The organism is Pseudomonas sp. IT-232MI5 (assembly GCF_949767845.1).
Classification (GTDB): Bacteria; Pseudomonadota; Gammaproteobacteria; order Pseudomonadales; family Pseudomonadaceae; genus Aquipseudomonas.
Genome location: NZ_CATKQE010000003.1, coordinates 1 through 57,671, shown reverse-complemented (window position 1 = coordinate 57,671; position 57,671 = coordinate 1). Strand labels below are relative to the sequence as shown.

General features: G+C 59.5%; 43 protein-coding genes and 1 pseudogene (1 of these 44 running past the window's edge). 16 read left to right on the top strand and 28 right to left on the bottom strand.

Going from position 1 to position 57,671, the window contains the following annotated elements; genetic code table 11:
• Positions 1-285 carry the 5' portion of a LysR family transcriptional regulator gene (locus ACM6JQ_RS02915; RefSeq protein ID WP_414893256.1) on the bottom strand. It extends 618 nt beyond the left edge of the window, so only the first 285 of its 903 coding nucleotides appear in the window; the start codon lies at positions 283-285; its stop codon lies beyond the left edge, outside the window.
• Positions 286-389: 104 nt separating this feature from the next.
• Here ACM6JQ_RS02915 and ACM6JQ_RS02910 point away from each other — a divergent pair, with 104 nt between their 5' ends.
• The 4 genes from ACM6JQ_RS02910 to ACM6JQ_RS02895 all read left to right on the top strand — a co-directional run bounded on the left by ACM6JQ_RS02910 (position 390) and on the right by ACM6JQ_RS02895 (position 3,910).
• Positions 390-722, top strand: a complete 333-nt coding sequence (locus ACM6JQ_RS02910; RefSeq protein WP_007915730.1) for a DMT family transporter — start codon at positions 390-392, stop codon at positions 720-722.
• Between the two features lie 209 nt (positions 723-931).
• Positions 932-2,107 (top strand): NAD(P)/FAD-dependent oxidoreductase, encoded by a 1,176-nt coding sequence (locus ACM6JQ_RS02905; protein WP_095113477.1) that lies wholly within the window; start codon positions 932-934, stop codon positions 2,105-2,107.
• The gene (locus tag ACM6JQ_RS02900) at positions 2,104-2,916 is read left to right on the top strand and encodes an aldo/keto reductase (protein WP_123376886.1); all 813 of its coding nucleotides are present in this window, start codon (positions 2,104-2,106) and stop codon (positions 2,914-2,916) included. Before ACM6JQ_RS02905 ends, ACM6JQ_RS02900 begins: the two co-directional genes overlap by 4 nt.
• Positions 2,917-2,947: 31 nt before the next feature.
• Positions 2,948-3,910: a metal ABC transporter ATPase gene (locus ACM6JQ_RS02895; protein WP_414893196.1), complete on the top strand. Its 963-nt coding sequence runs from the start codon at positions 2,948-2,950 to the stop codon at positions 3,908-3,910.
• Between the two features lie 4 nt (positions 3,911-3,914).
• On the opposite strand, the gene ACM6JQ_RS02890 is transcribed toward ACM6JQ_RS02895, so the two are convergent.
• The 7 genes from ACM6JQ_RS02890 to msbA form a co-directional block, all read right to left on the bottom strand.
• Complete coding sequence (locus ACM6JQ_RS02890) at positions 3,915-4,715, bottom strand: hypothetical protein (RefSeq protein WP_123376885.1); 801 nt, start codon at positions 4,713-4,715, stop codon at positions 3,915-3,917.
• A gap of 58 nt (positions 4,716-4,773) precedes the next feature.
• Positions 4,774-5,481, bottom strand: coding sequence for a hypothetical protein (locus ACM6JQ_RS02885; RefSeq protein WP_007915725.1), 708 nt, complete (start codon positions 5,479-5,481; stop codon positions 4,774-4,776).
• Positions 5,482-6,456 (bottom strand): glycosyltransferase, encoded by a 975-nt coding sequence (locus tag ACM6JQ_RS02880; protein ID WP_414893195.1) that lies wholly within the window; start codon positions 6,454-6,456, stop codon positions 5,482-5,484.
• A gap of 130 nt (positions 6,457-6,586) precedes the next feature.
• Positions 6,587-8,008: a bifunctional D-glycero-beta-D-manno-heptose-7-phosphate kinase/D-glycero-beta-D-manno-heptose 1-phosphate adenylyltransferase HldE gene (gene hldE / locus ACM6JQ_RS02875; RefSeq protein ID WP_007915721.1), complete on the bottom strand. Its 1,422-nt coding sequence runs from the start codon at positions 8,006-8,008 to the stop codon at positions 6,587-6,589.
• Between the two features lie 64 nt (positions 8,009-8,072).
• A complete protein-coding gene (locus ACM6JQ_RS02870) occupies positions 8,073-9,473 on the bottom strand; it encodes a PIG-L deacetylase family protein (protein WP_123376883.1) in 1,401 nt (466 codons plus the stop codon).
• 4 nt (positions 9,474-9,477) lie between these two features.
• The gene (locus tag ACM6JQ_RS02865) at positions 9,478-10,374 is read right to left on the bottom strand and encodes a GNAT family N-acetyltransferase (protein WP_007915717.1); all 897 of its coding nucleotides are present in this window, start codon (positions 10,372-10,374) and stop codon (positions 9,478-9,480) included.
• Complete coding sequence (gene msbA, locus ACM6JQ_RS02860) at positions 10,368-12,194, bottom strand: lipid A export permease/ATP-binding protein MsbA (protein WP_007915714.1); 1,827 nt, start codon at positions 12,192-12,194, stop codon at positions 10,368-10,370. The genes ACM6JQ_RS02865 and msbA overlap by 7 nt, the downstream gene beginning before the upstream one ends.
• A 125-nt stretch (positions 12,195-12,319) precedes the next feature.
• Here msbA and ACM6JQ_RS02855 point away from each other — a divergent pair, with 125 nt between their 5' ends.
• A complete protein-coding gene (locus ACM6JQ_RS02855) occupies positions 12,320-12,973 on the top strand; it encodes a hypothetical protein (protein WP_007915712.1) in 654 nt (217 codons plus the stop codon).
• Positions 12,974-12,976: 3 nt separating this feature from the next.
• Here ACM6JQ_RS02855 and ACM6JQ_RS02850 read toward each other — a convergent pair whose 3' ends face one another.
• From ACM6JQ_RS02850 to glnE, 12 genes are all read right to left on the bottom strand, one after another.
• Complete coding sequence (locus ACM6JQ_RS02850; protein WP_007915710.1) at positions 12,977-14,437, bottom strand: hypothetical protein; 1,461 nt, start codon at positions 14,435-14,437, stop codon at positions 12,977-12,979.
• 53 nt (positions 14,438-14,490) lie between these two features.
• Positions 14,491-15,399 (bottom strand): glycosyltransferase family 2 protein, encoded by a 909-nt coding sequence (locus tag ACM6JQ_RS02845; RefSeq protein ID WP_007915704.1) that lies wholly within the window; start codon positions 15,397-15,399, stop codon positions 14,491-14,493.
• A complete protein-coding gene (locus ACM6JQ_RS02840) occupies positions 15,392-17,146 on the bottom strand; it encodes a carbamoyltransferase (protein ID WP_007915701.1) in 1,755 nt (584 codons plus the stop codon). Before ACM6JQ_RS02840 ends, ACM6JQ_RS02845 begins: the two co-directional genes overlap by 8 nt.
• Positions 17,147-17,317: 171 nt before the next feature.
• Positions 17,318-17,653, bottom strand: coding sequence for a YceK/YidQ family lipoprotein (locus ACM6JQ_RS02835; RefSeq protein WP_007915693.1), 336 nt, complete (start codon positions 17,651-17,653; stop codon positions 17,318-17,320).
• Positions 17,654-17,777: 124 nt separating this feature from the next.
• Positions 17,778-19,229: a lipopolysaccharide kinase InaA family protein gene (locus tag ACM6JQ_RS02830; protein ID WP_095113471.1), complete on the bottom strand. Its 1,452-nt coding sequence runs from the start codon at positions 19,227-19,229 to the stop codon at positions 17,778-17,780.
• A complete protein-coding gene (locus ACM6JQ_RS02825) occupies positions 19,229-19,981 on the bottom strand; it encodes a lipopolysaccharide kinase InaA family protein (RefSeq protein ID WP_007915690.1) in 753 nt (250 codons plus the stop codon). The genes ACM6JQ_RS02830 and ACM6JQ_RS02825 overlap by 1 nt, the downstream gene beginning before the upstream one ends.
• The gene (locus tag ACM6JQ_RS02820; RefSeq protein ID WP_007915688.1) at positions 19,978-20,712 is read right to left on the bottom strand and encodes a lipopolysaccharide kinase InaA family protein; all 735 of its coding nucleotides are present in this window, start codon (positions 20,710-20,712) and stop codon (positions 19,978-19,980) included. Before ACM6JQ_RS02820 ends, ACM6JQ_RS02825 begins: the two co-directional genes overlap by 4 nt.
• Positions 20,712-21,518, bottom strand: coding sequence for a lipopolysaccharide core heptose(I) kinase RfaP (rfaP, locus tag ACM6JQ_RS02815; protein WP_095113470.1), 807 nt, complete (start codon positions 21,516-21,518; stop codon positions 20,712-20,714). The genes ACM6JQ_RS02820 and rfaP overlap by 1 nt, the downstream gene beginning before the upstream one ends.
• Positions 21,518-22,639 carry a glycosyltransferase family 4 protein gene (locus ACM6JQ_RS02810; protein WP_095113469.1) on the bottom strand — a complete coding sequence of 374 codons (1,122 nt, stop codon included), beginning with the start codon at positions 22,637-22,639 and terminating at the stop codon, positions 21,518-21,520. Before ACM6JQ_RS02810 ends, rfaP begins: the two co-directional genes overlap by 1 nt.
• Positions 22,639-23,700 carry a lipopolysaccharide heptosyltransferase I gene (gene waaC, locus ACM6JQ_RS02805; RefSeq protein WP_007915685.1) on the bottom strand — a complete coding sequence of 354 codons (1,062 nt, stop codon included), beginning with the start codon at positions 23,698-23,700 and terminating at the stop codon, positions 22,639-22,641. Before waaC ends, ACM6JQ_RS02810 begins: the two co-directional genes overlap by 1 nt.
• 1 nt (position 23,701) lies before the next feature.
• Positions 23,702-24,736, bottom strand: coding sequence for a lipopolysaccharide heptosyltransferase II (gene waaF, locus ACM6JQ_RS02800; protein ID WP_042704930.1), 1,035 nt, complete (start codon positions 24,734-24,736; stop codon positions 23,702-23,704).
• A 310-nt stretch (positions 24,737-25,046) separates the two neighbouring features.
• Entirely contained in the window at positions 25,047-27,986 is a 2,940-nt protein-coding gene (glnE, locus tag ACM6JQ_RS02795; protein WP_414893189.1) for a bifunctional [glutamate--ammonia ligase]-adenylyl-L-tyrosine phosphorylase/[glutamate--ammonia-ligase] adenylyltransferase, read from the bottom strand.
• A gap of 384 nt (positions 27,987-28,370) precedes the next feature.
• Between glnE and aceE the strand changes: the two genes are divergently transcribed.
• The 5 genes from aceE (at position 28,371) to msrA (ending at position 38,448) form a co-directional block, all read left to right on the top strand.
• Positions 28,371-31,016: a pyruvate dehydrogenase (acetyl-transferring), homodimeric type gene (gene aceE, locus ACM6JQ_RS02790; protein ID WP_007915682.1), complete on the top strand. Its 2,646-nt coding sequence runs from the start codon at positions 28,371-28,373 to the stop codon at positions 31,014-31,016.
• Positions 31,017-31,027: 11 nt separating this feature from the next.
• Positions 31,028-32,986 (top strand): dihydrolipoyllysine-residue acetyltransferase, encoded by a 1,959-nt coding sequence (gene aceF / locus ACM6JQ_RS02785; RefSeq protein ID WP_414893187.1) that lies wholly within the window; start codon positions 31,028-31,030, stop codon positions 32,984-32,986.
• Positions 32,987-33,263: 277 nt separating this feature from the next.
• Positions 33,264-34,661, top strand: a complete 1,398-nt coding sequence (locus ACM6JQ_RS02780; RefSeq protein WP_007915680.1) for an alkaline phosphatase D family protein — start codon at positions 33,264-33,266, stop codon at positions 34,659-34,661.
• Between the two features lie 243 nt (positions 34,662-34,904).
• Entirely contained in the window at positions 34,905-37,601 is a 2,697-nt protein-coding gene (locus ACM6JQ_RS02775; RefSeq protein ID WP_414893186.1) for a putative bifunctional diguanylate cyclase/phosphodiesterase, read from the top strand.
• Between the two features lie 181 nt (positions 37,602-37,782).
• Positions 37,783-38,448, top strand: a complete 666-nt coding sequence (gene msrA, locus ACM6JQ_RS02770; RefSeq protein ID WP_007915676.1) for a peptide-methionine (S)-S-oxide reductase MsrA — start codon at positions 37,783-37,785, stop codon at positions 38,446-38,448.
• 163 nt (positions 38,449-38,611) lie between these two features.
• Here the strand turns inward: msrA and ACM6JQ_RS02765 are convergent, their stop codons facing one another.
• Positions 38,612-39,451, bottom strand: a complete 840-nt coding sequence (locus tag ACM6JQ_RS02765) for a 23S rRNA (adenine(2030)-N(6))-methyltransferase RlmJ (protein WP_414893185.1) — start codon at positions 39,449-39,451, stop codon at positions 38,612-38,614.
• A gap of 515 nt (positions 39,452-39,966) precedes the next feature.
• Between ACM6JQ_RS02765 and ACM6JQ_RS02760 the strand changes: the two genes are divergently transcribed.
• The gene (locus ACM6JQ_RS02760; RefSeq protein ID WP_095113465.1) at positions 39,967-40,380 is read left to right on the top strand and encodes a hypothetical protein; all 414 of its coding nucleotides are present in this window, start codon (positions 39,967-39,969) and stop codon (positions 40,378-40,380) included.
• 108 nt (positions 40,381-40,488) lie between these two features.
• On the opposite strand, the gene ACM6JQ_RS02755 is transcribed toward ACM6JQ_RS02760, so the two are convergent.
• The 4 genes from ACM6JQ_RS02755 to putP form a co-directional block, all read right to left on the bottom strand.
• Positions 40,489-40,809 carry a hypothetical protein gene (locus ACM6JQ_RS02755; RefSeq protein ID WP_095113464.1) on the bottom strand — a complete coding sequence of 107 codons (321 nt, stop codon included), beginning with the start codon at positions 40,807-40,809 and terminating at the stop codon, positions 40,489-40,491.
• A 329-nt stretch (positions 40,810-41,138) separates the two neighbouring features.
• A complete protein-coding gene (locus ACM6JQ_RS02750; RefSeq protein ID WP_095113463.1) occupies positions 41,139-41,852 on the bottom strand; it encodes a DUF4123 domain-containing protein in 714 nt (237 codons plus the stop codon).
• Complete coding sequence (locus ACM6JQ_RS02745; protein ID WP_414893184.1) at positions 41,842-43,857, bottom strand: type VI secretion system tip protein VgrG; 2,016 nt, start codon at positions 43,855-43,857, stop codon at positions 41,842-41,844. The genes ACM6JQ_RS02750 and ACM6JQ_RS02745 overlap by 11 nt, the downstream gene beginning before the upstream one ends.
• Before the next feature lie 351 nt (positions 43,858-44,208).
• Entirely contained in the window at positions 44,209-45,693 is a 1,485-nt protein-coding gene (gene putP / locus ACM6JQ_RS02740) for a sodium/proline symporter PutP (RefSeq protein ID WP_095113461.1), read from the bottom strand.
• 458 nt (positions 45,694-46,151) lie between these two features.
• Here putP and putA point away from each other — a divergent pair, with 458 nt between their 5' ends.
• Together putA and ACM6JQ_RS02730 are read left to right on the top strand one after the other, a co-directional pair.
• Positions 46,152-50,105 (top strand): trifunctional transcriptional regulator/proline dehydrogenase/L-glutamate gamma-semialdehyde dehydrogenase, encoded by a 3,954-nt coding sequence (gene putA / locus ACM6JQ_RS02735; RefSeq protein WP_414893183.1) that lies wholly within the window; start codon positions 46,152-46,154, stop codon positions 50,103-50,105.
• Between the two features lie 299 nt (positions 50,106-50,404).
• The gene (locus ACM6JQ_RS02730) at positions 50,405-52,207 is read left to right on the top strand and encodes an acyl-CoA dehydrogenase (protein WP_414893182.1); all 1,803 of its coding nucleotides are present in this window, start codon (positions 50,405-50,407) and stop codon (positions 52,205-52,207) included.
• A gap of 216 nt (positions 52,208-52,423) precedes the next feature.
• On the opposite strand, the gene ACM6JQ_RS02725 is transcribed toward ACM6JQ_RS02730, so the two are convergent.
• Complete coding sequence (locus tag ACM6JQ_RS02725; RefSeq protein WP_414893181.1) at positions 52,424-54,361, bottom strand: methyl-accepting chemotaxis protein; 1,938 nt, start codon at positions 54,359-54,361, stop codon at positions 52,424-52,426.
• A gap of 210 nt (positions 54,362-54,571) precedes the next feature.
• Here ACM6JQ_RS02725 and ACM6JQ_RS02720 point away from each other — a divergent pair, with 210 nt between their 5' ends.
• Positions 54,572-54,979: a hypothetical protein gene (locus ACM6JQ_RS02720; RefSeq protein WP_414893180.1), complete on the top strand. Its 408-nt coding sequence runs from the start codon at positions 54,572-54,574 to the stop codon at positions 54,977-54,979.
• Between the two features lie 75 nt (positions 54,980-55,054).
• Here the strand turns inward: ACM6JQ_RS02720 and ACM6JQ_RS02715 are convergent, their stop codons facing one another.
• Entirely contained in the window at positions 55,055-55,357 is a 303-nt protein-coding gene (locus ACM6JQ_RS02715) for a cell division protein ZapA (RefSeq protein ID WP_016987569.1), read from the bottom strand.
• Positions 55,354-55,584, bottom strand: coding sequence for a hypothetical protein (locus tag ACM6JQ_RS02710; RefSeq protein WP_007909525.1), 231 nt, complete (start codon positions 55,582-55,584; stop codon positions 55,354-55,356). The genes ACM6JQ_RS02715 and ACM6JQ_RS02710 overlap by 4 nt, the downstream gene beginning before the upstream one ends.
• Before the next feature lie 210 nt (positions 55,585-55,794).
• Between ACM6JQ_RS02710 and ACM6JQ_RS02705 the strand changes: the two are divergent.
• A pseudogene (locus ACM6JQ_RS02705) lies at positions 55,795-56,586 on the top strand (MCP four helix bundle domain-containing protein); the annotation flags it as partial.
• A 30-nt stretch (positions 56,587-56,616) separates the two neighbouring features.
• On the top strand, positions 56,617-57,489 hold the full coding sequence (locus tag ACM6JQ_RS02700) for a methyl-accepting chemotaxis protein (protein ID WP_371042268.1): 873 nt from the start codon (positions 56,617-56,619) through the stop codon (positions 57,487-57,489).
• Positions 57,490-57,671 lie beyond the last annotated feature (182 nt).

Sequence of the window (57,671 nt, the reverse complement as noted above, 5' to 3'; positions counted from 1 at the left end):
TTCCTGACCACGCATCATTGCCATCGCCCGGCCATTCAGACGCTCACACTGGCGCAGGACTTCCCGCGCTTCTTCGAGCAATGCTTCGCCCGCTTCAGTAAGGCTTGGCTGGCGACCGCTGCTACGCTCAAACAGGCTCACGCCCAGATCTTCTTCAAGCATGGCAACAGCGTTGCTGATCGCCGATTGCGCCTTGCGCTGCTGGCGCGCCACGGCGGAAAACGAGCGATGTTCGGCCACATCGACAAACACCCGAAGTTGATCCAGATTCCACTGCATGCTGATTCGCCAACCCATCTTCAGAACAGATAGGTAATGACTTTACCCCATCTGGTGAATCACTAGAATGCCGCCTCAGCAAGCAACGTTTTACATTGAGGATCTGAACCATGAACGCCTACGCCTACCTGGCCATTGCCATCTGCGCCGAAGTGATCGCCACCGTATCGATGAAGGCCGTCAAAGGCATCAGCACCCCCCTGCCGCTAGTGCTGGTCATCGTCGGTTACGCGATTGCGTTCTGGATGCTGACGCTGGTGGTGCGCACCGTACCGGTCGGCGTTGCCTATGCGGTCTGGGCGGGTATGGGCATTGTGATGGTCAGCGTCGCGGCGCTGTTTATCTACGGGCAAAAACTGGATATCCCGGCGATGCTGGGGATGGCGTTGATCGTGCTGGGCGTCGTCGTGATCCAGTTGTTCTCGAAAACTGCCGGGCACTAAAGCCCAACCACATTCCCTTGTAGGAGTGAGCCTGCTCGCGATAGCGGTCTTTCATTCAACACTTGTGTGTGTGTGTGTCTGGTACACCGCTATCACGAGCAGGCTCGCTCCCACATTTGGATTTGTGTTCGGCCTGTTGATCATCGACAAATCCGCCCCTTTCCCGAGTCTGTATACTGCGCCCTCGTCTTGAACACTGAGGTCGTTGCATGCCATCCGTTATTTCCACCGACGTTCTGATTGTCGGCGCTGGTGTCGCCGGCCTCTGGTTGAACGCGCGTCTGCGCCGCCAGGGTTTTTCGACCGTGCTGGTGGAAAGTGCCAGCCTCGGCGGCGGGCAAAGCGTTAAATCCCAGGGCATCATCCACGGCGGCGCCAAATACGCGCTGCACGGTGCTCTGACCGGCGCCTCGGAAGCCATCGCCGACATGCCGCGCCGCTGGCGTGAAGCGCTGGCCGGCAATGGCGAGCTGGACCTGTCCGGTGTGCGCCTGCTGTCCGAGGCCCATTACCTGTGGTCGCCGGGGACCCTCGCCGGCAACCTCACCAGTTTCTTCGCCAGCAAAGCGGTGCGCGGCCGCGTTGATCAGGTCAAGGGCGAGCAACTGCCGCCAGCCCTGCAAGACAAGCGCTTCAAGGGCAAGGTCTATCGTCTCGCCGAACTGGTCGTGGATGTGCCAAGCCTGATCCAGCGTCTGGCCGATCTGGCCGGCGATGGCCTGCTCGCCGGGCAAACCATCGAGCCGTTGCTGGAAGCGGGCGTGCTGGTCGGGTTGCAAGTCGACGGCCGCGAGATTCGCGCTCAGCGCATCGTCCTCAGCGCCGGCGCGGGTACCGCCCAACTGCTTGAAGACCTCGGTCTGAGCCAGCCGGCCATGCAACGCCGGCCGCTGCACATGATCCTCGCCAAAGGCCCGGGCCTGAAACCGTTGTACGCCCACTGCCTGGGTGGCGGCAGCAAACCGCGGATCACCGTAACCACACACCCGGCGGCTGACGGCCAATGGGTCTGGTACATGGGCGGCGACATCGCCGAAAGCGAAGGCGTGCACCGCGAGCCGGCCGAGCAGATCGCCACCGCGCAGAAAGAGATCGCACAGTTGCTGCCGTGGATCGACCTCAGCGCCACGCAATGGGCGACCCTGCGGGTTGACCGTGCCGAACCACTGCAAACCGGGCTGACACGCCCGGACAACGCCTTTCTCGCCGAGCAGGGGCGCTTGCTGGTCGGCTGGCCAACCAAACTGGCGCTGGCACCGGACTTCGCTGACCGGGTCATCGCCTCTCTCGAGCGCGACGGCATCCAGCCGCAAGCCGCCGAACCTTTGCCGGCGCTGCCAAAACCACCCATGGGCGTTCCCGCCTGGGAGCAACTGCTGCCATGACCATTGCCAATCTGCACGACCTTCATCGACCGTTGGGCAGCACCGGCCTGATGGTTTCGCCACTGGGTCTGGGCACGGTCAAACTCGGCCGTGACCAAGGCGTGAAATACCCCAACGGTTTTCAGATTCCCGGCGACGACGAAGCGCGCATGCTGCTGCGTCAGGCGCGGGAATTGGGCATCAACCTGATCGACACCGCCCCGGCCTATGGCCGCAGCGAAGAGCGTCTCGGCCCGCTGCTGCGTGGCCAGCGTCAGGACTGGGTAATCGTCAGCAAGGTCGGCGAAGAGTTTGCCGATGGTCTGTCGCGCCACGATTTCAGTGCAGCACACACACGAATGTCGGTGGAACGCAGCCTGCAACGTCTTGAAACCGATTTTATCGACCTGGTGCTGGTGCATTCCGACGGCAACGACATGGCAATTCTCGAGCACGAAGAGGTGTACGCCACCCTCGCGGCGCTCAAGGCCGAAGGCAAGATTCGCGGCTTCGGCTTTTCCGGAAAAACCGTCGAAGGTGGCCTCAAGGCACTGGAGCAAGGTGACTGCGCAATGGTCACCTACAATCTGAACGAACAAAACGAGAAAGCTGTCATTGACTATGCTGCTGTCCACGGCAAAGCCATTCTGGTGAAAAAAGCCTTGGCCAGCGGTCATGTCTGCCTGAGCCCGGGCGTCGACCCGGTGCGCGCCAGCTTCGAATTGCTGTTCGCACAGCCTGGCGTGGCCAGTGCTATTGTCGGCACGATCAATCCGCTGCACCTCGCCCACAACGTTGCGACCGTTGCCCAGGTCCTACGTGGTCACTGACGCCGCCTCGCGGCCTTAAGCAGGAGCCGATATGCCGCGCACGCTCATCAGAAAGAACCCGAGCAACTTCAAGACCCTGCCGCTGTACGTCGAAGCCACCCCCGAAGGCCTGACCTATCAGAGCGTCGGCATGCCGCTGAACTTCGCGCAGACCTTGCAGCGGCGCAAACCGGTGAGCGTGGCCGACACTGAGCGCTTCTCGCTGGAGCTGGCCAATCTCGGCGTTTCGGTACGTCTGACCCTGCATTGGCAGAATCGCGATTATTGGGTGCTGGTGCGCCAGCGCCGACAGGACCGTGGCGACGTCGTGCTCAAATTGATTTCCGGTTACGTGCCGGCTCATGAGCTGAATATCCCGCTACACACGGCCATTCAGGAAATTGCTGAAGAGTGTTTGCTCGAGACACCGGAAGGCTGGCTCGGCGGGCGCTTCAACGACACCTGGCTGCCAGCCCCCTACTCTGCAGCTCTGCATTATCGCGAAGCCCTGCCGTTTCGCCTGACCCCATTGTCCGGCTCAGCGCGACCGATCCGTAGCGCCAATCTGCAATTGCTCGAACGGCCTCGGGCCTACGTACACCTGCCGACCGCGTCACTGCAATTGATCTACGACTTGCGCCTGGATGTGCCCAAGGAAGCCAAGTCCCTGAGTCTGTTCCACGTCGACGAGCGTCTGGAAGGTGATCAACTGGTGGCCAGACTCGACCGCAAGCGCCCCGACCTGTACTTGATGCCACTCAAGGACGGCGCGCCACTGGCCGAGCTATACACGCTCAAGCGCGACAAACTGGTGCCGGCCAGCACCCGAGGTCTGTATCTGGCCGAGAGCTTTGCGACACAAACCGGCTGGGTCGTGCGCGAGGAGCGGATTCGCTGGAAGGACTGGCTGGTGCAACAGGGTCTGCAACCGGCGAAAGCCCCGCGTCAGGGGCTCAAGCAGTTGAGCATCAAGGCGCTGCGTTTGGTCGGGCTGGGCAAAAAAACCGCCAAATAGCGGTTTAGCGGCGGCGATCCCACCACGTGCGCAACGCGGCGAAGAAATGGAAGTAGCGGTTTTCGCGCTTGCCCATGCCGCGCTTGGGCGAGAACGACTCCTCGGCAAATGCGCCGGTAATGCGCACTCGTGATGCCTGAGTCGGCAGTGTGCAGATTTTGGCATCCACCTGCTGCAACGCATATTTGAGCAAGCGCTCGGAATGCAGCTTGCGACCTGTCGCCTTGCAGAAATCGAAAATGCGCTCGACCCGTTTGCCGTACGCGACATAGGTATCGCGCCCGCAAACCGCGAAACGGTCGTTCAAACCACCCCACCACTGCCAATCAGGAATGTAGGCGTTGTGTCGCCGCGCCTGCGGATGATTGAACACATAGCCGGGCAGCGCGGTGTGGAAGAAATTGTCCGGGCGCACGAACACAACGAAATCCGGATCGAAGGATTCGATCATCGAGGTCACGGTGTGCAACGAGTTGAGCTGATAGATCAGATTACGCAGCGACGCATAGTCATCGGCCCAAGTGTCGCCCTGTGCTTTGACCTGCTCGAAATCCCAGCGCTCCAGCACACCTTCGGTCGAGGTGAGCGTGCCGGTCATCGACTCGAACGGCTGGTAATTGTCCGCCTTCAGTTCACCCTTCTCGCCGGACCGCGTGTTCTGCACCTCATCGATCTTGTACAGATGGTAGAAGCACTTAACGTCGCTGCCCGCAGGCAACTGCGCAAGAACGTTCTGTTCGATAGAGGGGAAGCAGATTGTCGAATTTCTCGGGATCCCGAAAAAAGCCACGGCAATTTTCAACACTCAACAGCACCTTTTGAAAATGGTTCGGGCCTGACGGCAACCGGATTCACGATGTGGCTTACTTTTGCCGAAACAGCTTTTGCCACCAGCGACGGGGTGGCAGCGGCACCACAATGACGTGCGATTTCTGCAGCCAGTCGCGCTCGTAATCCCAGGCATGGCCACCCCACAGCTTTCCTGCTTCGTTGGAAAACCCCAGGGTCATCAGCTGATAGGTATAACCGGCGTGATCACGTAACCAGTCGAACAACACCAGCGTGTTAAAACCCGTGGACGGCCCGACGTAGCGTTTACCGCCCGGCCGGTCGACCGGGTAGTTCCACAGCGGCGGCAGCGGAATGCGATCCCAATACATCGCCACACGTGGCAATGGGCACATCGGTGCGGCGCAGCCCACCAGCATGCTGAAACAGCGTTCATTCGCCTGTTCGAACATGCGCTGCACCGGCGGCGCGTAAGGCAGACCAAAAAAATAGGCGTCCTGCGCGTTGTAGCCATGCACGAAGACATTGACGCTGTGCTTGTTGAGCAGCGCCGCTTTGATGCAGGTATTGAAGCTGACGACGACATCATCGGCGCCAATGTCCAGCGCCTGAAAGTCTGCCGCGGTGATAGCCGGATTGTTGGCAACCAGCACGACCCGAGGTGCACGGCCGAGACGCTCGAGAAGGTCTGCAGGCAGAGCGCCCAGAACGGACTGATCACCGCCGGGCAGCGCATCCAGCGCCATGTGTTCGTCGGGTTGCGACGCTTGATGATCCTTCATTCAGACTGGCACCTTCATCCCGTAGCGCAGTTTCACCCAGAACCGTGTAAACGCCGAAGGCGGCTGCCATGGGCGCATCTCACGCTGGATTTCCGTGGCCAGTGCCTGACCGACACGAGCAAAGGAATAACGGCTTTGCGCAAATTCCTGGCCGTTGCGGGCAATGCGCTCCGCGAGTTCCGGATCGCTCTGCAACAGCTTGATCTTCTCCACCGCCTCTTCTTCGCTGCGGTAGAACACGGTGTTGTGCATGTCTTCAAAACCGAGCAAGCGGTCTTCTTCGCCTTGGCTCCAGGCCAGCAACACACAGCCGCAAGCCATGGCCTCGTAGTTCTTGATCATGAACTCGTTCATGCCGATGTCGGCGCTGACGAAAATCCTGATGCGATTGAGCGTCTGCAGGTATTCCTCACCCGACTTGGTGCGGGTCACCAGCATCCCGGTCCGCTGCGAGAGCGACTCGAGCATGGCTTTGCGCTCGGCATATTCGGTACTTTTCAGGCTGCCCAGAAAGCCGATGGGAATATCCCGCTCGACGCCGGTGTTGTGCAGCATCTGCTCGTCATAACCCTTGGAGACGAACACCGTGTCGATGCCCTCAGCCAGCATCTTGCGCGCGACCACAGCACCGGACACCAGCGCCCGACAACTCGGCAGGCGACGGTAGAGGCGTGAATACACGCCACGATACTTACTCGCCGGCATGTAGTTCTGGTAGGCGTCGTGTTCGAGGAAGACCAGCCCGGGAATGCACTTGAGCACCCGCAATTGCGGGGCCAGGCGCTTGACCCTGGAAAAGATGACCACACGATCGAAGTTCTGATAACCAACCGAGGCCAGAAACGGCCCCAGGTTCATTTGTTGCCGTTTGCCCAAACGATAGATGAAACATTCATCACAGTTCTGCTGCACGATGTCGTAGAGCCGGTCGAGAATGACCCGCTGCTCGTCCATCACCAGGAGCATGACTTTCATAGATTAATTGACCACGCGACGTAGGCAGGCAAGCGCATCGGATTCAAAGCTGCCTACATCAACGGAAACGGTAAAATCCCCAAGGCAAAATCCGTTCACACGCAGTACACAACAGTAAAAATTCATCTGATCAACGACTGCGGATCTTCTCGACAATCGCAGTTGTCGAGCTGTTTTCCACAAGCCCCAAGACCTTCACGGTGCCGCCATAAGCGCTGACGATATCAGCGCCGACCACCTGATCGATGCCGTAATCGCCGCCCTTGACCAGCACGTCCGGTTTGACCTCGCGCAGCAGGTTTTCCGGGGTGCCTTCAGGGAAACTGATCACCCAGTCCACCGCGCCGAGGCCGGCGAGAACGGCCATGCGCCGGTCGACGCTGTTGATCGGACGGCCCGGGCCTTTGAGGCGGCTGACCGAAGCATCATCGTTGACCGCGACAATCAGGCGATCGCCCTGTGCCCGCGCTTGTTCCAGATAGGTCACATGCCCGGCATGCAGGATGTCGAAGCAACCGTTGGTAAAGACGATCTTCTCGTTGTGCGCGCGGGCATCGGCCACGGCGAGCAGCAACTGCTCAAGACCCAGCACACCACGCTCGGAACCTTCTTCACGCTGGATGGCGCGACGCAGCTCCGGAGCACTGATGGCGGCCGTACCGAGCTTGCCAACCACGATGCCGGCGGCCAGATTGGCCAGCGCAACGGCGTGGGGCAGGTCTTCACCGGCGGCAATCGCTGCGGCCAGGGTCGAAATCACCGTATCACCGGCACCGGTGACATCGAACACTTCACGGGCACGGGCCGGCAAGTGCAGTGCCGGCTGGTCAGGACGCAGCAGGGTCATGCCGTGCTCGCCGCGCGTCACCAGCAGCGCACCAAGCTCCAGGTCGTGCATCAGGGCGGCGCCCTTGCTCACCAGTTCATGCTCATCGACACAACCGCCGACGATGGCTTCGAATTCGCTGAGGTTCGGGGTGATCAGGCTCGCGCCGCGATAAATCGAGAAATCCTTGCCCTTGGGGTCAGCCAGTACCGGAATGTTCTTCGCACGGGCGGCCTGGATCAACGCCTGATGGTTTTTCAGGGCGCCTTTGCCGTAGTCGGAAAGTACCAGGACCTTGATGCCTTCGAGCAGGTCGTCGACCTGTGAACCGAGGGCCAGGGCATCGGTGGCGAACGGCTCTTCAAAGTCGATACGCAGCAGTTGCTGGTGCCGGCTCATGACCCGCAGCTTGACGATGGTTGGCTGGTGCGCAATGCGCTGGAACAGGGCACGTACGCCCGCGCCTTTGAGACTGTTGCTCAGGCTGTCGGCGGCTTCGTCGTCACCGGTCACACCGACCAGAGACGCCGGTGCACCCAGCGCGGCAATGTTCAAGGCAACGTTCGCGGCACCGCCCGGACGATCTTCGATCTGCTCGACCTTAACGACCGGCACCGGCGCCTCAGGGGAAATCCGTGAGGTTCCGCCATGCCAGTAACGGTCGAGCATGACATCGCCGACTACCAAGACCGGGGCTTGATCGAAACGCGGCATGGACAACTTCATGGAGCAACCCACATACAAAATGAACAGGGGCGCGATATTAACACAGGGTAAAGCGCCGTCCGCCTCAATCTGAAAGGTCGCGCACCCAGAACAATTCGTGACGCCGGACCGCCTTGCGGAAAAACTCGTTACTGCCTGTTGCTGGCCAGCGACGACCCGCCAGGACTTGCTGGATCCAGCGGCGTAATTGCCGCTTGAACACTTGCCCGCCCTGCAGATCGTGCTCCATGGCCAGTGCCATGGCTTTGTCCAGTTGCACATCTGCTGACAACAGCGGACTCCACAGCCGGTCAGCCGGCAATGGCTCGATGGCCGGCGGCAGCGCAATACCGGCACCGGCTGGGCCCATCGGCCAGCGATCGTTGTCGTGCAGGTGATTGGCGTACATTAGCAGGGTTGTCGGTTTCCACTGACTCAGCTCGATAGCCTCAAGCAGCGCCTGGGTAGACGCCACATGATCGCTGTGAGGATCGAGCTCAGGATGGGGCGTCACCACCACTTCTGGACGATAGTGCTCAAGCAGGGCCTTCAGGTCGCCCAGCAGATTTTGCCAGGTCGGCTGCCCATCGATGTCGGCGGGCAGGCTCAACGGATTGTGCCGGCGCACGCTGCGCACATCGTTTTCCTGCGACTCACGGGAGCCGAACGCCTTCACAGGCGCTTCGGCCATCGACGGCAGTTGCAAGCAGTAATAACCCAATTGCACACAGCGATCGGCAGGCACGCCCCCCCAAAGCGGGATCACCAGACTGTCCCAACTGCGCAAACGGCCCTTCAAACGTGCCGCTGCGGCTTGATCAAGGCCAAGACGCTGGAAGTCTTCAGCCTCGATCTCGCCCTGGGTCAGGGTGACGATACTGACGTCTTCGCAACGGCTGTACAGGCCGAATGCGGCGAGTTCGGCATCATCGGCATGGGGAGCAATGACCATCACCCGCTGACGGGAATAATCAGGATTGGCCATGACCCACAACACACCGGTCGCGGCGGGTACGCAATATCGGCCACGCAGCGCCAGAGCACCTTGCGCCAGCGCAGTGGCCTGCCCGGACAGATTAAGGAAACGCCGCCCTTTGACGCCACGCTCGAAGTCTTGGCGATCATCGCCCACCTCGACGCAGGGATCGAGCCAACGCCCCAGCCAAGTGGATTTCACTTCCAGCTCGAGTACCAGCGTCTCGCCCTGCGCCAGCGGCTCGCTCAGCTGTACGACACCGCCCGCAAGGCTCACCGCCTGCCGTGCGGTTTGCGCCGGGAAGTTGTAGTAATAGTCGTCAGCAGGCCGATAGAACAGATGATCGGCGAACCAGGCCTCGTGTGCGACCCAGGCCAGCACCAGCACCAACGGCACCAGCCACCACGCAACCAACCATCCGATCAGCAACAACCCCACCAGAAAGGCGACCAGGAACAGACGCTTGTTGCGCCGATGGGCCTTGAGAAGCTGTTGCTTGCGAGTGCTCATGGATTCAGACCTTGAAGACCGGCACCTTATGGCACCAGCGATCCTTGTACTCCCGGTCGGCGCGACCGAATGAATAACGCAAAGGCTTGCCCAGCGCTTGCGCGTGCGCCCAGGCGTCTTGGGTGTTGACGAAACTCAGCACACTGCCGGGACTGAACTCGCGGCTCTGCGGGTCAACGCCACCATTGATGTACTCCAGCGACACCCATTGCGGGGCCTCGACGCGATACAGCACCTGAATGGCCACGGGCGCCGAATCGAGCATCACCACCGAACCGGTCATGAACTCGCGCAGCAACGTAAACACTTCAACCAGCCCGGCCTTGCCCGGCACCTCGAAACCCCAGCGACGCTGAAACAGATCGCCGTAAGCGGCAGCCTGTTCCTGCGGGGTGAAGTCGGACATCGGCACCAGCGATCCGCCCGCCTCTTCCAGCAGACGCTGTTCGCGACGCTGGTTGTAGCGGAATTTCTTCGAATACTCTTCCGGCAACCGGGCAAGGGCCAAACCCTCAGGCTGCGGCTTTAACGTACTGATCTGCTCGGCATTGAGTTGCGATACATACGCCACGCGCTGACGCACCGGCACGCTGACATCGGGGGCAATCGGCAGAATGATTTCCGCGTTGCCCATGTCCAGCAAGCCACGCTTGCCCTCGCGCTTGAGCACTTCCTTGGACAAGGCGACATGCCGGCCCCAGCAAGGGATGGCGGCAAGCACATCACCGCCAACGATCCAGCCCAGGTAACGCAGCTCGATGCCTAGGAATGTCGACAAGCGCTCGACGACTTCCGGATGCGTGGCAAAGCTGCCGCCAAATCGCTGCCAGGCCCGGGCGTAGCTGTCCCGGTCGATCTCGGTCCAGCCACGTTCGCGAAAGCTGCGAAACATCGTCAGCATACGTCGGTCGCGTGTGCCGGCTGAGGCTCGTCACCCTCTTCGAACTCTTTGGCATGCAGACGGGCGTAATAGCCGTTTTGCTCAAGCAATTGCGCGTGAGAGCCGCGCTCGACGATACGGCCTTCGTCCATGACCAGAATCAGGTCGGCCTTTTCAATAGTGCTCAAGCGGTGAGCGATCACCAGGGTCGTGCGGTTTTTCACCACATGATCCAGGGCAGCCTGAATATGCCGCTCCGACTCGGTATCCAGCGCAGAAGTGGCCTCATCGAGAATCAGCAACGGCGCATCCTTGAGCAGCGCCCGGGCAATGGCGATACGCTGACGCTGACCACCGGACAGCAGGACGCCGTTTTCGCCGACCATGGTTTCGTAGCCCTGCGGCATCTTGATGATGAACTCATCGGCATACGCCTCGGTGGCTGCGCGCTTGACCTCATCGAACGGCGCGCCGGCCAGGTCGCCGTAGGCGATGTTGTTGGTCACCGTATCGTTGAACAGCGTGACCTGCTGGGTCACCAGAGCAATCTGCCGACGCAGGCTGCGCAGGGTGAAATCCTGCACCTGCACACCATCGAGCAGAATCTGGCCCTGAGCATGATCATGCTGATAAAAGCGCGGAATGAGGCTGGCCAGGGTCGACTTGCCACTGCCCGAGCGGCCAACCAACGCGACCATTTGCCCCGGCTCGACAACAAAGCTGATGTCGTTGAGCACCGCTTTGTCGGTGTCGGGGTAGTGGAAGCTCAGATTGCGCACTTCCAGACGACCTTCGAGACGATCCTGCTCGACCGTGCCCCGATCCACTTCCGCCGGCTCATCCAGCTGCTCGAAAATACTTTCGGCACCGGCCACACCCTTCTGGATGGTCGAGCTGACTTCCGACAACTGACGGATAGGCTTGGGCAACAGGCCTGCCATGGTGATGTACGCCACCAGATCGCCCGGCGAAGCGTCACCGCGGAGATACAGCACGAGGAACATGACCACGGCCATGGCACTGTACGTGACCAGTTGCAGCATCGGCGTGTAAACCGCACCGGTCTTGGTCATCGTCAACTGCTTGTCGGTGTTGCTCTGGCTGGCATCGCGAAAGCGATCCTTTTCGTACTGCTCGCCGCCGAAGCTGCGCACAACGCGGTAGCCATGAATGGTCTCGGAGGCGACGTGCGTGACGTTCCCCATCGAGACCTGAATCTTCTTGCTTTGCTTGCGGAATTTCTTGCTGGTGCTGTTCACCATCAAACCGATCAACGGCAGGATGGCGACCATCACCAAAGTGAGTTTCCAGTTCATCCACAACAGTGTGCAGAACAGGAAAATCACGGTCATGCCTTCACGGATGACGACTTTGATCGCATCCGTTGCAGCACCGGTGACCATCGTCACGTTGAAGGTGATCCGGGAAATCAGATGGCCGGAATTGTTCTTGTCGAAGAAGCGATTGGGCAACTCCAGCAATTTATTGAACAGCACCACCCGCAGGTCATGCACCAGCCCCAGCGAAACCCGCGCCAGGAAGAAGTTGCCCAGGTACGAGCCCACGCCCTGCCACAGCGCGATGAAGACAATCATCAGTGGCACGGTTTCGAGCAACTGCAGCTTGCCCAGATAAGGGTTGCCCGGGAACAGACTGGCTTCAGGATTGGCCAGACCGTCGACAAAGTATTTGAGGATATAAGCGAGCATCGGTTGAGTCGATGCGAAGATCAGAAACCCGACGATGCTGAGAAGGAAGAGGCCGGCATAAGGCCGCACGTAAGCCAAAAGGCGGAAATAGATCGCCAGCGTGGACTGGGCTTTCGGTTCAGGACTGCTCATGGTGATCCGCGCAATTCAGTGAGGCGCCGATGATATCACACGCGTTTTTGCCCCGATAAACATGACTTCAAGCCAGCCTTCGACCAAGTCGGTTAAGATACCCCGCTAATGATGGGGAGCCCGATATGCAATCGATTGATCACAGCACTTACGAGGCACTGCGCAAAGGTGCACACGTACTGGAGGCCGACGGTTCCGGCGACAAGGTGCTCAGATTGGCCGATGGACGCATGCTCAAGCTGTTCCGCCGCAAGCGGCTGCTCAGTTCGGCGCTGTTCTACCCCTATGCACAACGCTTTGCCGACAACACCCGGGCACTCGAACAGCGTGGCATCCTCTGCCCGAAAGTCATCGCGGTCTATCGCATCCCGAGCATCGAGCGCGACGGCGTGTATTACAGCCCGCTGGAAGGCAATACAGTGCGTCAGTTACAAGGCACTGACGAAGAGGCTGACACACTGAGATTCCAGCTGGGCGGGTACTTCGCCCTGCTGCACGAAAAAGGTGTGTACTTTCGGTCGCTGCACTTCGGCAACGTCGTGCAAACCCCCGACAACCGTCTGGGACTGATCGATATCGCCGACCTGCGCTGCCAGAAGCGCGCACTCAGTGACAGTAAACGCCTGCGCAACTTTGCTCACTTGCTGCGCTACAAGGAAGACCGCCAATGGCTGCTGGGCCAGGACGCTGGCGAAACCTTTGTCGAAGGCTATCGCCAGGCCTTGCCGAGCCACCGACAAGCGCCGCTGATCTCACGCCTGCGTCCGCTGCTCGGTTAAGCCTTAGCGTCCGATGATCACCACGGTGGCACCTTTGCGATTGGCGAAATGCTCGATGATGCGCAGCTTGTGCGCCACCAGCCAATCCTTCAGCCAAGGCTCGTCACCTTTGGCCTCGATGAGGAAATATTGATAGTCGCCAGCGTGAGCTGCCGACATTGCTTCCTCTGCGGTCAGCACCGGCATCACGTAGCCGCGACCGGCGTAATAGCTGATCCGCCCATCCTCGAAATAGGTCTTCGCCCCTGGCTCGACGTGGGCAGACATCCAGCGCCCGGCCTCTACATAATGGGTTTTGCCGGCGCCGGTAGAGATGACATTCGAGAGCATCACCAACATCCCTAGAACCACCAGCCACTTGCCGCAACGCGGGAAGTCGCGAACGAACGCCGCCAGCCCCATCGCCAACACGGGCACAAACAACAGATTCAGAAAGCTCAGGTAGCGCGTATTCATGAACTGTTGTTTGATGAAAAACAGCACCAGCACCACCAGATAAAGCAGCGCCGCCCAGGCGAAGGGGCGATAGTCGCGCCAATAGATTCCCAGAACCCCCCAGTTGCGCCGCAGGACGAAGGGGACGGCGAAAGGCCCCATCAGCTTCACGAAACTGATGGTCATGGTCGCCAGGATGCCGAAGAAAATGATCCGGCCAGATTCATCCTGGGAGTACTTGTTGATGAGCGAATTGGCAAATTGATCGCACAGCATCCGGAAGGAAGCAAACACGCTGTGTGGCGCAATCATGTCCAGATACAGCATCACGCGCGCCGACAGGAGCACACCTGAGACCGAAACAGCCAGCAGCCCTAGAACCGGCAACAGCGAAAACTGAACGAACTGCATCCGCCGGTTCGACGACCACAGATTGGGCAACTGCCACAGCGCCAACGCCGGAACCAGCAGCAAAGCCTCCAGCCGAAACAAGGCTGCCGCGACGATAGCCACATGAATGAATGCCGCCCGCAGCCAGCCGCCACGGGCTTGCCAGCGCAGCGCGAGCCAGAGTGTCAGGGTGCAGAAGAACCAGAAACCGCATTCACGGATGATGTCGTTTCGAAAGGCATTCACCGCCGGCATTGCCAATACCACCAGACAAGCCCAACCGGCGAGATGTACCGACCGTTGACGTACGCAGTCCACCATCAGCGCGCTGGTGCCGGCAAAAAAGAGCGCGCACCAAAGATATGCACTCAGCTCTAGCGGCAAATGCAGGACGGTATGAGTAGCGGCCAGCAATAAGGAAAACCAGGGCCAGTCGAAAGCGGCCCAGGCCACATTAGGCCCGTGCTCGGTGACCTGTTGCGCGATATCAATGTACAGCGCGGCATCACGCCCCACTGTGGCGGTGCCCATGACCGCTATCAGCGATAACAGCGCACTGCCCAGAAACGCCAGCCAAACCGGATATTCGTCGATGATTCTGGAGACTTGAGCTCCCACCTTGCCGCCCTTACCTTTCACCCAGCCACCTCACCGACATCCATTACAGGGTCCGCATAGTCTCCGCGACCCGTTTACCGAAACAGCACCCGCAACGCCTTGCGCGTGTAGGACCAGCGCGAAAACGTCCGCCAGTCTGCACGCAAGGCCTTAAAGTAAAACGATTTGGCCAGTTTGTACTCGCCATGGGAATAACAGTCGCGAAACAACGACAGGCAACGCTGCGCCATAAACGCCTGGCGCAAATCAAACATTTCCTCGGGCATCCGCCGACTGGAAAAAACTTCGCTGACCACCTGCTCCGTTCCGGCAGCAAGGCTTTGGCGCAGATCATGGCGCATGCTGTCGGCGTGCTTGTAAATCAGCGCCAGGGGCTCGTCCAGAACGGTGCAGGGGTAGCGCGCCAGCACTTGGGCGAATACTGGCAAGTCCTCGACGTTGCGCAAATTTTCCGGGTAATTACCCAAAACGAATACATCGCGGTGCATCGCACAGGCACCGTTGGAAATCGACACCGTCTTGTTCAGCAGGTAACCCTGCAGGCGCTGGCGGGGCGTCACAGGCAGCGGCTTGGCCGCCTGCAAGCTGCGTCGCCCGTCTGCAAACACCGACCAGTGCGCGCCGATCACCATCAGGCTGTTTGGATTACTTTCGAGGTGCTGCGAAAGTGCAGCCAAGGCACCGGGCGCCATTTCATCATCAGAGTCGAGAAACACCAGATACCGTCCGGTTGTCTCTTCCAGCCCTCGATTGCGCACCGACGACAATCCGCCGTTACTTTTGCGCAACGCACGAAAACGCCCGCCGTGCTTGAGCAGGAGTTTTTCGACTACCTCGGGCGTATCGTCCGTCGACCCGTCGTCGATGACCAGCAGATCCGCGGTCGCTTCATCCAACTGCGCCAACACCGATTCCACTGCACGTGGAAGCGTTCGCGCATAGTTGTAAACCGGAATGACGACGCTGATCAGTGTTTCAGTCAAGTTCGTATCCTTTTACACCCGCTTTTACGACCAGAATATCTTCCATGATCAGGTATTCCAGGTCAGAACCGAAAAACATGTTCAGCGCGTCGGTCGGCGAGCAGATCATCGGTTCGCCACGACGATTGAGCGAGGTGTTCAGCGATACGCCGTTACCGGTCAGGTTTTCCAGCGCCTTCATCATGTCGTAGTAGCGCGGGTTGTATTCACGCTTGAGCACCTGGGCACGGGAGGTGCCGTCTTCATGGACGACTTCCGGCACGCGGGTCTTCCACTCTTCCGCCACTTCGAAAGTGAAGGTCATAAACGGTGCCGGGTGATCGATCTTGATCATTTGCGGCGCAACGGTGTCGAGCATCGACGGGCAGAAAGGCCTCCAGCGCTCGCGGAACTTGATCTGGTGGTTGATGCGATCAGCCACGCCAGCCACGCTCGGGCAACCAATGATCGAGCGCCCGCCCAATGCACGCGGACCGAACTCCATGCGCCCCTGGAACCAGGCGACCGGATTACCATCGACCATGATTTTGGCAATCTGTTCCGGCATGTTGTCGAGCTTGCGCCAGGTCGGCTTGCTCTCATGACGGGCGCAGGCGGCGATCACGTCCTCGTTGCTGTACGACGGGCCGAGATAGACGTGCTCCATCTTCTCGACCGGCACGCCTCGGGCGTGGGACACGTAGGCAGCCGCACCAACCGCAGTGCCGGCATCGCCGGACGCAGGTTGCACGAACAGTTCCTTGATGTCGTCGCGGGCAATGATTTTCTGGTTCAGTTTGACGTTCAGCGCACAACCACCGGCGAAGGCCAGTTTGCCGGTTTCCTTGAGTACGTCGCCCAGATAGTAGTCGATCATCTGCAACGCCAGTTTCTCGAACAGCGCTTGCATGCTCGCGGCGTAGTGGATGTAAGGCTCGTCAGCGATGTCGCCTTCGCGCTTCGGACCCAGCCACTCGATCAGTTTCGGCGAGAAGTAGAAGCCTTTGCCCTTCTCTTTGTAGCGACGCAGGCCGATGACGTTGGCGTAGTCGGTGTTGATCACCAACTCACCGTTTTCGAACGAGGCCAGACGCGAGAAATCGTACTTGCTGGCATCGCCATACGGCGCCATGCCCATGACCTTGAACTCACCGTCGAGCATCTCGAAACCGAGGAACTCGGTGATCGCACCGTACAAGCCACCGAGGGAGTCAGGATCGAAGAATTCCTTGATCTTGTGGATCTTGCCGTTTTCGCCATAGCCGAAGAAGGTCGTGGCGTACTCACCCTTGCCGTCGATACCGAGGATCGCGGTTTTTTCTTTGAAACCGGAGCAATGGTAGGCACTGGAGGCGTGAGCCAAGTGGTGTTCGACCGGCTCGATCTTGATCTTTTTCGGATCGAAACCCAGTTGCTCCAGGCACCAGACAATCTTGTTGCGGTAGCGCTTGTAGCGACGGTTGCCCATCAGGATCGCATCAAGGGCGCGATCCGGTGCATACCAGTAACGCTTGGCGTAGTGCCAGCGCGCTTTGCCGAACAGGCTGATCGGGGCAAATGGAATCGCGACCACGTCAACATCGGACGGCTTGATGCCGGCCTGTTCGAGACAGAACTTCGCCGATTCGTAGGGCATGCGGTTCTTTGCATGTTTATCGCGTACGAAGCGCTCTTCTTCAGCCGCCGCCACCAGCTTGCCGTCGATGTACAAGGCCGCTGAAGGATCATGGCTAAGGGCGCCGGACAGGCCAAGAATCGTCAATGCCACAGGGGTCTAGCCTCTTTAGTCTGCGTGCAGGCGCAATGCGCCTTGAAAATTGATGTGCCCTCGCACAGGGCGAGTGACAGCTAAAGGGCGGGATTATAGCGTAAACGAGTGGGGAATTACCCTGCGCGATTGCCCCAGGGCGAATGGTTTGAAGAAACCTCGCCCCGCTACTCAATAACCGCCCTTGCGCCAGTAAATAGCAAGGTTGCCGTCGGTGACCTGACGATAAACCGTATAGGGCAACGCTACTGTATCGAATACACCGGACAATGGCAGATCCAGAAGCACGAATGGCAAAAGAACCCCACTCGGATCGGGAGGCGCGTTCAACACGCAGAAGTCGAAGGCCAGACCGCTGTAAATCCGCGGAATGGATTGGCAGTAGGTTTTTTGCTTGCGCATGTCGCGGGCGACGTCGGCATCGTCCTGCAATACGGTCATGGTGCTGCCACAGCCAGCCAGAACCCATGAAAATACACCCAGCGTTGCAGCCTGTTTGATGGTCAAGATTCGCCCTCCAAGGTCGTTGGGCAAATTAGCATCGGGACTGCACAGGACACAGTTCATGGATTCTGGAGATGCTGTAGGACAAGTCGCTGAATCCTGTCCTCTACTGCTGTACTGGTTTGACTCAGACCGTGTTGGCGATTTTTTTCGGCAAACGCTGATCTATGACCTGATACAACGCACTGCTCTCGGGCCAATTACGCATGAATCGCGCACGGTCACGTATATAAGCCGGGGCGAAACTGCCGGCGGATCCGTGCTGGCACATCGAATCCAGATCGATCAGCGCCCAGCGATCGTGCTGCCAGAACAGATTATGCCCTTTGAAATCGCCATGGCTGATGCGCTCGTCAATCAGTCGAGCGAACAACAGGTCAAGTGCCTGCAGCTCCGCCTCAGGCGCTTCGCCACTTTCAACATAGGGCGCAAAGCGTTCGATGATGTCCGGCCCGGGCAGGAACTCGGTCACCAGATACGCACGACTGCGCAGCCACAAAAAGCGCTTCTCCAGTACCGCCAGCGGCTTTGGCGTCGCGATGCCGAGGAACGCCAGTCGATTACCTTCGCGCCACGAATGCCAGGCCCGACTCGGCCGCCAGAAACGCTTGAGCCAATGCGCAAAGCCCTTGATGTTGTAGCGCTTGATCACCAGCGTGCGCGCGCCCGCCTGAACCTTGCCGACGCTCGCCGCACCACCGGTCTTGTACAGATGCCCCTGATCCAGCAGCGCATCGGCCTGATCCAGCACTGGAACCATGGCCGACTCTTCTTCGCGGCGGATCGCGCGCAGACCGAACGCTCCACGCCGCACACTGAACAGCGTGCACTCGCGACCGACCTTGATCAGAAAGTCTTTCAAACGCCAGCGACGCACTTTGTCGATCTGCTTCTGCAAGGCTTCCAGCGGCAATGCGTGCTCGCTGTTGCTCAACAGGTAATACACCAGCAGCTCTTCGGTGAACGGCTCCAGCGCCTTGGGCAACTGAGCGAAAAATACGCCGAGGTTCTCCAGGACTTTTTGTCGCGACAACGGCTGACCGGCGGTTTCTGCGCAAATGCCCGCACCGTCAATCAAGTACAACTGACCGCCGTGACGCAGCAGATTGTCCAGGTGCAGGTCCTCCTGCCAGAGACCTTTGCCGTGCAATTGGGCAATGGCGCCCAGCGCCTCGGCCAATACCGCCGACTGTTCATCAGCGAGCAACGGCAGCGACTCGACCTTGGTCCAGGCATCGCCAAGGCTTTCGGCGCCCTCAAGGAAATCGAACAGCAGCCAGCCACCTTCGTCACTTTTCAAACCATCGGCCAGCAGCAAGGGTGTCGTCATGCCTTGCGCGGCTAACAAGCGCACCCCTTCCAGTTCACGCTGAAAATGCCGGGCGGCTTTGCCACCGACCAGCAATTTGGCCAGCACCGGACGGCCACGCCAGACACCGGCGCCGACGTAGCGCTGCCCTGGCAGCACCCGCAGCAAACTCAGCAGTTGCAGATCCGCACTCCCGGCCGCATCGGCCAGGGTCACGGTCAGCGGCAGTGACGGGGTTCGCCCGACAGCGGCCAGCTCGGACAATTGCATCAGCGCGTCTCCTTGTGACTGCGGCGCGCGGTCAGCCGGACGAGCCAGCTGTCGAGCAGCGAGCTGTCAGTGGGCTGATCGAGATAAGCCGCCAGCAGTTCACGCAGTTGTGCCTCGTTCCATTCCGGCGCGCGGCGTTGCAACGGCTCCAGGTCTTTGATCCGGTCACGCACGCCGAACAACAAGGGACGGGTTTTTTCCAGGTCGATCAATTGCGCCTGATACCCGTCACCGGTGGCGCGCAGAAAAATATGCTTGGGATAAAAGCAGCCGTGCACCTGACGCACACCGTGCAGATGTCGCGCCAGCAATCCGCAGGCCTTGAGAATGGCCGACTGCTGCGCGGCACTGAGCTGCGCCCAACGCTGCAACAGCGACTCCAGATCATTCCAGCCATCGAGTGCCCGGGTCAGCAGGATCGCGCGAACCTCGCCGTCGACCTTGCGCTCACCGAAAAACGCCGCTTGCAGCGCCGGAATACCGAGCTTGCGATAGCGGCTGATATTGCGAAACTCGCGGGCAAAACTGGGTTCACCGAAAGGCGCGTGCAAGGTGCGCGTCAGATAATTGCTCTGGCGCTTGAGGTAATAACCCTGCCCTTCCACGTCCAGGCGGAAGACGCTGCTCCAGCCGCCACGGGCGGTATTGGGTTCGTCCACAGCTTCAAGCTGTTTGGCCCACAGTGCGTCAAAAGTGCCGAGACCATGGCGTTCGAGCAGTGCACGGTCTTCAGCGGCAAGAAAATCAGTCATTCGCGTCCCTCGAAAAATCTCACCACGTGCCGAATCCGTTTCTTGTCGGCGCTATCAAGCCGATCGCACTGGCGGTATTGCTTATAGAAGCGCAGGCGTTGGGTATTGGACAGGTGGTATTTGGCGAGTTTATCGAGACAGGCCAGATCCTTGGTGATCCGATACTTGAGCCAGAAGCCGCGCCAGAACTCGCCGTTAGGGCAATCGATCAGAAATATGCGGGCCTGCTCATCGATCAACAGGTTGCGCCATTTCAAATCGTTATGGGTAAATCGGTGATCATGCATCGTCCGGGTATAGCCGGCCAGTTGCCGACTGACGCCATCGACCCAGGCGCGATCCTTGAGTTTCGGATCCTTGCGCTCGGCGAGCGCCGAAAGGTCTTCGGTGTTGGGCAATTCGCGCGTGATCATGGCGCCGCGATCATACGCCGCGCCACGTCGCTCCAGGCCCCAGGCCACCACCTCTGCAGTGGGAATGCCCCACTTGGCGAAGCGTTTGAGGTTCTGCCATTCCATCTTCACTCGCGGCTTGCCGAGGTAGCGGCGCAAGCCTTTACCGGCGCCGACGTAGCGTTTGACGTAATAGTTGACGCCGTTGCGCTGCACGCGGATCACTTCCGACAGCGGGTCGCGGGTCAGGCGCTCGCCCTGCAACGCAAAGACGGCTTCGAGGCTGCCAAAATCATCGGCGAGCTCGCTGTATTGCGACTCGAGAGTCCAACCCGCCATCAGAGCGCATCCCCGTAACGCTGCTTACGTGCATAGAGCTTGTTGGCTTTGCCTTCGAGCCAGTTCAGCAGCGGCGCTTCTTGCGCCAGGATCTGGCGCAGCGGTTGCTGGAAATAGCCCTTGAGGAAGCGCAGCTTGTCGCGGCGGGTCAGGCCGATGTCCAGCGCGGAAAAGTACAGCGCGGCCAGATCCTTGTTGCGCCAGCGCTGGGTGATTTTCGCGCGGGTCTGGGCACGGTGCAGGTCGATCACCGACAGCTTGAAGTCGTCCGGCGTCACCGGTTTATCGGTGTGCAACAGGAAGTGGCAGATGTAGCAGTCGCGATGGTTGACGCCGGCGCGGTGCATCATGCCGGTCATGCGCGCGACTTCGGCGATCAGCGCGCGCTTGAGCGTTGGCTCCGGCGGCTGCTTGATCCAGTCGATGCTGAAGTCTTCCAGGCTGACGGTCGGCGCCAGTTCTTCGGTGACGATAAACGAGTGCTGATCCGCCGGGTTGCTGCCCTTCTCGCCGTACGCGACGGCGGTCATGGTCGGCACGCCGACTTCCTGCAGACGCTGGATGGCCTTCCATTCCTGACCCGCGCCGAGTACCGGCAGCTTGGCGGTCAGCAGGTTTTTGAAGATTTCACCCCAGCCGATGCCACGGTGGATCTTGACGAAAAATCCGTTACCGTCGACTTCCGTGCGCAGTGTCCGGCGTGCTTCCAGCTCGCGGTATACCTCGCCCTGCAAGCCTTCAACCTCGGCGAACGGATCGCGCCCGGCCCAAAGGCTCTTGAACGGTTCAGCCAGCATCAACTTCATTAAGCGTGCTCCGCCAGAATCACATCGGCCGCGTGCTGCGGCATGCTGTAGAGATCGGCCGTCTCGGCGAAAGCCAGACCATTACGGCTCCAGGCCGCGCGTGCAGCGTCGTCATGCAACATGTCAGTCAGGTACTGCGTCAGCTGCGCCTGATCGAACGGCTCGTCCAGCACTCGCCCGGCGTCCGCCTCGGCGATGTAATGGGCGTAACCGCAGACCGCGCTGACCAGCACCGGCAAGCCGGCGACCAGCGCTTCGAGCAACACGGTACCGGTGTTTTCGTTGTACGCCGGGTGAATCAACAGGTCGGCGCCGAGCAGGAAACGCGGGATATCGCTGCGCCCTTTAAGGAACGTCACGTTATCGCCCAGACCCAAAGTTGCACTCTGCATCTGGAACAATTTGGGGTCATCCTGGCCGATTACAAACAGCCGGGTGCGTTTCTTCAGTTCGGCAGGCAATGCAGCCAGTGCTTTCAGGCTGCGATCGACACCTTTGGTCTTGAACCCGGAGCCGATCTGCACCAGCAGCAGTTCGTCGTCCCTGAGATTGAATTCAGCGCGGAACCCGGCGCGAATCTCATCGGCATCCGCCGGGCGGCGACGATCCTGGGCAATGCCCGGCGGCAACAGGTGGAAACGCTCAAGCGGCGTGTCGTAATGCTTGATGAACAGCGGTTGCTGCACTTCGGAAATCATCAGCACTTCGGTCTTTGCGTCTTTGGCGAATACCGCGCGCTCGTATTCGGCAAAGTGGCGATAACGGCCCCAGCGGCGATACAGCGAATGGCGCAGGTTCTGCGCCTTGTCTTCGAAGCAGCCATCGGCGGCGTAATAGACGTCCAGACCCGGCATCTTGTTGAAACCGATCAGACGATCGACCGGGCGCTTGGCCAGATCCGCCTCCATCCATGCGCTGAGCTTTTCGTTGCGACGGTGATTGAAGAACGCCTTGACCGGCGCCACCAGCACTTCGAAACCGGGCGGCACGTCGCCTTCCCAGATCAGCGTGTAGACGCGGATCTTATGACCGCGCTTCTGGCATTCGAGGGCGATGCGCATGAAGTCGCGCTGCAAGCCACCGAACGGGAAATATTTGTACAGGACGAATGCCAATTGCATCAGCGCAGCTCCTCAGCCATTAACAACGTGCTCAGTCGGCTGGCGACACGCTCCGGGTTCAAACGCGTGAAGCACAGCGGCTGTTCACGCTTCAGGTCAAACTGACGGGCATCCTGCGCGGTCGGTTGATAGGTACATTTCTTTTGCAGGCAAGGTGCGCACGGGAAGTCGCTGGCCAGGTGAATCTGCAATTTTCCGTAGGCGCCGGTCAGGCCCGGGTTGGTCGGGCCGAACAGCGAAATGGTCGGCACGTCCAGTGCGGCGGCCAAATGGCCAAGACCGGTGTCCACCGCCACGCAAGCCTGCGCGCCGGCAAGGACTTTGCCGACGCCGGCCAGATTGAGTTTCGGCAGCACTTCAGCGTGTTTGAAACCGGCAGCGATGCGTTCGGCGCGAGCCTTTTCCTGCGGGCTACCCCACGGCAGTTTGACGCCGACGCCGAGGTAACCGACGCGCTCAGTCAGTTCACGCCAATAACTTTCCGGCCAGTGCTTGGTGTCCCAAGTGGTGCCATGCAGGAACACCACGAAGGCGTTTTTTCGCGGCAACTCGACCAGACGTTCGACGTTGAGGCCGTAGTCGCCGAGGCCTTTTGGCAGGTCGTAACCGAGGGCGATGGCGAACAACTGCCGCACCCGCTCGACGGCGTGCTGACCACGGGCGACGGCCAATTTGCGATCATAGAAACGCGAGGCCATCGGTTCACGGGCCGAACCTTTATCGAGTCCGGCTACCGGGGCTTTGACGTAACGGGTCAGCCAGGCGCTTTTCAGCAAGCCTTGGGCGTCGATCACCAAGTCGTATTTGTTGGCGCGCACGCTTTGCTTGAAGCGTTTCCACTCGCCGCTGGTAATGGTTTTCCAGATGTTTTTGCGCCAGCGGCGGATCGCCACCGGAATCACTTTGTCGACGGCCGGGTGCCAGGTGGGAATCTCGGCGAAGCCTTCTTCAACGACCCAATCGAATTTGATCCCGGGGATCGCCCTGGCGGCGTCAGTCAGCGCCGGCAACGCATGAATCACGTCGCCCAGCGATGAAGTCTTGATCAGCAGTACCCGCAACTTAATGAACCTCGACCACTGAGCCCTGCAATTTCTGCAAGGCATCGTTGACCGCGTCCGGCATCAGCTGGCGCAGGCAGTTGTAATGACCGAAGCGGCAGGTGCGGTCGAAGCACGGGCTGCAATCGAGGCCCAGACGCACCACTTCGACGTGTTCGGCCAGCGGCGGGGTAAAGCCCGGCGAAGTCGAGCCGTAGACCGCCACCAATGGGCGGTTCAGCGCAGCGGCAACGTGCATCAGGCCGGAATCGTTGGAGACCACCGCATCGGCGCAGGACAGCAGGTCGATGGCTTCGGCGAGCGAGGTTCCGCCACTGAGGTTGACTGATTCTTCACGCAGGCCCGGGATCAAGCGTGCGCGGATATCTTCACCGACGGCGTGATCGTTTTTCGAACCGAACAGCCACACCTGCCAGCCTTCGCGAATGCGCGCTTCGGCGACTTTGGCGTAATGCTCGGACGGCCAGCGCTTGGACTCGCCGAACTCGGCACCGGGGCACAGCGCCAACACCGGGCGATCAAGGGTCAGGCCAAACTTGGCCAGCGCCGCTTCACGGGTCACCGGATCGATTTGCAGACTTGGGCGCGGATACGGCTTCGGCAGCTCGGCGTTCGGCTCATAGGCCAACGCCATGAACCGCTCGATCATCAGCGGATAGCGTGCTTTATCGAGGGTGCGTACGTCGTTGAGCAGGCCGTAACGGAACTCGCCGCGCCAGCCCGTGCGTTTCGGGATGCCGGCGAAAAACGGCACCAGCGCCGATTTCAGCGAGTTGGGCAGCAGGATCGCCTGATCGTACTGGCCACGCAGGGACTTGCCGATGCGCCGACGCGTCGCCAATTCCAGCGCGCCGTGGCCGAGCGGGAAGCTCAAGGCCTTGCGCACTTCAGGCATGCGCTCAAGGATCGGCCGGCTCCACTCGGGGGCCAGCACGTCGATTTCGCATTGCGGGTGGCGCTGCTTGAGACACTGAAACAGTGTCTGCGCCATCACCATGTCACCGACCCAACTGGGCCCAACGATCAGAATATTCATGTGGTTTCCATAAACGAACCGGGGAGGCATTTACGCCTCCCCGCCTCGAGAATCACTGAGGGAGCGGCACTGCTTGCGATGGGTCATTACCTTCAACATGACTGTCGACTGTCACTCCGCTATCGCGAGCAGGCTCGCTCCCACATGGTTTTGCCTCTGTTCACACATCTGCGACTCACCGCAGATTCATTGTAGGAGTGAGCCTGCTCGCGATGGGGTCGTTACATTCAACATTGTTGTCGTCTGATACTCCGCTATCGCGAGCAGGCTCACTCCCACAGGGTTTTGCATTCATTCTTACATCTGCGTTTCAGCTTAGCCCCATCTCTTTCCATATCCGCAAAACCTGCCGCCGTTCTTCGACAAACTGGTCTCCGGCAATCACCCCCGGGTCCTTCTGCAAGGCCTGCCGGTGGGCGGCGGAGCGGTAGGCTTTATAGGCCTCGCGCAACAGGCTGGCATCTTCGGCAGGCATCAGCCCTTCGTGTTCCAGCTCTTCCAGAATGCGGATGTTATCGGTCCAGCGCAGCAGTGGCGGGTGGCTGTGCGACCACGCCAGGGCCGCGTATTGCACCATAAATTCAATATCGACGATACCACCGGCGTCCTGCTTGAGGTCGAACGGCGCCGTGGCGTCGAAGGCATTTGCTGCGGTACCGGCTGCGGTGCTCTTGGTGCCAAGGTTATCGCGCATCTTCGCGCGCATCTCGCTGACTTCCTGTTGCAGCTTGGCCAGATCACGCGCCTTGCCCAGCACCTGGGCGCGAACTTTCTCGAACGCCTGACCGACATCCTGACTACCGACCAACACCCGCGCCCGCACCAGGGCCTGATGTTCCCAGGTCCAGGCTTCATTTTCCTGATAGCGGGCAAACGCACCCAACGAACTGACCAACAGCCCCGAAGCACCGGATGGGCGCAGACGCATGTCCACTTCGTAGAGCTGACCGGAGTTGGTCTGCGCCGTCAGCAAGTGAATGATCCGCTGCCCCAGGCGCGTGAAAAACTGCGCGCCATCAATCGACTTCGGCCCGTCGGTTTCCGCCTGTGGATCGCCGTCGTGGATAAACACCAGGTCCAGGTCCGAACCATGGCCCAATTCCAGACCGCCGACTTTGCCGTAACCGACAATGATGAAACCTGGATCGCACAAGGTGCCGTCGGTGCGCAGCGGCGTGCCGTACTTGGCCACCGTCTGGCGCCAGGCCAGGGCCAGCACTTGTTCAAGAATCGCTTCGGCCAGCCAGGTCAGGTAATCGCTGACTTTCATCAGCGGCAGGCTGCCGGCAATTTCCGAGGCGGCGACGCGCAAGCGGTGCGCCAGTTTGAAATGGCGCAGGGCTTCCATTTGTTGTTCGAGGTCATCTTCGGGAATCCGCGTCAACCGCTCGCGCAACTCGGCGGCCAGTTCCGGCGCCAAGGGCGGCTTGAACAAACGACCTTCGTTAAGCAATTCATCCAGCAGCAGCGGGAAGCGGGTGATCTGCTCGGCGATCCACGGGCTCGCTGCACACAGTGTCAGCAAGCGTCGCAGGGCGCCGGGGTTTTCCGTCAGCAAGACCAGATAAGCCGAACGCCGGGCAACTGCTTCCACCAGCGGCAGCACGCGTTCAAGCACCAAATCCGGGTTGGCATGCTCGACAGCCTGCGCCAACAGACGCGGAATAAAGGCGTCGAGACGCTCACGCCCCAACCGCTGCATCGCCCGCAGTTGCGGACTGCTGCGCAATCCGGCCAGCGCCTTCAGAGCTTTGCTGGCATCGGCAAAACCGCCCTCCTCCAACTGCCGGCACGCGGCCTCTTCGTCCTGCGCCTCTTCCCACAGCGGCAGCCATTCACCACCGACCACCACTTCACTTGCGGCGCCTTCATCCTCGTCGGGATCGGCAATCACCTGAGCGAAGTGCCAAGCGACGCGACCGCGCCAGAACATCAGTTTTTCGTGGAAAGCATCCCAGTCGGCGAAACCGAGCATGAAGGCAATGCGTGCCTGATCCTGCGCGCCATCCGGCAGCATCTGGGTCTGGCGGTCGGCGATCGCTTGAATGGCGTGTTCGGTGTACCGGAGAAATTCGTAGCCTTCGCGCAACTCGCTGATCACTGCCGGCGGCAAATAACCCTGCCCTTCCAGCGTACTCAGCACCTTTAATAGAGGACGCTGTTGCAGGCTCAGGTCGCGGCCACCATGGATCAACTGAAAGGCCTGAGCGATAAACTCGACCTCACGAATCCCACCGGAGCCCAGCTTGATGTTGTCGGCCATGCCCTTGCGCCGCACTTCCTGCTGGATCAACTGCTTCATGGTGCGCAGCGCTTCGATCGCCGAAAAATCGAGGTAACGTCGATAAACGAACGGTCGCAACATGTCGAGCAACTGCGCGCCCGCGACCTGATCGCCGGCCACCACCCGCGCCTTGATCATCGCGTAGCGTTCCCAGTCGCGACCCTGATCCTGGTAATACTGCTCCAGCGCATTGAAGCTCAGCACCAGCGCGCCGGACGAGCCGTACGGGCGCAGGCGCATGTCGACACGGAATACAAAACCGTCGACGGTCATCGGGTCCAGCGCCTTGATCAAGCGCTGGCCGAGACGAATAAAGAATTCCTGATTATCCAGCGAGCGCTTCACGCCCACCGTTTCGCCACCCTCGGGGTAGGCGAAGATCAGGTCGATGTCCGAAGACAGGTTCAACTCGACGGCGCCGAGCTTGCCCATGCCGAGGATGACCATTGGCTGCGGCTCACCGCTACGGCGGCCGGTCGGCGTGCCGAACTGTTCGCAATGGCGGCTGTACAACCATTGATAAGCCTGGTCGATAGTCGCGTCGGCCATATCCGAGAGATCGCGGCAGGTCTGCACCAGATCGGCCTGACGGGTGAGATCGCGCCAGATGATCCGCATTTGATGACGGGCGCGCTGGCGGCGCAGGGCACGACCGAGTTCCTCTTCACTCTCGGCGGCGTTCACCGCAGCGGCAATCTGCGCACACAATTCACCCGGCGCGAAGGCCCGGTCGAGTTCGCCGGACTGCACCAGTGACAGCAACATCAAAGGGTCACGAACGCTCTGTTCAATGACAAATTCGCTGGCAGCGGTGACACGGGCGAACTGCGCCCAGCGCTCCGGCGTCCAGTTCGCCAAGCCATGATCGTCTTCCAGCGCGGCGACAGCCGTACGGAACGACTGCTCGGATCGAGTGACCAACGGCAGGAGAATGGCAGGCAGTTCGGCAAGCACGGGCAGGGTCATGGTCTATCCTTGATCGGCGTATAAATGGCCGCTTGTAGTGATTGGTGAAAAGCCGCTACCCGGAGGACTGTCGAACAAAAGTTAGAAATAGCTGAAATTTCTTTCTCTTTGGCAGCGAACATCAAAGTTTCACCTTTTTCGGATGGCAAAAGACCAACCTTAACGATTATTCTCACAACGCAGCCGGAGGCCACAAGCCATTCTTCTGTAGTTTTACTACTCGTCTATACATTCGAAAGGCTGAAATGCCGGAAGATTTGTAGTAAAACTACACGCCGCCGGAACAACCTATCGGCAATCCAAGAATTTTAAATCGTCTGCCCACAAGGCCAGTCGCAAACTCAGGCAACCGATTCTGGAAGCCTTTCCGCCCTGGAGCAAGCCATGCAAGACCTCGATCCCGTCGAAACCCAGGAATGGCTGGACGCCCTGGAATCGGTTCTCGACAAAGAAGGCGAAGACCGTGCTCACTATCTGATGACCCGTATGGGCGAACTCGCGACCCGCAGCGGCTCGCAGCTCCCTTACGCCATCACCACGCCTTACCGCAACACCATCCCGGTAACCCACGAAGCACGCATGCCTGGCGACCTGTTCATGGAACGCCGCATTCGCTCGCTGGTGCGCTGGAACGCGATGGCCATGGTAATGCGTACGAACCTGAAAGATTCTGACCTGGGTGGTCACATCTCCAGCTTCGCTTCCAGTGCGACCCTGTATGACATCGGCTTCAACTACTTCTTCCAGGCCCCGACCGACGAACACGGCGGCGACCTGATCTACTTCCAGGGCCACACCTCGCCAGGCGTTTACGCCCGCGCATTCATGGAAGGCCGCATCACCGAAGACCAGATGAACAACTTCCGCCAGGAAGTCGACGGTCAGGGCCTGTCGTCCTACCCGCACCCTTGGCTGATGCCTGACTTCTGGCAGTTCCCGACCGTATCCATGGGTCTGGGTCCGATTCAAGCGATCTACCAGGCACGCTTCATGAAGTACCTGGAACACCGCGGCTTCATCCAGCCGGGCAAACAGAAAGTCTGGTGCTTCCTGGGCGACGGCGAGTGCGACGAGCCGGAATCCCTGGGCGCAATCTCCCTGGCCGGCCGCGAGAAGCTGGACAACCTGATCTTCGTCATCAACTGCAACCTGCAGCGCCTCGACGGCCCGGTTCGCGGCAACGGCAAGATCATCCAGGAACTCGAAGGCGTGTTCCGTGGTGCTCAATGGAACGTGACCAAAGTCATCTGGGGCCGTTTCTGGGACCCACTGCTGGCCAAAGACGTCGACGGTATCCTGCAACGTCGCATGGACGAAGTCATCGACGGCGAGTACCAGAACTACAAAGCCAAAGACGGCGCGTTCGTCCGTGAACACTTCTTCAACACGCCAGAACTCAAGGCGATGGTTGCTGATCTGTCCGACGACGAGATCTGGAAACTCAACCGTGGCGGCCACGACCCGTACAAGGTCTATGCGGCGTACCACGAAGCGGTCAACCACAAAGAACAACCTACCGTTATCCTCGCCAAGACCATCAAAGGTTATGGCACCGGTGCCGGCGAAGCGAAAAACACTGCGCACAACACCAAGAAAGTCGACGTCGACAGCCTGAAGTTGTTCCGCGATCGTTTCGACATCCCGGTCAAGGACGAAGAGCTGGAGAACCTGCCGTTCTTCAAGCCAGAGCCAAACAGCGCCGAAGCCCGCTACCTCAGCGAGCGTCGCACTGCACTGGGCGGTTTCGTGCCTCAGCGCCGCGCACAAAGCTTCAGCGTGCCGACTCCGGACCTGGACACCCTCAAGGCCATCCTTGACGGCTCCGGCGACCGTGAAATTTCCACCACCATGGCGTTCGTCCGGATCCTCGCGCAACTGGTCAAGGACAAGGAAATCGGCCCGCGCATTGTTCCGATCATCCCGGACGAAGCCCGTACCTTCGGTATGGAAGGCATGTTCCGTCAGCTCGGCATCTACTCGTCCGTCGGCCAGCTCTACGAGCCAGTCGATAAAGACCAAGTGATGTTCTACAAGGAAGACCAGAAAGGTCAGATCCTTGAAGAAGGCATCAACGAAGCAGGCGCCATGAGCTCGTTCATCGCGGCCGGTACTTCGTACTCCAGCCACAACCAGCCGATGCTGCCGTTCTACATCTTCTACTCGATGTTCGGCTTCCAGCGTATTGGCGACCTGGCCTGGGCCGCTGGCGACAGCCGTACCCGTGGCTTCCTGATCGGCGGCACCGCCGGCCGGACTACCCTGAACGGTGAAGGTCTGCAACACGAAGACGGTCATAGCCACCTGCTGGCCGCGACCATCCCGAACTGCCGCACCTACGATCCAACCTACGGCTACGAGCTGGCGGTGATCATTCAGGACGGCATGAAGAAGATGACCGAAGAGCAACAGGACATCTTCTACTACATCACCGTGATGAACGAGTCGTACCAGCAGCCAGCCATGCCGGCCGGTGCCGAAGAAGGCATCAAGAAAGGCATGTACCTGCTCGAAGAAGACACCCGCGATGCGGCGCACCACGTACAGCTGATGGGCTCCGGCACCATCCTGCGTGAAGTCCGTGAAGCGGCGAAGATTCTGCGTGAAGAGTTCAACGTTGGCGCCGACGTGTGGAGCGTTACCAGCTTCAACGAACTGCGTCGCGACGGCCTCGCTGTCGAGCGCAGCAACCGTCTGAAGCCGGGCCAGAAGCCTAAGCTGAGCTACGTCGAAGAGTGCCTGAACGGCCGTAAAGGTCCGGTCATCGCGTCTACCGACTACATGAAGCTGTTCGCCGAGCAGATCCGTCAGTGGGTACCGTCCAAGGAATTCAAAGTCCTCGGCACCGACGGTTTCGGCCGCAGCGACAGCCGCAAGAAACTGCGTCATTTCTTCGAAGTCGACCGTCATTTCGTGGTGTTGGCAGCCCTGGAAGCACTGGCTGACCGTGGTGATATCGAACCTAAGGTGGTGGCTGAGGCCATCGTCAAGTTCGGCATCGACCCGGAAAAACGCAACCCACTGGACTGCTGAGGAGACATTTTGTGAGCGAACTCATTCGCGTACCTGACATCGGCAGCGGTGAAGGTGAAGTAATTGAACTGTTTGTGAAGGTCGGCGACCGTATCGAAGCCGACCAGAGCATCCTGACCCTGGAATCGGACAAGGCCAGCATGGAAGTGCCGGCCCCGAAAGCCGGCGTCATCAAGAGCCTGAAAGTGAAGCTGGGCGACCGTCTGAAAGAAGGCGATGAACTGCTTGAACTGGAAGTCGAGGGCGCCGCTGAAGCGGCCCCTGCTCCGGCTGCTGCTCCGGCTAAAAAGGCCGAAGAGAAACCGGCCGCCGCTCCTGCCGCGGCTGCGCCTGCCGCTGCTCCTGCTGCCGCTTCGGTTCAGCAAGTGCACGTGCCGGACATCGGCTCGTCGGGCAAAGCCCAGATCATCGAGATCCAGGTCAAGGTCGGCGACACCGTCGAAGCTGATCAATCTTTGATCACTCTGGAATCCGACAAGGCGAGCATGGAAATCCCGTCACCTGCCGCTGGCGTGGTCAAGGCCATCAGCGTCAAGCTCAACGACGAAGTCGGCACTGGCGACCTGATTCTGGATCTGGAAGTGGCGGGTGCTGCGGCCCCTGCTGCTGCCGCTCCGGCTCAGGCTGCTGCACCGGCCGCTGCGCCTGCTCCGGCAGCCGCGCCAGCAGCACCGGTTGCCGACAGTGTTCAGGACATCCACGTTCCGGACATCGGTTCGGCTGGCAAAGCCAAGATCATCGAAGTGTTGGTCAAGGCTGGCGACAGCGTTGAAGCCGACCAGTCGCTGATCACTCTGGAATCCGATAAGGCGAGCATGGAAATTCCATCGCCTGCCGCTGGTGTGGTGGAAAGCGTTTCCATCAAGCTGGATGACGAAGTCGGTACCGGCGACCTGATCCTCAAGCTGAAAGTCAAAGGCGCGGCCCCTGCTGCTGCCCCGGCTCCAGCTGCCGCTGCTGCTCCGAGCGCTCCGGCACCTGCCGCGGCTGCTCCGGCTGCCGCTGCACCTGCTGCTGCCGCTCCAGCCGCCGCACCGGCCAAGCCGGGCGCGAAAGTTCACGCCGGCCCGGCCGTGCGTCAACTGGCCCGCGAGTTCGGCGTCGAGCTGAACGCTGTCGGCGCCAGCGGCCCGCACGGTCGTATCTTGAAAGAAGACGTGCAGGTTTACGTCAAAGCGATGATGCAGAAGGCCAAGGAAGCACCGGCCGCTGCAGCGGGCGCAACCGGTGGCGCGGGCATCCCGCCGATTCCGGTCGTTGATTTCAGCCGTTTCGGCGAAATCGAAGAAGTGCCGATGACTCGCCTGATGCAGATCGGCGCGTCGAGCCTGCACCGCAGCTGGTTGAACATCCCGCACGTGACTCAGTTCGATTCGGCTGATATCACCGAGCTGGAAGCGTTCCGCGTCGCGCAGAAAGCCGTTGCAGAGAAGGCCGGCGTCAAGCTGACCATCCTGCCGCTGCTGCTCAAGTCGTGCGCGCACATGCTCAAGGAGCTGCCGGACTTCAACAGTTCGCTGGCGCCAAGCGGCAAGGCGATCATCCGCAAGAAATACGTGAACATCGGCTTCGCCGTCGACACCCCGGATGGCCTGCTGGTACCGGTCATCAAGAACGTCGACCAGAAGAGCCTGTTGCAACTGGCAGCCGAAGCCGCTGCGCTGGCCGCCAAAGCCCGCGACAAGAAGCTCACCGCTGACGACATGCAGGGCGCTTGCTTCACCATTTCGAGCCTCGGCCACATTGGCGGCACCGGCTTCACGCCGATCGTCAACGCGCCGGAAGTGGCGATCCTCGGTGTTTCCAAGGCAACCATCCAGCCAGTCTGGGACGGCAAAGCCTTCCAGCCGAAACTGATGCTGCCGCTGTCGCTGTCCTACGATCACCGTGTGATCAACGGCGCCGCTGCCGCACGCTTCACCCAGCGTCTGGGCAGCCTGCTGGCCGACATCCGCACGATCCTGCTGTAACTCGGTCGGCCCTCCAGCAACGGAGGGCCGATTGCTGCACCCTTTCGAGCGCCACACGCTCGTACCTCAACCCCGTCAGTTTGGCGGGGCTTTTTTTTGCCTGAAGAAACATACCCTCTCGTCTTTTTCCCACACGTCGCGCTGACATCGGCCACAACCCCGGTCGACTTGGCCCCGATCTTTTTTATTCGATACGCAACTAACCTAGCCCCAACCAATTCAACTAAGAAAAATTAGTAGAACCCTGTTAATCAAAGTTAACTCGAATGGATTCGACATGTTAAAACCAACTATCGGCCCGATTGTCGGCCACGTCACAACTGATCACGCGCGCATCTTCATACGGGGCGATCAGCAGAATAAATCACCGGTATTTGCCGCAGTGCGTTTTCGCAGTTCCGGTACACAACAATGGTCGAAAGGTAACTTCGCCCGCCTGAGCGAATTACGCGACATGTCTGAAGTATTCGCCCTCAACAATTTGAATAGCGACACCGAATATGAATATCAGGTCGGCTGGTTCAGCCCGATGAATCCGGTGCACACCCCGGACAGCGTCGCCGAACTGCCGCTGCAATGGCCACGAGAGATCTATCGTCTGCGCACCCGCTCCAGCAAAGCCCTGCAACCCAAAGCCTATATCGTCGGCTCCTGCCGCTACCTGCGCATGACCGCCGGCATCGCCTCCCTGCCGCAATTGGGCGATCGGATCTTCGCGTCCATCAACCAATTGATCGAGGGCATACAACCACCGATCAGCGCGGTATTGATGACCGGCGATCAAATCTACGTCGACGATTTGAATCTGCTTGCACCGGATCGCGAATATAAAGACATCCTGAGCAAGTACCGCGCGGCTTTTTCTCAACAGAATATAAAACGACTGATGGCCGGCACTTCGACTTACATGATTCTCGATGATCACGAAATCGAAGATAACTGGCCCGCCAATGCCAGCAAGTCCGACGGCGACTTATACCGTAATGCCATGGCCGCCTATGAGTTGTATCAGGCCAGTCACAGCCCGGCACATCCGCTGACAACTAACGGAGATATAGATCACGCAACACTCGAGCATTACTGGTATCAATTCAGCGATGGCGATATTGAATGGTTTGTGACTGACAGTCGCACCCGCCGCAACTTGTCAGCCGATGACCGACGCATCCTCGACGAGGCACAGGAACAGGCCTTGTTGAAATGGCTGAGCAACAGCGAGGCGCGGGTCAAGTTCGTGGTCACCAGCGTGATGTTCTATCCGGATCGCAAACTTCATGGCGATGACGCCTGGAAAGCCTTCCCCGAACAGCGCCTGCGCCTGCTGGAAACCATCCGCACCCAGCGTATCAAGAATGTCGTGTTTATTTCGGGTGACGTACATGGCTCGCTGACCGCTCGCCTGAGCCACAGCGAAGACCCGGACTTCGAAGTCCACACCGTGGTGTCCTCGCCGCTGTGCAACAGCAAACTGCTGCCGTACGCCAAAGCGTCCACGTTCATTCTGGATCAACCGCTAGTGCGCACGGCGGCGGGCGATTATCGGCATGAACTGACCAGCAGCGTGGTGAGTGAAGACAATTTCGCTCATCTGGTGGTCGAGGCGGGCCAGATTCAGGTCAATTACCACGACCGCGATGGCAAACGCCTGCAATCGATCACCCTCCCACTGCGTTGAATTGCCGGCCAAAAAGACGCCGTTGCGGGGCACAAACCGCTCTGCAACGGCAGTCTTTCAATGCAACAGGATTACTTTTTACCGCACGCTGGAGAAATCTTCAGCGCAGCCGACATATTCTTATAGCACTTGGCCTTCATGTCTCTTGTCAGTCGGTGCCGCAATGATGCAACCTTGCCGCAGGCAACAGTAAAGAGGGCGAGAGCCCGGCGCGTTCAGCATATTTCCAAGCGAGTTCCCTTCATGAAGAGCCAACCCGATGCCGCCAGCCGTATGGCGGCCGAGGTAGTGACGCAGTTGCCTGTGCCCTCGCGGCTCGGCATGCTGCGTTTCGAGCGCTTGAATGAAGCCAGTTGGGCCATGCTGTTTCTCGATCCCAACTGCGAACGCCAGTTCGGCCAGCCGGCCGTTGAGCTTTGCGCGCTGGTCGGCTCACCCTACGCCAGCCTGATGGAACCCGAAGCGCGCTATCAACTGCACGATGCGATTCAGCAACAGCTGACCGCCAGCCCGCATTATCTGGTGCGCTATACCCTGCACACGGCTGCCGGTGCGCTGAACATCCTTGAGTTGGGCGAAGCCTACAAACAGCACAATCGTCACCTGCTGCGCGGCTATCTGCTGGCGGTCGATCACGTCTTCGACGAAGTGTCGCTGCTACCCTCCGTCGATCTCGAAACACAGAATTCGCGCCTGCAAATCGCCCTCGAACTCAACCAACGGGCGCAGCAGGAACAACTGCAGCACCTGGAACGCGTACGCGCCCAACAGGACCTGATTCTGCTGCTCGCCCGTCAGCGCTACAGCACGCATAACTCGCTGCAGGAAGCCGCCGAGCTGATCACCCGCTGCGCCTGCGATATCTATGAAATCGACTGCGCCAGCCTGTGGAACCTCGAAGGCCAGCAGTTGGTGCCGATCTCCGCGTACCACCGCGCGACCCAGGAATACATCCTCCCGGACGTGATCGACATCAGCAGTTTCCCCGACTACATGGAAGCTCTGCACAGCAGTCGCGCCATCGACGCACACAACGCGATGCGCGACCCGCGCACCCGAGAGATGGCCGAGGCCCTGCGCCCGCGCGACGTCAACGCCATGCTTGATGCGAGCATTCGCGTCGATGGCCAAGTAGTCGGCGTGCTGTGCCTGGAGCAGACCGGCGTCACCCGCGCCTGGCAGTCCGACGAAATCGCCTTTGCCGGCGAGCTGGCCGACCAGTTCGCGCAAGTCATCAACAACCACAACCGCCGCACCGCCACCAGCGCCCTGCACCTGTTCCAGCGTGCGGTCGAGCAAAGCGCCAACGCCTTTTTGCTGGTCAATTGCGACGGCGTGGTCGAGTACGTCAACCCGAGTTTCACCGCGATCACCCAGTACACCACCGAGGAAGTCCACGGCCAGCGCCTGTCCGAGCTGCCGGCACTGGAGAACCTCAGCGAACTGCTGTTCGACGCGCCCTCGGCGCTGGCCAAGAGCAACAGTTGGCAGGGCGAATTCAAGAGCCGCCGGAAAAACCTCGAACCGTACTGGGGCCAGCTGTCGATCTCCAAGGTCTATGGCGACAACCGCGAGCTGACGCACTACATCGGCATCTACGAAGACATCACCCAGACCAAACTGGCGCAGCAGCGCATCGAGCGTTTGGCCTACACCGACAACCTGACCAACCTCGGCAATCGCCCGGCATTTATCCGTAATCTGGACGAACGCTTCGCCCGCGATAGCGATACGCCGATCAGCCTGTTGCTGGTGGACATCGACAACTTCAAACGGATCAACGACAGCCTCGGTCACCAGACCGGCGACAAACTGCTGATCAGCCTGGCCCGACGCCTGCGCAACAGCCTGAGCCCAAGCGGCAGCCTCGCGCGGTTCGCCAGTAACGAATTTGCCGTGTTGCTGGACGACACCGATCTTGCCACCGGCCAGCAGATCGCCAACCAATTGTTGGCGACGCTGGATAAACCGATGTTCGTCGACAACCAGTTGATCAGCGTTACCGGCTCGGTCGGCCTGGCCTGCGCGCCGCTGCACGGTCGTGATCCGCAAACGCTGATGCGTAACGCTGGCCTGGCGCTGCACAAGGCCAAGGCCAACGGCAAACATCAGGTGCAAGTCTTTACCGAAGCGCTGAATGCCGAGGCCAGTTACAAACTGTTCGTCGAGAACAACCTGCGCCGCGCCCTGACCCAGAATGAGCTGGACGTGTTCTACCAGCCCAAGCTGTGCCTGCGCAGCGGGCGCCTGCTGGGCATGGAAGCGCTGCTGCGCTGGAACCACCCGGAACGCGGCATGATCCGCCCGGACCAGTTCATCAGCGTCGCCGAAGAGACCGGCCTGATCATTCCGATCGGCAAGTGGATCGCGCGCCAGGCCTGCCGCATGAGCAAGGCACTGACCGCCGCCGGCATGGGCAATCTGCAAGTGGCGATCAACCTGTCACCCAAGCAGTTCTCCGATCCGGATCTGGTCGCCTCGATCGCCAACATCCTCAAGGAAGAAGCGCTGCCGGCCTATCTGCTCGAACTGGAACTGACCGAAGGCCTGCTGCTGGAAGCCACCGAAGACACGCACTTGCAGCTCGATCAACTCAAGCGCCTCGGGCTGACGCTGGCCATGGACGACTTCGGCACCGGTTATTCGTCGCTGAGCTATCTGAAAAAATTCCCGATCGACATCATCAAGATCGATCGCAGTTTCATCCACGAAATCCCCGACAACCAGGACGACATGGAAATCACCTCGGCGGTGATCGCCATGGCGCACAACCTGAAACTCAAGGTTGTGGCCGAAGGCATTGAGACCGCCGAGCAACTGGCGTTCCTCCGTCGTCATCGTTGCGACGTCGGCCAGGGTTACCTGTTCGACCGGCCGATCCCCGGCGCAGAACTCATCCAAGCGCTGAAACGCTACCCGCGTGGCCCGCTCTGCCTCTAACTCCCGCCGCCCCTCATGTAGGAGCTGCCGCAGGCTGCGATCTTTTGATCCTGTTTTTCAAAGACAAGATCAAAAGATCGCAGCCTTCGGCAGCTCCTACATTGGATAGTGCGAAGTCGGGCATCATTCGGCACACTGGCGGTCTGACTTTTTACATCCAACCTGACTGAGAGGAACGATCATGGTTCTGCGCTCGGAAATTCTGGTGAACAAAAACGTGCTCCCGACTAAAGAACAAGCTCTGCCCGGCCGCGAAACCGCGATGACCCTGCCTGAAAAGCACTTCGTCTTCGAACAAACCCCGCTGCTTGGCCCGTTTTTCCAGGACGTCGACTTTGCGATCTTCGGTCTGGGCTGCTTCTGGGGCGCCGAGCGCCGTTTCTGGCAGCGTGAAGGCGTGGTCAGCACGGTCGTCGGTTATGCCGGTGGTTTCACGCCGAACCCGACCTACGAAGAAGTCTGCTCGGGCCTGACCGGCCACGCGGAAGTGGTACTGGTGGTGTATGACAAGGCCAAAGTCAGCTATGAAGAGCTGCTGGCGATGTTCTGGGAACTGCACAACCCGACGCAGGGCATGCGCCAAGGTAACGACATCGGCACGCAGTACCGCTCGGTGATCTACGCGACTTCGCCTGAGCACCTGGATGCGGCGCTGAAGAGCAAGGCGACCTATCAGGCTGAACTGTCGAAGGCGGGTCTGGGCGAGATCAGCACCGAGATCGAACAGGCGCCGACCGTGTACTTCGCCGAGGCGTATCACCAGCAGTATCTGGCGAAGAATCCTGAGGGTTACTGTGGGATTGGCGGCACCGGCGTGTGCATGCCAGCGAGCCTGGCGGGTAACTGACCCACCGGCCGATCGTTCCCACGCTCTGCGTGGGAACGCAGCCCGGGACGCAGAGCGTCCCAACGGCGGACGCAGAGCGTCCATTGAGGCATTCCCACGCAGAGCGTGGGAACGATCGCTGTAGGAGCTGCCGCAGGCTGCGATCTTTTGATCTTGCCGTTGATCAACTCTCGGCAATCAACCAGTCCATCTGCCACCCGCCCTGGGTCTGCCCCAGCTTCTTCGACAACCACGGCAGCAACTCACGCAATTCTTCCTCCAGCCCCCACGGCGGATTGGCAATCGCCATGCCCGAGCCGTTCAGGCTGTTCGGCGTATCCAGCGGATGCACCAGCAGCTCCACGCGCAGCAACTTCGGCGCACCGGTGCCAGCCAGATCCTGATAGAACCTGCGCAATGCACGCTGATCCTTCACCGGATACCAGATCGCCGCCACGGTTTGACGCATGCGGCCAATCGCCTCTTTCAACGACGCCGCGCAACGCTGCATTTCATCGAGCTGCTCGAACGGCGGATCAATCAGCATCACCGCACGCTTCTCCTGCACCGGCAACATCGCCCGTGCCACGTGCCAACCCTCGCCCAGATGCACTTTGACCCGACGATCACCGGCCATGTTGTCCTTGAGCAGTACGCCGTCTTCCGGGTGCTTCTCGTTGAGCATCAGCCGATCCTGCGGGCGGGTCAGGCGCCGCGCCAGTTCCGGCGACCCCGGGTAGTAGCGCAACTGGCCATCCGGGTTCATCTCGTGCAGCACCTTCATGTAGTCGGCGGTCAGCGCTGGTAAATCCGGCTGATCCCACAAGCGCGCGATGCCTTCCAGGTACTCACCGGTACGGTTGGCCTGATCACCCTGCAAGTCATACAGACCGATGCCGGCGTGCGTGTCGAGATAGGCAAACGGCTGCTCCTTGCGCGACATCAGGGCGATGAGGCGGGTCAAGGTCAGGTGTTTGAACACATCGGCGTGATTGCCGGCATGGAAGGCGTGACGATAATTCATGGCTGCTCCTGCGAAGGGCGCAAAGTTTACCTTTTACCGGGCGGCAAGTCAGGGGTTGGCGGCTGAGCGGACAAAAGCCTTTCCCTCACCCTAGCCCTCTCCCGGAGGGAGAGGGGACTGACGGTGGTGATCTTGCGAGTTACATCGACCTGAAAGATCGGCGTGATCTCAGGCTTGGCCAAGCGAAGATCAGCGCGGAAGTCGCAAGTCGGCGTTCATCGTCCAGACAACTCGGTCAGTCCCCGAAACAACACCACCATCCAGGCTTGGCCAAGCCAAGTTCACCACTGAAGTCGCAAGTCGGCGTACACCGCCCAGACAACTCGGTCAGTCCCCGAAACAACACCACCATCCAGGCTTGGCCAAGCCAAGTTCACCACTGAAGTCGCAAGTCGGCGTACACCGCCCAGACAACTCGGTCAGTCCCCTCTCCCTCTGGGAGAGGCCTAGGGTGAGGGGCTTTGCTTTTATGGCGTTAAACTGGCTAACCATGAACGACAGGACGTCAAAAACTCATGCGATATCTGATCATCTGCTTATTCAGCCTGCTTAGCCCATACCTCGCCCTTGCCGACGAAACCCACATTGAGCAGGCACGCCAGACACTTAAGAACTACGGCCTGAGCCACTGCATTCTGAAGCCATTCAACGAGCGCTCCGCGCTGGAAAAAGACATTGCCCTGTCCGCCAATGCCTATTCCTTCATGGGCAAAGGCATGCATTCCATCCTGCAAAATGAAGACACGCTGCAAGTGCTACACGATCCCTACAAAGAAACCCGAAACTACGTGTTGGCGGCTTACGAGCAGACACCTTCAAACAGCAAATACTCGAATGAAAAAGTAGTGTTTTTTGGGTGCATGAAGGTCTACAACTCCGATGCGTTCAACAGCTTTATCAACTCTCAGGATGCGTACATCCCTGACTGACTAACTGATTTCCTTCAACGTCAAAAGATCGCAGCCTTCGGCAGCTCCTACAGGGCGAACGCCAGTCCCGTGTAGGAGCTGCCGCAGGCTGCGATCTTTTGATCTTTTTCAGGCAGGCATGCTGCGCAGGCGCCTGCCGATGACATCAAGCACATCACAGCCGTCGCGCAAGGGGATCACGCAGAGCTGGGCGAAGTCGCTGAGGATGACGGAGTCGCATTCGACCGAGCCGCGCATGCACATGTTTTCCAGCACCTGGATCACGGCGCGCAGGCGATGGTTGGCGGCGTCCATGAGGATGTCGAGGGGCACGTGGGTGTCGATGAACAGCGTAGGCATGTCGCTGCAATTGCCGGTCAGGGCCATGAAGCGGTTATCGGGATGGGGGATGATTTTTTCGTAGGGTGGAGCCGTTCGTATTGTCGTCATTTCTATCTTCCATAGAGTGTAAAAATGAACTGCCGCATTCCTTCCTACGGGATTGGGTGGCAGCCGTGCACGGGAGTAGGAAACCGACCCATGGAATTCGGCCACGCCGAAGCGTGTCCCGCACACAGCCGCCGCTGACGACATTGCTCACACAAGTTACGTGCCGCAATTCAAACAACAGCGCTGATGCACCATAGGTAGAGGGCTCCTACACCCTGTCACCGCTCTCGCAGTGACAACGAAAAGACTATCCCTGCAACCCACCGTCCACCAGTTCATGAAAACCGCCGCAACTCGAAGGAATCGTCCGAGACCTTCGCCCCGAAAACTCACTCCGACTCTGCCAGCAAAAACGCCAGCAACGCCGATTGCGACGATTCTTCCGACATAGAAACCTGAAAAAACCGCCTCACTTTGCAGCGCAAAATCGCCTCGGGGAAGGCATCGAAAACTGCCGGATGTTCCTCGCTCAACCACTGCAACGCATTGGCGGTTCGAACGTCATGGCCTTGCTGCGCCAGCACCGAATCCGGCACCTGCCACCACGGGAATACCCGCCCCGATACCAGCGCCCTGCCACCGATATCCAGCACCTGCCCATTGATCAGACAACGCCCGATCAGCGGAAACAGTTGTGCCGCATCCACCTCATCGGCCTGAAGAATCGGCAACAGAAACCGCCCGTCCCAAAAACGAAAAAACACCGTTTTCCCGCCAGGCATCAGCACTTGGGTAAGGCTGCGAAAGTGCGCCACCACCTCTTCAAGGCTCGCCGAAGACACCGCCAGCCAACCCCAATCCCGCGACTCGGTGGTGGTGACCCAATGCAGAAACTCACTGTCGGCGGCGACAATTCCCACGTAAGGCATCACCGCATCCCACTCGGCATAAATCGTCTCGGCCCAGATCGGGCTCGCCGTTTCTCGCCAAGCGGCAGGCGGTTTTGCCTCATTGGCATTACTGAAAACCGCAAACAACTGCTCGGAAGTTTTCAACGGTTCACGCGCCAACCATTCGGCAGGCAATAGAAAATCAGGCGGCACAGAGACCATCCTTGCAACGTTCACACTCTTCGCAGAATGGCGCGTCACCCTTGAAGCTCATGATTTGTGCAGCCGTCAGCATGGCAGCCGGCGCGGCGGCGAGTTTCTCCGGCAATCCCGGTACAACCGGCGCGGCACTCATCGCCGCCATCGGCGCACCACCCACTACAATCGGCACGCTGCTGAAAATGCCGCCGGGACCGATGTTGATCCACTGCCCACCGGCCTGAATCGTCGCACTCGCGCCACCGTCGATGACCACTTGCTGACCGGCGCTGACGTGGAATTGCCCACTGGCGCTGATCGCCTGATTGCTCACGCGAATATGCCGGTCGCCGCTCACGCTCAGATGGTCGTCCTGCTTCACTTCGGTCTGCCGCTGACCGTGAGTAATGCGCTGCTCATCAGCCTTCAACTCGTGCCGAGCGGTCCCGGTGACAACAATGCTGCGCTGGTTATCAACCTGCACCTGTTGATCATTCAACACATGCTGCGTCCAGTTACGCTGGGCGCGCAGGTAGATTTCCTCGGCACCTTTGCGATCCTCGATGCGCAGTTCGTTGTAGCCGCCACCGCCGGGGCTGCTCTGGCTACGGAAAATGCTGCGGGTCTTGTCCGCCGGCAGATCCAGCGGGATCGGCGTCGCGGCGTTGGGCAGGCAGCCCACAACCAATGGTTTGTCGGCGTCGGCATCGATGAAGCCGACCAGTACTTCCATGCCGACTCGCGGAATCAGCACGCTGCCGTAACGGTCATGGGCCCAACCGCTGGCAACGCGCAACCAACAACTGGAATGCTCGTTCAATTCACCGTCGCGGTCCCAAGCCAGTTGCACCTTGACCCGGCCATACTCGTCGCAGTGGATTTCCGTATCTTTCGGCCCGGTCACAACCGCCGGTTGATAGCCGAGCATGCGCGGTTTTTCAGGCCCCAGCGCCGGGCGGAAAAACACGTCCCACGGCGTGGCGAGAAAGCTATTACGGTAACCCTGAAATCCCTCGCCATCGCTGGTCACCGATTCCTCCAGCACCTGCGGCTGGCGGCCATGATGCTCGATGGCGGTCAGCAGCCACAGGTCATTCCAGTCGTGGCGCGGATGCTCAGTCAGTTGCAGGAAATGTCCGCAAACCAGTGCAGATTCGTCGCTGATGCCTTCGGCCTGACGGTAATCGGCGACATGTCGCTCAAGTGCCCGCTGGGCGAGATGCTTGCCGGTTTCCCGATCGTTGAATTGGCCGGGGAAGTGATAGTCCTCGAGCACCGGGCGCTGCTCGCCGTCGACTCGGCTTTGCAATTGCAGCCGCGGTTTTTCGAAGTTGTAGTCGCGCCGGGTGACCACGCTGGTGCGGGTTTCCACGCGAACGTTGAAACGCTTGACCGCCGGGGCTCCGGCAGACATGCCACTGCCCGGCAGATAAAGGGTCGGCGTGGCCAGTTTTGGAAACACTGTCTGGTCATCACCGAACACCAGTACGTGCGCGTCGGGGCTGTGTTGAAAGTGGTAATGAATACCCACTTCGGCACACAGGCGTTGAATGAACGCCAAGTCGCTTTCAGCGTACTGCACGCAATACTCGCGAACCGGGTATTCGCTGCCCAACCGAAACTCGAAAGCGTCACGAAGGATCGCGTGATCCTTAAGCACCTGCGCAACAATTTGCGGCACGCTCTGATGCTGGAAAATCCGCTGATTGATGCGGTGTTCCAGATACGTCAAACGTGGGACAAGGCTTAAGTGATAACGCGTCAGACGTTTCCCGGAGTCGCCCTGCCCAACCTGATAAATCTGACCGTGAATACCGGAACCTTGAGCATCAAAGCTCAGAAACGCCTGACAGTGCAGCAGGCTCTCGAGGTCCAGATCCGGTCGCTCACTGACCAGTTCCAGCTCGAAACGAAAGGGTTGGCTGATGGCTTCCTTGCCCGTGAACTCAAGGACCTTGAGGTCATGTTGGGCGCCTTCGAGGGTCACCGTGAAACGCGGTTGATTGGCAGGCGCGAACATCCGATGTCTCTCTGCAGTGTGAGGGCGGGCGATTCTGCATGAGGGGCAAGGGGTGATGAATGGGTGACGGGAAAATCAGATTTCCCCTACTTTTTTTGCCGAAAAAACCTGCAAAAAACGGCGCTTTCAACTACAGACAAATCCCTCAAGTCATCCATAGAACCCTGTGGGAGCTGGCTTGCCAGCGATAGCGATGCGTCAGTTACTGAATGTTCTGAATGTGCCGCCCTCATCGCTGGCAAGCCAGCTCCCACAGGTTTCTTCAGCGTCGGCAAGAAATCACAGGCACAAAAAAACGGCCCGTCTCCTGTGGAAACGGGCCGTTTTTGGATGAGCCTCAGCTCAGAACAATTACTTGTTCAGGTGGAAGTCTTTTTCCGCCGCTTCGAAGCGCTGCACCATGCCTCTGGTCGGCTCGCCCATCTTGCTGACAATGTAGATGGCCAGGCTGGCGAAGATGAAGCCCGGGATGATTTCGTACAAACCCAGCAGTTCGAAATGCTTCCACACCACCACGGTGATCGCGCCGACCAGAATACCGGCCAGTGCGCCGTCACGGGTCATGCCTTTCCAGACCACCGAGATCAGCACAACCGGACCAAACGCCGCACCGAAACCGGCCCAGGCGTAAGACACCAGGCCCAGTACGCGGTTTTCCGGGTTGGCAGCCAGGGCGATCGCGATCAGTGCAACCAACAGCACCATGGCGCGGCCGACCCAGACCAGCTCCAGTTGCGAAGCGGATTTACGCAGGAAAGTTTTGTAGAAGTCTTCGGTCAGGGCGCTCGAGCACACCAGCAACTGGCAGCTCAGGGTGCTCATCACAGCAGCCAGAATGGCCGACAACAGCACACCGGCGATCCATGGGTTGAACAGCAGTTTGGCCAGTTCGATGAACACGCGTTCGTGGTTCTCGGTCACGGGACCGGCAACTTCCGGGTGCGCCGAGAAGTACGCGATACCGAAGAAGCCCACCGCCACAGTGCCGCCCAGGCACAGGATCATCCAGGTCATGGAAATGCGACGCGCCTTGGCGATCGACTTAACCGAATCCGCCGCCATGAAACGCGCGAGGATGTGCGGCTGACCGAAATAGCCCAGACCCCAGCCCATCAGCGAAATGATGCCGATGAAGGTGGTGCCTTTGAGCATGTCGAAGTTGCTTGGATCTTGCGCTTCGATGGCCAGGAACGTGGTGTCGACGCCACCGGTGGCCAGCAGCACGATGATCGGCGTAAGGATCAGCGCGAAAATCATCAGCGTGGCTTGTACGGTGTCAGTCCAGCTCACCGCGAGGAAACCACCAATAAAGGTGTAAGCAATCGTCGCCGCAGCACCGGCCCACAGCGCCGTCTCGTAGGACATGCCGAAGGTGCTTTCGAACAGACGGGCACCGGCCACGATGCCGGAAGCGCAGTAGATGGTGAAGAACACCAGAATCACGATCGCCGAAATGATCCGCAGCAGACCGCTTTTATCTTCAAAACGGCTGGCGAAGTAATCCGGCAGGGTCAGGGCGTCGCCGTTGTGCTCGGTCTGCACGCGCAGACGGCCGGCAACGAACAGCCAGTTCAGGTAGGCACCGATGACCAGACCGATGGCGATCCAGCTTTCGGACAGACCGGACATATAGATGGCGCCCGGCAGGCCCATCAACAACCAGCCACTCATGTCGGACGCACCGGCGGACAGCGCGGTGACGACGCTGCCGAGGCTGCGACCGCCGAGAATATAGTCAGAAAGGTTGTTGGTGGAGCGATAGGCCATCAAGCCGATCAGCACCATTGCTGCGATGTAGATCACGAACGTGATCAGGGTTGGATTGCTTACGCTCATTGAGTTACGCCCTGGCTTTGTTTTTATGTAGCGGCGGTGGTGAACCGCACGCAAACGACGACGTTTGGCAGACGATCCGGGATCCCGCGCATTTAGGACTGATGTTTCCCCAGGAAAGCCATCAGCCGGTACACCGGGTTAATCCCGGTTGCACCTTGGGCGCGAATGCTATGCAACAAATCAAATAAGGTGCAACCAGTTTCGTGAGAATTAGTTGCACCTAGTCGGATTTATCGACGATCACCCCGTTTTTGCTCCCTTTTGTGGCAGTCATGGCCCTTTGCTAGAAGCAAAAGCACCAAGCAGGAGCAGCACTTTCGTACCAGAAAATAATTCCTGACGAGCTGCCTATTATTCCGACAAAAAAAGGGTTGCACCCGGTTGCACCTCTTTCAGCGCACGGCTAATCTTGCGGCCAGCTGATGCCACGCAACTGTGGCAACCATGAGGATAAAAATATGGCTACCACCACCCTTGGGGTCAAACTCGATGACCCGACCCGCGAGCGCCTGAAGGCGGCCGCGACCTCGATTGATCGCACACCGCACTGGCTGATCAAGCAGGCAATTTTCAATTACCTGGAAAAACTCGAGGGTGGTGCAACCCTGACCGAGCTGAACGGTTTGACCGCCAAGGACGCCGACGAGGCGGGCGAAGTCCACACCGATCACGCGCACCAATGCTTCCTCGAATTCGCCGAAAGCATCCTGCCGCAGTCGGTACTGCGCGCATCGATCACCGCCGCTTACCGCCGCCCTGAGCCGGAAGTGGTGCCGATGCTGATCGAGCAGGCTCGCCTGCCGGTCGCCATGGCTGAAGCCACTAACAAGCTCGCCGCTTCTATCGCGGAAAAACTGCGTAACCAGAAAAGTGCCGGCGGTCGTGCGGGCATCGTTCAAGGTCTGCTGCAGGAATTTTCCCTGTCGTCCCAGGAAGGCGTGGCGCTGATGTGCCTGGCCGAAGCGCTGCTGCGTATCCCGGACAAGGGCACCCGCGATGCACTGATCCGCGACAAGATCAGCACCGGCAACTGGCATCCGCACTTGGGCAACAGCCCTTCGCTGTTCGTCAACGCGGCCACTTGGGGCCTGCTGCTGACCGGCAAACTGGTCTCGACGCACAACGAAGCCGGCCTGACGTCGTCGCTGAGCCGCATCATCGGCAAGAGCGGCGAGCCGATGATCCGCAAGGGCGTCGACATGGCCATGCGCCTGATGGGCGAGCAGTTCGTCACCGGCGAAACCATCGCCGAAGCGCTGGCCAACGCGAGCAAGTTCGAAGCCAAGGGCTTCCGCTACTCCTACGACATGCTCGGTGAAGCGGCACTGACCGAGCACGACGCGCAGAAGTACCTGGCGTCGTACGAACAAGCCATTCACTCGATCGGCAAAGCCTCCCACGGCCGTGGGATTTATGAAGGCCCGGGCATTTCCATCAAGCTGTCGGCACTGCACCCGCGTTACAGCCGTGCGCAGTACGAGCGTGTGATGGACGAGCTGTACCCGCGCCTGCTGTCGCTGACCCTGCTGGCCAAGCAATACGACATCGGCCTGAACATCGACGCCGAAGAAGCCGACCGTCTCGAACTGTCGCTGGATCTGCTTGAGCGCCTGTGCTTCGAGCCGCAGCTGACTGGCTGGAACGGCATCGGTTTCGTTATCCAGGCGTACCAGAAGCGTTGCCCGTACGTGATCGACTACGTGATCGACCTGGCTCGCCGCAGCCGTCATCGCCTGATGATCCGCTTGGTGAAAGGCGCGTACTGGGACAGCGAAATCAAGCGCGCCCAGGTCGAAGGCCTGGAAGGCTATCCGGTCTATACCCGCAAGGTGTACACCGACGTTTCCTACATCGCTTGCGCACGCAAACTGCTGTCGGTGCCGGAAGTCATCTACCCGCAGTTCGCCACGCACAACGCCCACACCCTGTCGGCCATTTACCACATTGCCGGTCAGAACTATTACCCCGGCCAGTACGAATTCCAGTGCCTGCACGGCATGGGCGAACCGCTCTACGAGCAGGTTGTAGGCAAAGTTTCCGAAGGCAAGCTGAACCGTCCGTGCCGCGTGTATGCACCGGTCGGCACTCACGAAACCCTGTTGGCGTATCTGGTACGTCGACTGCTGGAAAACGGCGCGAACACTTCGTTCGTCAACCGCATCGCCGACCAGTCGATTTCGATTCAGGAATTGGTGGCCGATCCGGTGGCGCAGATCGAGCAGATGGCAACCGTGGAAGGTGGTTTCGGCCTGCCGCACCCGCGCATTCCGCTGCCGCGTGATCTGTATGGTTCCGAACGCGCCAACTCCAGCGGCATCGACATGGCCAACGAACATCGTCTGGCTTCGCTGTCCTGCGCCTTGCTCGCCACTGCGCATAACGACTGGAAAGCCGCGCCGATGCTCGGTTGCGCCTCCAGCAACGAAACGCCGGCAGCCGTTCTGAACCCGGCCGATCACCGTGATGTGGTCGGTCATGTTCAAGAAGCCACCGTCGAAGACGTCGACAACGCCATTCAATGCGCACTGAACGCCGCACCGATCTGGCAGGCCACCCCGCCGGCCGAACGCGCGGCGATTCTGGAACGTGCCGCTGACTTGATGGAAGGCGAGATTCAGCCGCTGATGGGCCTGCTGGCTCGCGAAGCCGGCAAGACCTTCGCCAACGCCATCGCCGAAGTCCGCGAAGCCGTCGACTTCCTGCGTTATTACGCAGTGCAGGCGCGCAACGATTTCAGCAATGACGCCCATCGCCCACTGGGCCCGGTGGTGTGCATCAGCCCGTGGAACTTCCCGCTGGCGATTTTCAGCGGTCAGGTTGCTGCGGCACTGGCTGCCGGTAACCCGGTACTGGCCAAGCCTGCCGAACAAACTCCGCTGGTCGCGGCTCAAGCCGTACGCTTGCTGCTCGAAGCCGGGATCCCGGAAGGCGTGCTGCAACTGCTGCCGGGTCGCGGTGAAACCGTCGGCGCCGGTCTGGTTGGCGATGAACGCGTCAAAGGCGTGATGTTCACCGGTTCCACCGAAGTCGCGCGCCTGCTGCAACGCAACATTGCTGGCCGTCTCGACAGCCAGGGCCGTCCGATTCCGCTGATCGCCGAAACCGGCGGCCAGAACGCAATGATCGTCGACTCTTCGGCGCTGACCGAACAAGTCGTGATCGACGTGGTGTCGTCGGCGTTCGACAGCGCCGGTCAGCGTTGCTCGGCACTGCGGGTCCTGTGCCTGCAGGAAGATTCCGCCGATCGCGTCATCGAAATGCTCAAAGGGGCCATGGCGGAAAGCCGTCTCGGCAACCCGGAGCGCCTGTCCGTGGACATCGGCCCGGTGATCGACGCCGAAGCCAAGGCTGGCATCGACAAGCACATCCAGGGCATGCGCGACAAAGGTCGCAATGTGTACCAGGTGGCGATTGCCGATACCGAAGAAGTCAAACGCGGCACCTTCGTCATGCCGACGCTGATCGAGCTGGAAAGCTTCGACGAGCTGCAACGCGAGATCTTCGGCCCGGTGCTGCATGTGGTGCGCTACAAGCGCAAAGAAATCGATCAACTGATCGGCCAGATCAACGCTTCCGGTTATGGTCTGACGCTGGGCGTGCACACGCGCATCGACGAGACCATCGCCAAGGTGATCGACAACGTCAACGCCGGTAACGTCTACGTAAACCGTAACATCGTCGGTGCCGTGGTCGGCGTGCAGCCATTCGGCGGCGAAGGCCTGTCGGGTACTGGCCCGAAAGCCGGTGGCCCGCTGTACCTGTACCGTTTGCTGGCGACACGTCCTACCGACGCTATCGAACAATCCTTCGCTCGCGGTGATGCCGTTATCGCCCCGGACGTTCGTTTGCGCGATGCCATGAGCAAACCGCTGAACGCTCTGAAAGCCTGGGCTGAAAGCAACAAATACGCCGACCTGAGCACCCTGTGCGTGCAGTACGCTGCGCAATCGCAGAGCGGCATCACCCGCGTACTGGCCGGCCCGACCGGTGAGAAAAACAGCTACGCGATCCTGCCGCGTGAGCACGTGTTGTGCCTGGCGGAGGTTGAAGGTGATCTGCTGACGCAACTGGCGGCGGTGCTGGCGGTAGGCGGTTCGGCGGTATGGCCGGAGTCCGACATCAGCAAGGCCTTGTTCGCACGCCTGCCGAAGGAGATTCAGGCGCGGATCAAGCTGGTTGCCGACTGGAACAAAGACGAGGTGGTGTTCGATGCGGTTCTGCATCACGGCCATTCCGACCAGTTGCGCGGCGTTTGCCAGCAGATCGCCAAGCGTGCCGGCGCGATTGTTGGGGTTCAGGGCTTGTCCCAGGGCGAGACCAACATTGCCCTGGAGCGCCTGGTGATTGAGCGGGCGTTGAGTGTTAACACTGCGGCGGCGGGTGGTAATGCCAGCCTGATGACGATCGGCTAAACCGCTGTAACTCCAGGCGACCGCAACGGTCGCCTGGAATGAAATCCCCTGTAGGAGTGAGCCTGCTCGCGATAGCGATCTATCAGACACATTTGTTTGACTGACAGACCGCTATCGCGAGCAGGCTCACTCCTACAAAAGATCAAAAGATCGCAGCCTTCGGCAGCTCCTACAGGAATTGGTGTAGGAGCTGCCGAAGGCTGCGATCTTTTGCTTCTGTATCACGCCCATCAATCATCCTGTTCAGCCTTTATCAGCACGCCTAGACTCGGCCCAACCCCAATTTCAGGTAGGCCGCCATGTCCGAGACGCTGCTCAGTTCCCGCAATCTGGCTTTCGAGCTGTATGAAGTCCTTGATGCCGAGGGCCTGACCCGGCGTGAGCGCTTTGCCGAGCACAACCGCGAGACCTTCGACGCCGCCATCGGCACCGCACGCAGCATCGCCGAGAAGTACTTCGCCCCGCACAACCGCAAGGGCGACGAGAACGAACCGCGCTACGAAGATGGCAAGGCGATTCTGATTCCTGAAGTGAAACCAGCGGTGGATGCCTTCCTCGAGGCCGGATTCCTCAACGCCGCGAGAAGTTTCGACGCCGGCGGCATGCAGCTTCCTACACTGCTGTCGCAAGCCTGCTTCGCGCATTTCCAGTCAGCCAACGCGGCTTCAACGTCCTACCCGTTCCTGACCATGGGCGCGGCGAACCTGATTGAGAGCTTTGGCACGGACGAACAGAAACAACGCTTTCTGCAACCGATGATCGACGGCCGCTTCTTCGGCACCATGGCCCTGACCGAGCCCCACGCAGGATCATCGCTGTCGGATATTCGTACGCGCGCCGAGCCGGCGTCCGACGGCACCTATCGCCTGAAGGGCAACAAGATCTTCATTTCCGGCGGCGATCACCCGCTGTCGGAAAACATCGTGCACATGGTCCTGGCCAAGCTGCCCGACGCACCTGCGGGCGTTAAAGGTATCTCGCTGTTCATCGTGCCGAAGTTTCTGGTCAACGATGACGGCAGCCTCGGCCAGCGTAACGATGTGCTGCTGGCCGGGCTGTTTCACAAGATGGGCTGGCGCGGCACCACCTCCACAGCGCTGAACTTCGGCGATAACGGTGAGTGTGTTGGTTATCTGGTGGGAAAACCGCACCACGGCTTGAGCTACATGTTCCAGATGATGAACGAGGCGCGGATCGGCGTCGGCATGGGCGCGGTGATGCTCGGTTATGCCGGTTACCTGTACTCGCTGGAGTACGCCCGCGAGCGGCCACAGGGTCGCGTGCCGGACAGTAAGGATCCGACCACAGCACCGGTGGCGATCATTCAGCACGCCGATGTCAGACGTATGCTGTTGACGCAAAAGTCCTACGTCGAAGGGGCATTTGACCTCGGCCTCTATGCAGCGCGGCTATTCGATGACACCACGACGCTTGAATCCGAAGCCGAGCGCAAGCAGGCGCATGAGTTGCTGGATCTGCTGACACCGATCGTCAAATCCTGGCCGTCGGAGTTCTGCCTCAAGGCCAACGAACTGGCGATCCAGATTCTTGGCGGTCACGGTTACACCCGCGAATATCCGGTGGAGCAGTATTACCGCGATAACCGCTTGAACCCGATTCATGAAGGCACCCATGGCATTCAATCGCTGGACTTGCTCGGGCGTAAATTGGCGCAGAACGGTGGCGCGGGACTGAAGCAATTGATTCGTCTGATCGCCACCACGGCAGAGCGCGCAACTGCTTACGAATCGCTGACCGCGTTGCGTGAGCCGTTAGAGAAACTGGTCGCGCGCCTGCAAACGGTGACCATCGGTTTGTTGACCGATCTGGCACAGGGCAAGGTCAATAGCAGCCTGGCGAATTCGGCGCTGTACCTGAAGGTGTTCGGCCACACGGTGATTGGCTGGCGCTGGCTGGAGCAGGCGATTCGTGCCGAGGAAGGGTTGGCCAAGGGTAATGCGGCGGATGCTGACTTCTATAAAGGCAAGTTGCAGGCGGCGCGGTATTTTCTGACGTGGGAAGTGCCGGGTTGTCACCATGAGCTGGCGTTGCTGGAGGCGCGGGATGATACGTGTCTGGCGATGCAGGATGCGTGGTTCTAAAAGCCAACCCTCACCCCAGCCCTCCCGAAACGTCGGACCGCCCAAAGGGAGAGGGGGCCGACCGAGGTGTCTGACGCTATACATCGACCTGAAAAACCGCATCGACTATGGATTCAGTACAGTACTTTCAGGTCGGCGTACCTCCTGAATTTTCCACGCTCAGTCCCCTCTCCCTCTGGGAGAGGGCTAGGGTGAGGGGCTTTTCTGGCTCAACACTCAACTCAACTTGAACCCACCCATCTGCCGCGCCAGATCATCCGCCAGCCTCTGCAACATCTGACAATCCTCACGACAGGCCCGAACCTCCCCCGCCGTCGCCCGCGCCAGATCGGAAATCCCCTGCACATTGCGGTTTATCTCCTCAGTCACCGCCGACTGCTCTTCCGTCGCCGTCGCGACCTGATGGTTCATATCGCTGATGCGCTCGACCTGCCCGGTAATCGCTGTCAGCGATGCCCCGGTGCGCTGGCTCGATTCAACCCCGGTGCCAGTTGCCGCCTGCCCCGTGCGCATCGACGACACGGCGTTTTCCGCGCCTTGCTTGAGGCTGCCGATCATCTGCTGGATTTCGTCGGTGGAGGCCTGCGTCCTGCGCGCCAAAGTGCGCACTTCGTCAGCAACAACCGCGAAGCCGCGCCCCATATCACCGGCGCGCGCCGCTTCGATGGCGGCATTGAGCGCCAACAGATTGGTCTGCTCGGACACCCCGCGAATTACCGCCAATACAGAATCGATCGACGCCACTTGGTGCGCCAATTCACCCACCGCGCCAGCCGCGACGCCAATCTCATCGGACATGCTTTCAATATGCCGAATCGAGCCGCCGACCACTTCCCGCGCCTGCATCGCTTCATCCCGTGCGGTTTGCGAGGCCAACGCAGCATTACCAGCGTTCTGCGCAATCTCCTGCACGGTCAGGCCCATCTCGTGAACGGCGGTCGCGACCATGTCGGTCATTTCCTGCTGGCGGCCCGAGCGCTCGGCGGTATTTTCCACCACTTTCGCTACCTGCCCCACAGCCGTGCGCAGGCGCTCACTGGTGGTCAGCACCTCGCCGATCATCCCGCGCTGGCTGTCAAGGAAACGGTTGAAGCCCCGGGCGAGATCGCCCAGCTCGTCGGCGCGGCTGGAATCTAACCGGTGGGTCAAATCTCCACCGCCGCTACCGATTGCTACCAGCGCCGCTGTTACCTGACGAATCGGCCGCACCAGCCCTTGCGCCAGCCACACCACCAAAGCAAGGCACACCAGCGCTACGGCCAGACCGATACCGCCGCTCATCCACATCGCTTTTCGGGCTTCGGCATAGATCTGCGAATGCGGCACTTCGGCCACGAGAGTCCAGCCCAAATCGCGCAAGGGCAGGCTGAAGGCGAGGAAGTCTTCGCCATCCCTCTGGAAGCTGCTGCTGATCGCCGTTTTCTGGCCCATGACGGCCTGCGCCGCATTGGCGCCGATCTGCTCGCTCAAGGTGCGTTTGCCGCTGAACTGCGCTTCGGGATGCACTTGGATCAAACCGTCGGAACGCACGAGATAGACCTTGCCGCGCTCACCAAAGCTGAAGTTGTGAATCAGCTCCGACAGCTCTTTCATACTCAAGCCTAGCCCGGCAACGCCGACCACTTTGCCGGCCTGCTCGACCTTCAGATCGATGAACAGCGCCAATTCCCCGGTGGCGCCGTCGTTGTCGATATTGAGGGTGCGCGGCTGATTGCTGTCGAGGAAGGAATAGAACCACGCGTCAGCCGGTTTGGAGCGACTGAGGGTGCGATCCAGGCCTTTTTCGGTGATGTAATGATTGGATTCGGTGCCGATGATCAAAGCGGTGAAAGCTTTATGTTCGGCGCGGATGCCTTCCAGATACTGCGCGAAGCCAGCCGTTTTGCTGCTGTCTTCGCCTGAGGCGAGCCAGTCGCGGACCATCGTATTGCTGGCGATATCCTTGGCCGCTGTCAGCGGTTGCACAAGGATCCGTTCGATATCGTTGCGCGTCGCTTCAATACTTGACGGCAGTGCTTGTTCGACCAGATAGCTCTGGGCGAGGCGGTTGACCACCAGGGTATAAATGCCAACCACGATCAGGATACTGACCAGCAGGGCGGTGCCCATGCTGAGAATCAGCTGCCATTGAATACTGCGTCGCCACAACTGCATGGAGCACCCCCAAAGAATAAGAGGCAGAAACACTGCAACTGTCGCGCCAGATGTATACAAAAAATCTAAATATTGTTCATTGATTCATGCGCGATATTCATAACACCCACTTAAATACGACCCTGTCTACTGTCAAGGTTGTCAGGTGTCAGGGATTTATCAAAGCCGTACTCTCCGTTGGCGAACCCCCCAAAACGAGGAGTCAAGGAAATGAGCAAACAACGCACAATTGAAAGTATTCAGGGCACTCAAAGTCTTGAGGGCATTACTCGGGATGAAATGCTGAAGTCCGTCAGGGTAGGTCAGACGATTAAAAAGACAGTCAACGACAGGAAAGCCACCATCCTTAAAAAATCGTTCGACGAATCAGGCGACGGGTGGTTTATCGAGGTAGAGGTAGAGGTAGAGGTAGAGGTAGAGGCAGAGGACGACGCAACTCCGACCACGTGGCGGAGCGAAAAGGTACTCAACCAGGGCGAAATGGTTCGGTACATTGAAAAGGGGGATTTTCTTACCCATCCCGGCTACCCCGATGAACCTTTCAAGGTGGAAGAAAAGGATGTAGTGACTCAGGATGGCCGTTATTACTTCAGGATTAAGTCAATCAGCGCACCATGATCGCTCATTCCTCTCCAGAGCGCTCCTCGCAAATGGAGCGCTCCTGAGAAGAGGCTAGGGTCTACCCCCGAGACTTCAACCCTGGTTAATGGTCTTGGCGATAGTGTCGACCGTGGCGCTGACTTGCTCTTGGTAACGGTCGAGTTCTTCCTGGTGTTGCTTCTTCATTTCGATCTGCTGCGAGCACAGATTCATCGCCGCCAGCACCAGCAAGCGGTCACCGATCAGTGTCGGGTATTTGCGCTTGGTGTCGTCCAGCGCTGCCTTGAGCATCATGGCCGCGTCCAGCAGGGTCTGTTCTTCCCCGGCCGGTGCCTTGATCGAATAGTCCTCCCCGAGAATCGAGACGACTTTTACCCCTGCTGTGTGGTGGTTCATGCGCTGACAGGACCTGCGTTGACGCGATCAACCAGGGCTTGAATGCGGGCGGCGGTGGCGCCGTGCTTTTCTTCCTGCTCCATCAGGTTCAGTTGCAGGCTTTCGTTTTCATCCTTGGCCTGGGCCAGTTCCGTGGACAGGGTCTGGTTGGTTTGCGCGAGGGTCTGGTTCTGTTGCACCAGGTCGCTGACGAGCTGTTCCAATTGGCTGAGGGATGCTTCCAACATTTTGATCTTCCAAGCGTTTTTCAAAGGGCGCGTACGATAAAGAAAAGTCATCACGGATGCCAGGGTTAAACCGGCGCAAAGCCTTGATTTTCCTGGCGGCCGACCGTTCTCGCGAGTTTTAAAGACTGTGATCTGCCGATCTGGTTCCTGCACTTCGTCGCCCAAGCCCTTCTGCGACAAATACGCACAGCACCTCAAGACTTTAGTCGCATGACCGATAAGTCATCCATACAGCAGTCTCAGCCCGCACGGACGCGGCCCTCTCTTGGTATCCGCCCCATGTCCCTTCGCAATATGAATATCGCCCCACGGGCGTTTACCGGCTTCGCCCTGATCGGCGGCCTGATGCTGGTTCTCGGCGTGTTTGCGCTTAATCAGATGAGCAAAATCCGCGCAGCAGGCGAAGACATCGCCACGGCCAGTGTGCCTTCGATCAAGGCCCTCGACGAGTTCACCCAACTGACCCTGCGCCTGCGTGTTTTGTCGTATCGGTTGCTGATCAACCGTGAACCGGACGTTCAACAAAAGACTGTCGAACTGTTCGAGTTGCGCAACAAGCAGATCGCCGACGCCCAGCGCGCCTACGAGCCGTTGATCGACGGCCCGCAAGAACGCGCGGCTTATGATCAATACATACAGTTGCTCGCGCAGTACCGCCAGCTCGAAGACCGGATGAAAACCCTGTCGCGCAACAATCAGATCGATGAACTGCGGCAGATGCTCAACTCGGACTTGCTGAGCAACTCGGAAGCGGTGAACACCGCCCTCGCGCGTTTGCTGGAGATCAACACTCAGCAAATCGCCGAGACGGATAAAGGCGCGAGCGATCAGTTTTCGATGTCTTTCAACCTTGTGGTCACGCTGTTGGTGATCGCCACTGGCCTGACATTTCTCTTCGCATGGCTGCTGACCGTCAGCATCACCAAGCCGATCTCCAAAGCATTGGAAGCTGCGGAAACCATCGCCGAAGGCAACCTGACCCAGCCGATCCACGTCGACGGTGAAGACGAAGCTGGCCGCCTGCTGGCAGCCATGGCGAAGATGCAATCGAAGCTACGTGACACCCTGCAGCGTATTTCCGGCTCGGCGACTCAGTTGGCTTCGGCAGCGGAAGAACTGAACAGCGTCACCGACGAAAGCGCGCGTGGCCTGACTCAGCAGAACAACGAAATTGAACAGGCGGCCACTGCGGTCAATGAAATGACCAGCGCTGTGGAAGAAGTCGCGCGCAACGCCGTGAGCACTTCGGAAGCCTCTAAGAATGCCACCACCTCGGCCGGTGATGGTCGTGATCTGGTCCAGGAAACGGTCAGCGCCATCGAACGCATGAGCGCCGATGTGCAAAGCACTGCGTCGTTGATCGGCGATCTGGCCAATGAGTCCCGCGACATCGGCAAAGTGCTGGATGTGATTCGTGGTCTGGCCGATCAGACCAACCTGCTGGCACTGAACGCAGCGATTGAAGCGGCACGCGCCGGTGAAGCCGGCCGTGGTTTTGCGGTGGTGGCGGATGAAGTACGTGCCTTGGCGCATCGCACTCAGCAGTCGACCAGCGAAATCGAGCGGATGATCGGCAGCATTCAGAGCGGCACCGAACACGCCGTGGATTCGATGCGCAACAGCACCGAGCGTGCCGAGTCGACCCTGAACATCGCCCGTGGTGCCGGCATGTCGCTGGACACCATCAACACCGCCATCGTCGAGATCAACGAGCGCAACCTGGTGATCGCCAGCGCCGCTGAAGAGCAGGCACAAGTGGCGCGGGAAGTGGATCGCAATCTGGTGAATATTCGTGATTTGTCGGTGCAATCGGCGACTGGCGCGAATCAGACCAGTGCGGCGAGCAATGAGCTGTCGCGGTTGGCGCTGGATTTGAACAACATGGTTGGGCGGTTCAGCCTGTAAATTTTGAGATTAAGGTCAAAAGCCCCTCACCCCAGCCCTCTCCCAGAGGGAGAGGGGGAAAGGGAGCAGATCTTCATACATTTCAAAGTCTGAGTTCGACTCGAAATTTCAGGTCGATGTAGTGCAGTGGTCAACTAATTCCGGACACCTCGATAGGTGGTTTTGACGCCATCGCCCGCTCG

What these genes read in the sequence shown, in the direction of transcription:
- aceE (WP_007915682.1), top strand. Translation starts at nt 28,371, where the DNA reads ATGCAAGACCTCGATCCCGTCGAAACCCAGGAATGGCTGGACGCCCTG.
- ACM6JQ_RS02855 (WP_007915712.1), top strand. Translation starts at nt 12,320, where the DNA reads ATGCAATCGATTGATCACAGCACTTACGAGGCACTGCGCAAAGGTGCA.
- ACM6JQ_RS02760 (WP_095113465.1), top strand. Translation starts at nt 39,967, where the DNA reads ATGCGATATCTGATCATCTGCTTATTCAGCCTGCTTAGCCCATACCTC.
- putP (WP_095113461.1), bottom strand. Translation starts at nt 45,693, where the DNA reads ATGAGCGTAAGCAATCCAACCCTGATCACGTTCGTGATCTACATCGCA.
- putA (WP_414893183.1), top strand. Translation starts at nt 46,152, where the DNA reads ATGGCTACCACCACCCTTGGGGTCAAACTCGATGACCCGACCCGCGAG.
- glnE (WP_414893189.1), bottom strand. Translation starts at nt 27,986, where the DNA reads ATGACCCTGCCCGTGCTTGCCGAACTGCCTGCCATTCTCCTGCCGTTG.
- ACM6JQ_RS02765 (WP_414893185.1), bottom strand. Translation starts at nt 39,451, where the DNA reads ATGAATTATCGTCACGCCTTCCATGCCGGCAATCACGCCGATGTGTTC.
- hldE (WP_007915721.1), bottom strand. Translation starts at nt 8,008, where the DNA reads ATGAAGTTGTCCATGCCGCGTTTCGATCAAGCCCCGGTCTTGGTAGTC.
- ACM6JQ_RS02910 (WP_007915730.1), top strand. Translation starts at nt 390, where the DNA reads ATGAACGCCTACGCCTACCTGGCCATTGCCATCTGCGCCGAAGTGATC.
- ACM6JQ_RS02715 (WP_016987569.1), bottom strand. Translation starts at nt 55,357, where the DNA reads ATGAACCACCACACAGCAGGGGTAAAAGTCGTCTCGATTCTCGGGGAG.
- rfaP (WP_095113470.1), bottom strand. Translation starts at nt 21,518, where the DNA reads ATGAAGTTGATGCTGGCTGAACCGTTCAAGAGCCTTTGGGCCGGGCGC.
- ACM6JQ_RS02710 (WP_007909525.1), bottom strand. Translation starts at nt 55,584, where the DNA reads ATGTTGGAAGCATCCCTCAGCCAATTGGAACAGCTCGTCAGCGACCTG.
- ACM6JQ_RS02780 (WP_007915680.1), top strand. Translation starts at nt 33,264, where the DNA reads ATGTTAAAACCAACTATCGGCCCGATTGTCGGCCACGTCACAACTGAT.
- waaF (WP_042704930.1), bottom strand. Translation starts at nt 24,736, where the DNA reads ATGAATATTCTGATCGTTGGGCCCAGTTGGGTCGGTGACATGGTGATG.
- ACM6JQ_RS02810 (WP_095113469.1), bottom strand. Translation starts at nt 22,639, where the DNA reads ATGCAATTGGCATTCGTCCTGTACAAATATTTCCCGTTCGGTGGCTTG.
- ACM6JQ_RS02825 (WP_007915690.1), bottom strand. Translation starts at nt 19,981, where the DNA reads ATGACTGATTTTCTTGCCGCTGAAGACCGTGCACTGCTCGAACGCCAT.
- ACM6JQ_RS02885 (WP_007915725.1), bottom strand. Translation starts at nt 5,481, where the DNA reads ATGAAGGATCATCAAGCGTCGCAACCCGACGAACACATGGCGCTGGAT.
- msbA (WP_007915714.1), bottom strand. Translation starts at nt 12,194, where the DNA reads ATGAGCAGTCCTGAACCGAAAGCCCAGTCCACGCTGGCGATCTATTTC.
- ACM6JQ_RS02745 (WP_414893184.1), bottom strand. Translation starts at nt 43,857, where the DNA reads ATGTTCGCGCCTGCCAATCAACCGCGTTTCACGGTGACCCTCGAAGGC.
- ACM6JQ_RS02865 (WP_007915717.1), bottom strand. Translation starts at nt 10,374, where the DNA reads ATGCTGACGATGTTTCGCAGCTTTCGCGAACGTGGCTGGACCGAGATC.
- ACM6JQ_RS02895 (WP_414893196.1), top strand. Translation starts at nt 2,948, where the DNA reads ATGCCGCGCACGCTCATCAGAAAGAACCCGAGCAACTTCAAGACCCTG.
- ACM6JQ_RS02700 (WP_371042268.1), top strand. Translation starts at nt 56,617, where the DNA reads ATGGCGAAGATGCAATCGAAGCTACGTGACACCCTGCAGCGTATTTCC.
- ACM6JQ_RS02870 (WP_123376883.1), bottom strand. Translation starts at nt 9,473, where the DNA reads ATGAGCACTCGCAAGCAACAGCTTCTCAAGGCCCATCGGCGCAACAAG.
- ACM6JQ_RS02730 (WP_414893182.1), top strand. Translation starts at nt 50,405, where the DNA reads ATGTCCGAGACGCTGCTCAGTTCCCGCAATCTGGCTTTCGAGCTGTAT.
- ACM6JQ_RS02820 (WP_007915688.1), bottom strand. Translation starts at nt 20,712, where the DNA reads ATGGCGGGTTGGACTCTCGAGTCGCAATACAGCGAGCTCGCCGATGAT.
- ACM6JQ_RS02755 (WP_095113464.1), bottom strand. Translation starts at nt 40,809, where the DNA reads ATGACGACAATACGAACGGCTCCACCCTACGAAAAAATCATCCCCCAT.
- ACM6JQ_RS02880 (WP_414893195.1), bottom strand. Translation starts at nt 6,456, where the DNA reads ATGAAAGTCATGCTCCTGGTGATGGACGAGCAGCGGGTCATTCTCGAC.
- ACM6JQ_RS02775 (WP_414893186.1), top strand. Translation starts at nt 34,905, where the DNA reads ATGAAGAGCCAACCCGATGCCGCCAGCCGTATGGCGGCCGAGGTAGTG.
- ACM6JQ_RS02830 (WP_095113471.1), bottom strand. Translation starts at nt 19,229, where the DNA reads ATGCAATTGTCCGAGCTGGCCGCTGTCGGGCGAACCCCGTCACTGCCG.
- ACM6JQ_RS02725 (WP_414893181.1), bottom strand. Translation starts at nt 54,361, where the DNA reads ATGCAGTTGTGGCGACGCAGTATTCAATGGCAGCTGATTCTCAGCATG.
- ACM6JQ_RS02900 (WP_123376886.1), top strand. Translation starts at nt 2,104, where the DNA reads ATGACCATTGCCAATCTGCACGACCTTCATCGACCGTTGGGCAGCACC.
- ACM6JQ_RS02905 (WP_095113477.1), top strand. Translation starts at nt 932, where the DNA reads ATGCCATCCGTTATTTCCACCGACGTTCTGATTGTCGGCGCTGGTGTC.
- ACM6JQ_RS02720 (WP_414893180.1), top strand. Translation starts at nt 54,572, where the DNA reads ATGAGCAAACAACGCACAATTGAAAGTATTCAGGGCACTCAAAGTCTT.
- msrA (WP_007915676.1), top strand. Translation starts at nt 37,783, where the DNA reads ATGGTTCTGCGCTCGGAAATTCTGGTGAACAAAAACGTGCTCCCGACT.